The organism is bacterium (assembly GCA_021372535.1).
In the GTDB taxonomy this organism is placed as follows: Bacteria; Latescibacterota; Latescibacteria; order Latescibacterales; family Latescibacteraceae; genus JAFGMP01.
On the sequence record JAJFUH010000089.1, the window covers coordinates 1 to 57671 of the forward strand.

48 protein-coding genes and 1 tRNA gene (1 of these 49 running past the window's edge) are annotated in these 57671 nt (G+C 48.8%); 24 read left to right on the forward strand and 25 right to left on the reverse strand.

The features are described 5' to 3' along the window. The 3 genes from LLG96_08585 to LLG96_08595 form a co-directional block, all read right to left on the reverse strand. Positions 1 to 927, reverse strand: a 927-nt coding sequence (locus LLG96_08585; GenBank protein ID MCE5250262.1) for an Ig-like domain-containing protein, incomplete at its 3' end; no start/stop codon positions are given. A gap of 406 nt (positions 928 to 1333) precedes the next feature. Then, positions 1334 to 2047, reverse strand: a complete 714-nt coding sequence (locus LLG96_08590) for a protein-L-isoaspartate(D-aspartate) O-methyltransferase (GenBank protein MCE5250263.1) — start codon at positions 2045 to 2047, stop codon at positions 1334 to 1336. Positions 2048 to 2201: 154 nt separating this feature from the next. Next, complete coding sequence (locus tag LLG96_08595; GenBank protein ID MCE5250264.1) at positions 2202 to 3140, reverse strand: CPBP family intramembrane metalloprotease; 939 nt, start codon at positions 3138 to 3140, stop codon at positions 2202 to 2204. Positions 3141 to 3391: 251 nt separating this feature from the next. Here LLG96_08595 and LLG96_08600 point away from each other — a divergent pair, with 251 nt between their 5' ends. From LLG96_08600 to LLG96_08635, 8 genes are all read left to right on the forward strand, one after another. Beyond that, a complete protein-coding gene (locus LLG96_08600; GenBank protein MCE5250265.1) occupies positions 3392 to 5347 on the forward strand; it encodes a beta-N-acetylhexosaminidase in 1956 nt (651 codons plus the stop codon). Between the two features lie 490 nt (positions 5348 to 5837). Next, positions 5838 to 6173, forward strand: coding sequence for a DUF2752 domain-containing protein (locus LLG96_08605; GenBank protein ID MCE5250266.1), 336 nt, complete (start codon positions 5838 to 5840; stop codon positions 6171 to 6173). Beyond that, positions 6161 to 6466 (forward strand): TM2 domain-containing protein, encoded by a 306-nt coding sequence (locus tag LLG96_08610; protein MCE5250267.1) that lies wholly within the window; start codon positions 6161 to 6163, stop codon positions 6464 to 6466. The genes LLG96_08605 and LLG96_08610 overlap by 13 nt, the downstream gene beginning before the upstream one ends. An 863-nt stretch (positions 6467 to 7329) precedes the next feature. Further along, entirely contained in the window at positions 7330 to 7971 is a 642-nt protein-coding gene (locus LLG96_08615) for a hypothetical protein (GenBank protein MCE5250268.1), read from the forward strand. A 180-nt stretch (positions 7972 to 8151) separates the two neighbouring features. After that, complete coding sequence (locus LLG96_08620) at positions 8152 to 9381, forward strand: hypothetical protein (protein ID MCE5250269.1); 1230 nt, start codon at positions 8152 to 8154, stop codon at positions 9379 to 9381. A 1113-nt stretch (positions 9382 to 10494) separates the two neighbouring features. Further along, the gene (locus LLG96_08625) at positions 10495 to 10977 is read left to right on the forward strand and encodes an L-2-amino-thiazoline-4-carboxylic acid hydrolase (GenBank protein ID MCE5250270.1); all 483 of its coding nucleotides are present in this window, start codon (positions 10495 to 10497) and stop codon (positions 10975 to 10977) included. Positions 10978 to 11084: 107 nt separating this feature from the next. Beyond that, positions 11085 to 12542 carry an RtcB family protein gene (locus LLG96_08630; protein ID MCE5250271.1) on the forward strand — a complete coding sequence of 486 codons (1458 nt, stop codon included), beginning with the start codon at positions 11085 to 11087 and terminating at the stop codon, positions 12540 to 12542. A 173-nt stretch (positions 12543 to 12715) separates the two neighbouring features. Continuing rightward, on the forward strand, positions 12716 to 13147 hold the full coding sequence (locus tag LLG96_08635; GenBank protein MCE5250272.1) for an archease: 432 nt from the start codon (positions 12716 to 12718) through the stop codon (positions 13145 to 13147). 83 nt (positions 13148 to 13230) lie between these two features. Here LLG96_08635 and LLG96_08640 read toward each other — a convergent pair whose 3' ends face one another. The 15 genes from LLG96_08640 to LLG96_08710 all read right to left on the reverse strand — a co-directional run bounded on the left by LLG96_08640 (position 13231) and on the right by LLG96_08710 (position 27055). Further along, a complete protein-coding gene (locus LLG96_08640) occupies positions 13231 to 13926 on the reverse strand; it encodes a DUF2461 domain-containing protein (GenBank protein MCE5250273.1) in 696 nt (231 codons plus the stop codon). Positions 13927 to 13948: 22 nt separating this feature from the next. Then, on the reverse strand, positions 13949 to 14287 hold the full coding sequence (locus LLG96_08645; GenBank protein MCE5250274.1) for a cupin domain-containing protein: 339 nt from the start codon (positions 14285 to 14287) through the stop codon (positions 13949 to 13951). A 77-nt stretch (positions 14288 to 14364) separates the two neighbouring features. Continuing rightward, the gene (locus LLG96_08650; protein ID MCE5250275.1) at positions 14365 to 14616 is read right to left on the reverse strand and encodes a hypothetical protein; all 252 of its coding nucleotides are present in this window, start codon (positions 14614 to 14616) and stop codon (positions 14365 to 14367) included. After that, positions 14613 to 16133, reverse strand: a complete 1521-nt coding sequence (locus tag LLG96_08655) for a sodium/solute symporter (GenBank protein ID MCE5250276.1) — start codon at positions 16131 to 16133, stop codon at positions 14613 to 14615. Before LLG96_08655 ends, LLG96_08650 begins: the two co-directional genes overlap by 4 nt. A 50-nt stretch (positions 16134 to 16183) precedes the next feature. Beyond that, positions 16184 to 16753 (reverse strand): GNAT family N-acetyltransferase, encoded by a 570-nt coding sequence (locus LLG96_08660; protein ID MCE5250277.1) that lies wholly within the window; start codon positions 16751 to 16753, stop codon positions 16184 to 16186. A gap of 421 nt (positions 16754 to 17174) precedes the next feature. Continuing rightward, positions 17175 to 17642 (reverse strand): hypothetical protein, encoded by a 468-nt coding sequence (locus tag LLG96_08665; GenBank protein ID MCE5250278.1) that lies wholly within the window; start codon positions 17640 to 17642, stop codon positions 17175 to 17177. Between the two features lie 87 nt (positions 17643 to 17729). Next, positions 17730 to 18281 carry a GNAT family N-acetyltransferase gene (locus LLG96_08670; protein MCE5250279.1) on the reverse strand — a complete coding sequence of 184 codons (552 nt, stop codon included), beginning with the start codon at positions 18279 to 18281 and terminating at the stop codon, positions 17730 to 17732. Positions 18282 to 18363: 82 nt separating this feature from the next. Next, on the reverse strand, positions 18364 to 18792 hold the full coding sequence (locus LLG96_08675; protein ID MCE5250280.1) for a peptidylprolyl isomerase: 429 nt from the start codon (positions 18790 to 18792) through the stop codon (positions 18364 to 18366). Between the two features lie 153 nt (positions 18793 to 18945). Next, the gene (locus LLG96_08680) at positions 18946 to 19410 is read right to left on the reverse strand and encodes a hypothetical protein (GenBank protein ID MCE5250281.1); all 465 of its coding nucleotides are present in this window, start codon (positions 19408 to 19410) and stop codon (positions 18946 to 18948) included. A gap of 87 nt (positions 19411 to 19497) precedes the next feature. Beyond that, complete coding sequence (locus LLG96_08685; GenBank protein ID MCE5250282.1) at positions 19498 to 20604, reverse strand: hypothetical protein; 1107 nt, start codon at positions 20602 to 20604, stop codon at positions 19498 to 19500. A 283-nt stretch (positions 20605 to 20887) separates the two neighbouring features. Beyond that, a complete protein-coding gene (locus LLG96_08690; GenBank protein ID MCE5250283.1) occupies positions 20888 to 21997 on the reverse strand; it encodes a hypothetical protein in 1110 nt (369 codons plus the stop codon). A gap of 147 nt (positions 21998 to 22144) precedes the next feature. Next, positions 22145 to 23017 (reverse strand): cupin domain-containing protein, encoded by an 873-nt coding sequence (locus LLG96_08695; protein ID MCE5250284.1) that lies wholly within the window; start codon positions 23015 to 23017, stop codon positions 22145 to 22147. Positions 23018 to 23177: 160 nt separating this feature from the next. Further along, positions 23178 to 24635: a DUF362 domain-containing protein gene (locus LLG96_08700; protein MCE5250285.1), complete on the reverse strand. Its 1458-nt coding sequence runs from the start codon at positions 24633 to 24635 to the stop codon at positions 23178 to 23180. A 220-nt stretch (positions 24636 to 24855) separates the two neighbouring features. After that, complete coding sequence (locus LLG96_08705) at positions 24856 to 26670, reverse strand: T9SS type A sorting domain-containing protein (GenBank protein ID MCE5250286.1); 1815 nt, start codon at positions 26668 to 26670, stop codon at positions 24856 to 24858. A gap of 79 nt (positions 26671 to 26749) precedes the next feature. Beyond that, complete coding sequence (locus LLG96_08710) at positions 26750 to 27055, reverse strand: hypothetical protein (protein ID MCE5250287.1); 306 nt, start codon at positions 27053 to 27055, stop codon at positions 26750 to 26752. A 433-nt stretch (positions 27056 to 27488) separates the two neighbouring features. Between LLG96_08710 and LLG96_08715 the strand changes: the two genes are divergently transcribed. The 5 genes from LLG96_08715 to LLG96_08735 all read left to right on the forward strand — a co-directional run bounded on the left by LLG96_08715 (position 27489) and on the right by LLG96_08735 (position 33767). Continuing rightward, positions 27489 to 28472: a substrate-binding domain-containing protein gene (locus LLG96_08715; protein MCE5250288.1), complete on the forward strand. Its 984-nt coding sequence runs from the start codon at positions 27489 to 27491 to the stop codon at positions 28470 to 28472. A gap of 280 nt (positions 28473 to 28752) precedes the next feature. Next, entirely contained in the window at positions 28753 to 29976 is a 1224-nt protein-coding gene (locus LLG96_08720) for an FIST C-terminal domain-containing protein (GenBank protein ID MCE5250289.1), read from the forward strand. 5 nt (positions 29977 to 29981) lie between these two features. Then, on the forward strand, positions 29982 to 31847 hold the full coding sequence (locus LLG96_08725; GenBank protein MCE5250290.1) for a response regulator: 1866 nt from the start codon (positions 29982 to 29984) through the stop codon (positions 31845 to 31847). A gap of 348 nt (positions 31848 to 32195) precedes the next feature. After that, positions 32196 to 33083, forward strand: coding sequence for a 2-hydroxy-3-oxopropionate reductase (locus LLG96_08730; protein ID MCE5250291.1), 888 nt, complete (start codon positions 32196 to 32198; stop codon positions 33081 to 33083). A 219-nt stretch (positions 33084 to 33302) separates the two neighbouring features. Then, complete coding sequence (locus LLG96_08735) at positions 33303 to 33767, forward strand: RidA family protein (GenBank protein MCE5250292.1); 465 nt, start codon at positions 33303 to 33305, stop codon at positions 33765 to 33767. A gap of 27 nt (positions 33768 to 33794) precedes the next feature. Here LLG96_08735 and LLG96_08740 read toward each other — a convergent pair whose 3' ends face one another. From LLG96_08740 to rfbB, 6 genes are all read right to left on the reverse strand, one after another. Further along, on the reverse strand, positions 33795 to 34754 hold the full coding sequence (locus LLG96_08740) for an acetamidase/formamidase family protein (protein MCE5250293.1): 960 nt from the start codon (positions 34752 to 34754) through the stop codon (positions 33795 to 33797). A 164-nt stretch (positions 34755 to 34918) separates the two neighbouring features. Next, positions 34919 to 35665, reverse strand: a complete 747-nt coding sequence (locus LLG96_08745; protein MCE5250294.1) for a hypothetical protein — start codon at positions 35663 to 35665, stop codon at positions 34919 to 34921. Positions 35666 to 36053: 388 nt separating this feature from the next. Beyond that, on the reverse strand, positions 36054 to 39182 hold the full coding sequence (locus LLG96_08750) for a glycoside hydrolase family 3 C-terminal domain-containing protein (protein MCE5250295.1): 3129 nt from the start codon (positions 39180 to 39182) through the stop codon (positions 36054 to 36056). A 412-nt stretch (positions 39183 to 39594) separates the two neighbouring features. Further along, a complete protein-coding gene (locus tag LLG96_08755) occupies positions 39595 to 40671 on the reverse strand; it encodes a PAS domain S-box protein (protein ID MCE5250296.1) in 1077 nt (358 codons plus the stop codon). A gap of 19 nt (positions 40672 to 40690) precedes the next feature. Next, complete coding sequence (gene rfbA, locus LLG96_08760) at positions 40691 to 41584, reverse strand: glucose-1-phosphate thymidylyltransferase RfbA (protein MCE5250297.1); 894 nt, start codon at positions 41582 to 41584, stop codon at positions 40691 to 40693. After that, positions 41581 to 42663 carry a dTDP-glucose 4,6-dehydratase gene (rfbB, locus tag LLG96_08765; GenBank protein ID MCE5250298.1) on the reverse strand — a complete coding sequence of 361 codons (1083 nt, stop codon included), beginning with the start codon at positions 42661 to 42663 and terminating at the stop codon, positions 41581 to 41583. The genes rfbA and rfbB overlap by 4 nt, the downstream gene beginning before the upstream one ends. Before the next feature lie 546 nt (positions 42664 to 43209). On the opposite strand from rfbB, the gene LLG96_08770 reads away from it, so the two are divergent. The 3 genes from LLG96_08770 to LLG96_08780 are packed head-to-tail and all read left to right on the forward strand — an operon-like array spanning position 43210 to position 46729. Next, the gene (locus tag LLG96_08770; GenBank protein MCE5250299.1) at positions 43210 to 44214 is read left to right on the forward strand and encodes a substrate-binding domain-containing protein; all 1005 of its coding nucleotides are present in this window, start codon (positions 43210 to 43212) and stop codon (positions 44212 to 44214) included. A 14-nt stretch (positions 44215 to 44228) separates the two neighbouring features. Next, the gene (locus LLG96_08775; GenBank protein MCE5250300.1) at positions 44229 to 45746 is read left to right on the forward strand and encodes a sugar ABC transporter ATP-binding protein; all 1518 of its coding nucleotides are present in this window, start codon (positions 44229 to 44231) and stop codon (positions 45744 to 45746) included. After that, positions 45743 to 46729, forward strand: a complete 987-nt coding sequence (locus LLG96_08780; protein ID MCE5250301.1) for an ABC transporter permease — start codon at positions 45743 to 45745, stop codon at positions 46727 to 46729. Before LLG96_08775 ends, LLG96_08780 begins: the two co-directional genes overlap by 4 nt. An 882-nt stretch (positions 46730 to 47611) precedes the next feature. On the opposite strand, the gene LLG96_08785 is transcribed toward LLG96_08780, so the two are convergent. Next, positions 47612 to 48094 carry an Lrp/AsnC family transcriptional regulator gene (locus LLG96_08785; GenBank protein MCE5250302.1) on the reverse strand — a complete coding sequence of 161 codons (483 nt, stop codon included), beginning with the start codon at positions 48092 to 48094 and terminating at the stop codon, positions 47612 to 47614. A gap of 649 nt (positions 48095 to 48743) precedes the next feature. Between LLG96_08785 and LLG96_08790 the strand changes: the two genes are divergently transcribed. The 8 genes from LLG96_08790 to serA form a co-directional block, all read left to right on the forward strand. Further along, positions 48744 to 48829 (forward strand) — tRNA-Leu (locus LLG96_08790). Between the two features lie 72 nt (positions 48830 to 48901). Then, a complete protein-coding gene (tig, locus tag LLG96_08795; GenBank protein ID MCE5250303.1) occupies positions 48902 to 50221 on the forward strand; it encodes a trigger factor in 1320 nt (439 codons plus the stop codon). Then, positions 50221 to 50817 (forward strand): ATP-dependent Clp protease proteolytic subunit, encoded by a 597-nt coding sequence (locus LLG96_08800; GenBank protein ID MCE5250304.1) that lies wholly within the window; start codon positions 50221 to 50223, stop codon positions 50815 to 50817. The genes tig and LLG96_08800 overlap by 1 nt, the downstream gene beginning before the upstream one ends. Further along, positions 50814 to 52070 (forward strand): ATP-dependent Clp protease ATP-binding subunit ClpX, encoded by a 1257-nt coding sequence (gene clpX / locus LLG96_08805; protein MCE5250305.1) that lies wholly within the window; start codon positions 50814 to 50816, stop codon positions 52068 to 52070. The genes LLG96_08800 and clpX overlap by 4 nt, the downstream gene beginning before the upstream one ends. A gap of 30 nt (positions 52071 to 52100) precedes the next feature. Beyond that, positions 52101 to 54485, forward strand: coding sequence for an endopeptidase La (lon, locus tag LLG96_08810; GenBank protein MCE5250306.1), 2385 nt, complete (start codon positions 52101 to 52103; stop codon positions 54483 to 54485). Further along, positions 54485 to 55069: a ribosome biogenesis GTP-binding protein YihA/YsxC gene (yihA, locus tag LLG96_08815; GenBank protein ID MCE5250307.1), complete on the forward strand. Its 585-nt coding sequence runs from the start codon at positions 54485 to 54487 to the stop codon at positions 55067 to 55069. Before lon ends, yihA begins: the two co-directional genes overlap by 1 nt. Before the next feature lie 58 nt (positions 55070 to 55127). Then, positions 55128 to 56255, forward strand: coding sequence for an alanine--glyoxylate aminotransferase family protein (locus tag LLG96_08820; GenBank protein ID MCE5250308.1), 1128 nt, complete (start codon positions 55128 to 55130; stop codon positions 56253 to 56255). A 179-nt stretch (positions 56256 to 56434) separates the two neighbouring features. After that, positions 56435 to 57671 carry the 5' portion of a phosphoglycerate dehydrogenase gene (gene serA / locus LLG96_08825; protein ID MCE5250309.1) on the forward strand. The gene runs 347 nt beyond the window's last position, so 1237 of the gene's 1584 nt are visible here — the first part of the coding sequence; the start codon lies at positions 56435 to 56437; its stop codon lies beyond the right edge, outside the window.

Below are 57671 nucleotides of genomic sequence, written 5' to 3' on the forward strand. Positions count from 1 at the left end.
CTGAGCGGTTCCGCCGGTGAGGAGGTTTGCCGAGGACGGCGAAATCACGATCGATCCGAGCACAGGGGGGGGATCGGTGACAGTGATCGTGGCACTCGCGGAGATTGCATCGGAAGAAGCGACCACGGTACCGTTCCCGGCAGTCGTGGCAGTAAACAGTCCGGACGTACTGACAATACCGATTCCACCGGTAACCGACCAGGTGATAGGCACCGCCATGACAGTGCCCTTGGTATCGTAACCGGTTGCGGTAAACTGGGCAGCTCCGCCTGTGAGAAGATTCGCCGAGGACGGCGAAATCACGATCGATCCGAGCACAGGGGGGGGATCGGTGACAGTGATCGTGGCACTCGCTGAGAAACCGCCTGTGGATGCAATTACGGTTCCGTTTCCGGCAGTTGTTGCGGTGAATAACCCATCCTGATTGACAAAGCCGATTCCACCGGTGACTGACCAGGAGATATCGGCATCCATGATATCATTTTGGGTGTCATACGGGAACGCTGAAAACTCGATGGTTTCTCCGGTGAGGATACTGGCCGAGGTGGGGTCGATCGCAATCGAATTGAGCACCGGATCGCCATTTCTGGAAACGACGGTTACTGTGGCCTCACCGGTAACGCCCTGAGTGGTGGCATATACGGTTCCCGTTCCCGGAGTAGTAGCTCTGAAAAGACCGTTATGCTTGATTGTACCGACATTTCCCGTTACCGACCATGTAAAGTAAGCCGGCACCATCATGCCATCGGCGTTGCGGGCGATGGCGAAGAAGATGGCATTTCTGCCTACGGGTACAACAGCCTTATAGGAGAATACGGTAACGGAAGCAACCGTGAAGTCATGATATGCAGATACGGGAGCACTGAGAAGTAGTGAAAAACACATGAAGGCGATAATGTGTTTGAATATTTTTTTTCGTAATGACATCGTAATTTTTATCAGTTTATAAGAGTTTTTTTTATAGTACCAGAAAAATACTCACAGATAATTGAAGAAAGATAAAGAAAAACGAAAAAAAGCTAATTATTATTTATATTATAACAATAATATGGATTTTCATTGAACTATCAAATTTTATTCGATTTATGAGTGTATTTCAGAAAGGTAAAACTTTATAATCCCCCATGCGCTTCTCTTATACATTATATAAAATATAGTGACTCGGGAAATCGGTTGTGATAAAAGTCACAAAAACCTAAAATATATGTTTATTATTTTTAAAGAGTTGAAATGAGAAAACTTTTTGATGTTTTGTGAGGAAGAAAAATCATTGATGTTTTATTATCGCGGGTGCATTTTTAAAAAAAGAGGCGATATAAAGTATGCATTTCTTTCAGTTCTTACCCTTGATCATAGGTACGAATCTCACAGGCAGTACATCGATTGTTGTCAGACGGCCGGATTTTTTTACCCCTTTGATGAGATTCTGAACGCCGCCGGCCGATCCGACCGGAATAATCATTCTACCGCCTTCTTTGAGCTGCTCGACAAGAGCAGGGGGGATATCTTCCGGTGCGCAGGTCACTATGATGGCATCAAACGGGGCTTTTTCGGGCCAGCCCTTGAAACCGTCCCCGATCTTCACAGTGATGTCGGTATAACCGAGCTCTTCAAGAAGTGTTCGTGCTCTTTCGCCCAGTTCAGGGATGAGTTCGATGGTGTATACTTCGTCGACTATTTCACCAAGTATCGCCGCCTGGTAACCCGAGCCTGTTCCGATTTCAAGAACACGGTCGCTCTTCCTGAGCTCGAGCACTTCAGTCATAAAAGCCACAATATAGGGTTGCGATATGGTCTGGCCTTCACCGATCGGGAGCGGGCAGTCGTTATATGACTGAGAACGGCAGGAAGGAGGAACGAACAGGTGCCGGGGAACTTTCATCATGGCTTTGAGTACCCGTGAATCCCGTATCCCCCGTGCCTTGATCTGGTTGTTGACCATGCGCTCGCGTTCGACGGCATATTCCTCGTTCTTTCCGGCGCATACCAGTAGCGGCAGGGCGGGGACAGCCGCCAGAAATATGAAACTGAGAATCCGTACCACCATAAACCATACTCCCAAATCATGATTAGTGCCTTCAGGCTATACCTCCACATCACAACATTCAGATTAATGAGCTTTTGGGTGCAAGTCAAGCATTAAATATTTTCTCGCGATATTCACGGAACGGTTCTTCCGATGCAGGCAGCATGCGGTGTTTTCAAAGAGCAAACTGTATGGTTACTCCCAGAGGATTTTCGCGGGGATTCATGAGCCATGTGGTAGTCATGGAAACAACATTGTACCAGAAATGAGCCGCGATGGCTTTATCGAGACGGTACCGGTCATGCTGGACACTATAACCGAAGGCGAAACCCGCTGCGGTTGCCTGGGTGACGAAGTACAGCGGCCGGTCGATATCCTGGTTGAACAGGTGCAGACTCCCGAAAACCACCGATGAGACGATGAGCCCTGTTCGTTTCCCGTAACGGTAATCGAGCGATGGCAGAAGTATTCCCCTGAAGAGCATCTCTTCCGAAAGCGCCGCGCCCATGCTGAGGCCGACCGCCGATGTTTCATACCAGAATGTGCCCCTGCCGCGACTCATGCCGGCACCGTACATGCGGACTCTTTTCATGTCCCGCCATGACTCCGTGTGGTGGGGATATGCCACGATACCATCGATGACACCGAGCGCCGCCATTGTCAGTACGAACGGTGAAAAGGCAACGCCGGGCCTGAACGGTGCTGTCACGAGCGATATCAGGGGTGTCGTGTCAGGCAGCGCACCGCGGTTTCCATGGTTCCCTTTCCGTAATAATTCAGCCAGCTGCTCACGCGAATACTCACATTTATCGATAGTGTATAGTTGACCAGCTATGAGCAAAGGAACATTCAGCTCCGATACCGTCCTGTCATGAGCCGCAAAGCCCGCACCGAGCAGCGACAGCTCTGCGGTGAGAAACAGCACTCCTTTTGCGGTATCCCCATGATAAAAATGTGTTCCGCCGGGCAGGAACTCCAGAACGAGTGGCACATGTTCCGCGCTGCGGGATGATGATGTATCGTCGCTCAGGCAGATATCGGAAAGTGTACAGTAAAGCACTATTCCTGACAACACAACCACAGTGATTATTTTTGAATTCAGCGGATTTTTCATGAGTTTCCGTTTCCGTGATAGCGGTAAAAAATATCAAACAGACTCTTTAAAAATTGAAAAGTAAAAATATTTCACAATATAATAACTTTCATTCTTGTCTGTTCCGTTTTTCTGATGTATAAATAGAACGCAGGTGATTGCGCTGTCTGCCCTTATAAAACAGCGTCACAGAAGGGAAAGGAATCCTTCGGATTCGCTCCTGTGCGATTTTGTATGATTCTCATAACTATATATTTATCAGGAGGTAGACAATGGGTAAAACAGGCTGGAGTTTAATAGCGGGATTCATGTGCTGTCTGGTTCTGGCTGCCGGAGGGGATAAACTTATGGCTCAACAGTCAACGGGTGTGACCGCAGCTCTCGAAATTGTTCCGCAGCCGGTGAAGGTCGTTCCGGGCAAAGGCTTGTTTGCCCTGAAGCCATCGACCGTAATCGCCATCACGGACGATACCGTCGAATTGATGAGCCTGGGACGATATCTTTCAGACCAGATAAGGCTTCTCACCGAGTATACCCTCGAAGTGCGCCGGACATCGGGCGCCGCAGTAGCCCCGGGCACGATAGTCCTGACGACACAGGGAGCCGACAGAACACTCGGCGATGAGGGATACTCCCTGAAGGTTTCTTGGGAATCCGTCATAATTTCGGCGCAGAAACCCGCCGGTGTTTTTTATGGCATTCAGACGTTCAGGCAGATGATCATGTCCGGCGACGACAGCTGGAGATTCTCGCGTTCCATTCCCGCTGTCGAAATTTCGGACAAACCATCGTATACATGGCGCGGATTTCAGCTCGACTGTTCCCGTCATTTCATGAGCCTCGACTTTGTGAAGCGGTATATCGATCTTCTCGCATACCACAAGATGAATGTCTTCCACTGGCACCTGACCGATGACCAGGGCTGGCGTATCGAAATAAAGCGCTATCCCGAGCTTACGAGGGCCGGGGCGTTTTATGGCGACGGCGATAACCGTCACGGCGGATACTATACGCAGGATGAAGCCCGCGAGATCGTGGCATATGCGAAGAGCCGCTACATAACCGTTGTCCCGGAAATCGAGATGCCGGGGCATGCCACCGCGGCGATTGCGGCTTATCCGGAGCTTTCCTGCGCCGGGAAGCCCCTCAAGGTGGAGTCGACCTGGGGTATTCACCCGAACCTGTTCTGCGCCGGAAAGGAATCGACATTCGAGTTCATCGAAAATGTGCTCACGGAGCTCTGCGACATATTCCCGTCCCCCTATATTCATATCGGCGGCGACGAGGCGGTGAAAGACCAGTGGAAAGCCTGCCCGCTCTGCCAGAAACGCATGAAGGAGCTGGGACTCAAGAACGAGAATGAGCTTCAGGGCTATTTTACCACCCGTATCGATACATTCGTGCAGACACTCAACCGTAACATCGTCGGCTGGGACGAAATCCTCGAGGGAGGCCCCTCGAAAACCGCCGTGGTTCAGTCGTGGCGCGGCATGGAAGGAGCGGTCGAGGGCGCGAAAAAGGGACATCGGGTGATCTCGTCCCCCGCGCCTTTCGTGTACCTTGATTTTCCGAATACCGAGGACGGCACCAACGATACGGGCTGGCTCAAGGTCACCACTCTCGAAAAAGTGTATTCGTTCGAGCCGACCCCGGCCGAGCTGACTCCCGCGGAGGCTGCGCTCATTTTGGGCGGCGAATGCCCGCTGTGGACGGAGCGGGCGCCCCAGCCCGAAGTCGATCACATGGTGTTCCCGCGTCTGTGCGCCCTTGCGGAGGTGGTCTGGACGCCCCCGGAACGCAGGAACTGGGCCGATTTCTCGAGACGCATGGAGGTGCATTACCGGCGGCTCGACGCGCTCGGTGTGGATTATTTCACCCCGTACACCCCGGTCGGTTCATGGGATCCGAAGGATATCGGGAATTCGTTCGCGACCCTTGACCGTGACATCACCGATGCGCTCAGGGAGCCCGGCCATTACCGTCTGGCGCTCCGTCACGATACCGGCGCGAACGGCGTGACGATCGAGTGGGCAGCCATCCTCGAAAACGGCCGTGAGATGGCGCGCGACACGCACGAGGGAGTGAGCGGAAAACGGCGGGCCGGTCACAATTACCGTTTCAGGGTGGATACAACCCGTCCCGGCGCCCGTTATACGCTCAGGGTGAGCCTCCGCGGGGACGGCGGAACCGACACGAAGGGAACACTGCTTTTGAGGCATTTTAAGTGAGCGGGAAAGGAACGGGGGGAAGGCATTGAAAAGTCATGAAAAATAATGTATTTGATGGATAGAGATATGGTGTGTTACCGTTATTTTATGTGGGCGATTTCACCGCATATAAAATGTGTTTGACTTGTTCATCAGATACTTATACTTTTCTAAAATACGATTTTTCCAATGATCATACCTTTCTTAAATCGAGGAGGTAAAGGTGTGATAAGTCCCGCAGATAATCTATAAGAAATAATGATTTATTTGGGATTTTACTAATTGTATAAAATTCTTGCTAAATGAGTGATTATTAAAAAGATAACAAATTGATATTAATAATATTACACGTATTTTCCAGATTTTTCATTGGGGTCTTATAGAGGTCAAATAGTTTTATAGAGGTTCTTAGTATAGAAACTTTATAAATCCTGGTCAGTCCAGAAAAGAAAATGTAAGGTACTTTTCCCATGTTTAGGAATGTACAACTTAAGTGAAAGGTGGGAAAGGAATGATCAAGTGGCCTGCAATCAAGAGGCTCTATCTATCACTCCAGCGAGTAATTTCTATTCGTAGGTTTGGATTCCCAGCTCTCGTTATCTACGGTATATCAGTTAATCCGATAAATGGAGATCGCGGAATTCCGTGCCTGTGGCGTTTAGTTTTCGGAATGGACTGCCCATGTTGTGGACTGTCACGGGCTGATGCTCTTCTATTCAGGGGGCATTTCTTGGATGCAGTGAGAATGAACTGGCTCATTATCCCAGTAGTTCTAGTATTCTTTTACTATTTCACCGAAACTGTTGTAAACCAATACCACATGAGGAGGAAGTCATGGCTCAATTAGGTGCAGCAGAACTCGCGGCGTTGACAAAGGATCTTGATGACTCGAAGAAAATGATCTTTCAGTCGCAGTACTCCTCAGAGAAAAAGGACAGAGGCACTGCGATGATAGTGGCTCTGTTTAACTGGGATCGCATCTGGTTTGGTGATACGGGCCTTGGAATTTTGAAGTTGCTCACTGTCGGGCTGTGTGGTATTTGGTGGCTGATCGACCTTTTCACGGCTGGATCGCGTTGTGACGATTACAACCGTGCAAAGGCAGAGGAAATAGTCGCATCTCTCAAACTGACAAAGTAGTTAAGAAAGGCAGCACCGTAATTGGCCTAACAAAGTGAGTAAAGTGAGCGCAACGTTCGCTGGAGATAAGAAATGGCGATTATGAATACTGACAGCATAATGACGCTATCTTCGAAACAACTTACTGGATTCTTTTTCGATTGGCCTTAGCATCTCAATGCCTGCACGCACATGGAGAATCTTTATTCCAGCTATTTGGAATTGCTGGTACTTGATGGAGATCGTTGTATGGTTCATCAATGCACTATCAGATGGGATTTTTTACGCGTATATCCCTCTCCTTGAAGTCCTATCCTAATACCATGGGCAGGGAATCGGCACGGAATTGGTTCGACGCATGGTTGAGGGGCTCGGTGGTATGTATGCGATTGACATTGTGTGAGATGAGTACACTGCGCCCTTCATTCGGACAAAGAAACCAGCCAATGCGTGGGAATGGTCATGAGGAATTACGCCAACCATGGAGCAGCGAACAATCGCATGCAGTGGACTCGGGCGTTATACGCTCAGGGTGAGTCTCCGCGGGGACGGCGGAACCGACACGAAGGGAACCATGCTTTTAAGGCATTTCAAGTGAGTGGGTAGGGAACGGGGGTGTGCGGGAAAGACACCCCCCATTTTTTATTTACTTGACAAAATCATATTTTAGCAATATATATGCAGATATTTATACATGCTCATTTCTCATATTCTCAATTGTGGTGGGCATAGTAAACATAAATAAATATTCACGGTATTATGAATCTCTCTATAGAATAAAGCATTCAGGATAACGTGGCATTTCGTCATATTTCATTTTAGTAGTACAGGGGTATTATCATAACTATAAAACAATAGTTGGTTCGCAAACATTGGAGTCCTAGTTGAGTACCTTCGAGTGCGCATACTGCGGCCAGTTTAAAGCTGCGACCGACGACCACGTCCCGCCAAAGAGTATATTTAAGGATCCCAAGCCATTGGAATTGCCAACCGTGAAGTCCTGCGCACAGTGCAACCAAGGCGCTTCAGACGATGACGAGTATTTTCGCGATACCGTCGTCAAGTACTATGCAGTAGCAGACAAACCTCAAGCGAAGGATCAACTTGCAGCAATGTATAGGGCGGCGACAAAATCTAAGAAGCGCAAATACGCCGAGAGAACGCTAAGCTCCTTTTTTAAAATCGAAGTCATATCATCTGCCGGTATCTACCTTGGTACAGTTCCAGCCTACAGGATTGATACAGTGAGGTTCAATAGAGTAGTAATACGCTACATCAAAGGCCTTTACCGATATGACACTGGTACCCGGCTGCCTGATGATCGACACATTGAAGTAATCAGTGATCCTGATACTATACACCAGAAGAGGCAACAGGTTGAGCAACTCTTGGCAGGCTCGGAGAGCAAGAATATTCAAGAAGGGGTCTTCTGGTATGCGTGGGGCCAGGCAGTAGACAACCCCGCTGCTTCCTTTTGGCTGCTCGTATTCTATGATGCCTTTCCAATCATTGCGGTCATTAACTAACTACTGTGATCACTTTTCACATATCACGGCCTAACAATCACTTTGAATGGCCGAACTCGCTAAATCCTTCAATCAGGCTGGTATATGATAAGTTCGTTCACCACTCAAGCGCACACCGTTAGTCGCTGAATTGAATAAAGAGATGCTTAGCCCACAAATGATTTGAGAAATGAGAGAATAGTGAAAACCAAATATATCTTCATCGTGGCAATTCTAATATTCATGGCAATTGCATTCGAATACTACGTTATCGTCTCACCTCTCGGATCAGATACTCGAATTGGCAATGCTATTCAAAGTGCCGCTGTCTTTGTCGCATTATTAGCTGCTACTATAGCCCTGTCGGCTGCGGATCCAAAGGCCCAAAAAGTTAAAGTTAAAATTGAACAGAACATTGATCCAAATAACATTGGCTTTTACTATAAAAGCGAGTTACCCAACGACCTACAAACCAAATATGAGGGCTTTCCATATCCAATTAAATCACATAAAGTTCATTTTAAGATTACGAACACCTCGGGATTTACTTTAAAGAAACCCACTTTGACGTTTAGGCTTCCTCTTGAGAAACAACACCCGCAAAAGGTTGGCGAAAAATATGTCTTATCTTTCAATTCAAATCTATTCAATTCACAAACTGAACTTCGATTGCTTGAATTTGCCGACACCCTGCTCCTCTCCAATTCCAATCTGCCGTTTTGGAACAACGATGACAATATCACTATTTGGATCAGAATGCTACTTAATGATGGGAAATTTGAACCATTTATGGTAGATGTATCAGTCAACTGTGAGAATGCTGAAGGAGTTACAAAACTAGTACGGATAGATCCAAAACATTTCTACAGATTGGAGGATAGAATGGTCGATGCGGAATCAATTACACAACAGCCTGACGAGACTACAATCGAGCATGCTCGTGTCGGCTATCAAGTAGCAGTGAGTCTTTGGACCTCCGAAAGCGAACAGACCTGGGCTCGCTTCAACGTAATGATTGTTGCAAACAGCATTATTCTTGCCATCATTGGATTGGTTGTGACAAGCGAACATGCTATGCTCTCAATATCATTTGTCATGTCTATAGTTGGTATTATTATGTGTATAATGTGGTTATTTATCACGAAACGCGGTTTCGATTATCAAGACTACTACGTAAATTCTGCACGGGAATTGGAAGAACGGTTTCTCCGCCATGTAATAAAGACAGCCTCAAGGGGTAGCATCTTTGCAGACGGGCAGTCTGTCACATTCGAGTTAGATGGTAAAACGACAAAATTTCAGATGAGCAGGTGTTCGCGTATAGCACGTGCAAGGTTTATATCTATCGTCGTTATTTTCTTGTTTATCATTGTGTATGTGCTTGCATTGTTACAATCAATTTGGATTTATTTAACAGTATGTTATAAGTAATACCAATATTCATGTTATCAATCCATGGTTGGTGGCTAAAACCAAGTTACAACCGACGCGCTCCGCGTACGGCTGAACGTGGCCGTTTGGTTTCCTGCTGTCATGGGAAAAATCATAAACTGAGAAAGATGGAACGCGTACAATGAATGTGCGTGATTTTTGTGAAAAAGAACGAGTAGCACTCCGGGACGAGTTGCACAACCTGAAAAGCTGCCAGATTACCTTTCTTGCTTCGTCCATCACTGCAACCGGTGCGATACTTGGTCTCGCAACCACTCTAATTCAAACCACGTTTCTGGGAGTCGTTTTCTTGCTCCCTCTTATTGTGTTGCTTCCCTCATGGTGGGTATTCTTTGACAAGGCAACAACCATCACTCGCATTGTTGGGTATTATAGAATTCTGGAGAAAGTAATCCTCGGACATTATAAGGCAAACAACTTCATGGGCTGGGAAAATGCACTTTGCGAATTCAGGAGCAGACAGCAAGCTGGTACACTTGCCTTTCCTAAAAAGCAGTTGGAAAATCCTTGGCCTCATGGATTGTGTAATATGCTTCTGCTACGTACCTCTCACCCATACTGGATTATTTCCTACTTAACTTTCTTTACTATATCGAGTATGTGTATAGTGACCAGTACTATAATTCTTAAAGGCGTCTGGCGTTTAGTAATATCTATACCAGTCATTCTTTTTTTGATGTCGGTATGGCGGAATTTGCGGACCGTGTGGAATCTAATCGAAGGGCAGAATTCATACGACTGTAACGAACACTTTTGGAAACAAATTCTTATACTGAAACCTATTGTGAATTCTATAGAGTAACTTTCAACGTTCTCCACTTTCAAAACCTGACCCTCCTCGGCTTCGCCGTGTCCTCCCTATTAGGGAGGATGCCCGGAGGGCAGGAGGGTCCCTTCGTTTTTTTACCACAATCCGGTATAAAGATTCCCCGTTTTTAATCATGGTAATCCTGTAAATCCTGTAAATCCCGGTTCAAGTCTTTTTCTCGGTATTTTCTGGCATTTTTCCCCGTCCTCGATGTATATTACCGTTGTATTACGTCCGTGACATAAATGTGCCCGTAACCATTATGTTCCATGAGGACTGCTGCCATGATTGAACTGAGCGAAAAACAGATCGGCGAATATCATCACCGGAACTATACCGCGGTCGACGGGCTGTGGTTTATGAAGGTCGAGGAAAAGTACGGGTTCGATGCCGCGCTCGATGTTGACAACGAGGTCTGGAAGGTGCTTCCCAAGATTCAGGCGCGGATGCTGAAATCTTTCGGGAATGTGGGCGACGGGATCGATGCGCTCCGTGAGTGTCTCGAAACGAAGCTCCGGCTCGAGGGTTTCGAATTTCATACCAAAACCGGTAAAAACGGCGGTTTTTCAGTTATCATAGACGGCTGTCCCTGGCACAATACGATGGTGAAAGTCGGCCGTGAGAAATACTCTTCCCTGGTGGGAAACCGTATTTGCAGAACCGAATACACCACATTCGCGTATGAGTTCGACAGCCGGATACAATTCGAGATGGAGACTCAGATCTGCTGCCGGGCGCGTCAGTGTATCCTCAACTTTTTCATGTGATTCGGACAGTTTACAAAAAAATTAATCCGCGTAAATCCGCCCGATCCGCGTAAATCCGCGTTCTATTTAATGTTATGAATTTCTCGTGAAAAAAAGGGTATGAGACTATGGCCGCACCGGATATAATCGAAAAAATCGCCGAAAACGTCTGGGAGATACCGGTCGGGTATAAAACCGGCATGCGCGTCCCGGCCCGTATTTACGCTTCCGGGAAGCTGCTCGGCGAAATGGATGACGGCGTCTTCGAGCAGGTTACCAATGTGGCGATGCTGCCGGGAATTGTCAGTCATGCGTTCTGCATGCCGGACGGTCACTGGGGATACGGGTTTCCCATCGGCGGTGTCGCGGCTGTCGACCCCTGTGAGGGTGTCATATCCCCGGGCGGCATCGGGTTTGACATAAACTGCGGCATGCGGCTCCTGCGGACCGGGTTGACGTATGACGAGGTGAAACCGCATCTCCGGAAGCTCGTGGACAGGCTGTTCGAGCGTATTCCCGCCGGCGTGGGCAGCTCGGGATTTATCAGGATATCGCGGGACGATTTCCGCGGCGTGGTCGAGACCGGTGCAGCATGGTGCGTCAAAAACGGGTACGGCACGGAGGATGACCTCGAACGCACCGAGGAGCATGGCTGCATCGATGGAGCCGATGCGTCGAAAGTGAGCACCAAGGCGGTCGAGCGCGGGTACAAACAGATCGGGACGCTCGGTTCCGGGAACCATTACCTCGAAATCCAGGTGGCGAAACCCGAAAATATCTATGACCGTGAGCTCGCCGAAAAATTTGGAATAACCATGCCCGACCAGGTCATGGTCATGCTCCACTGCGGCAGCCGCGGTTTCGGGCATCAGGTGGCGACCGATTACCTCCACACCTTCATAACGGTGATGGGGAAAAAGTACGGCATCGTCACCCCCGACCGTGAGCTTGCCTGCGCTCCCTTTCGTTCCGAGGAGGGGCAGGATTATTTCGCCGCCATGAAATGCGCCATCAACATGTCCTATGTCAACCGTCAGGTTATCCTGCACCGGGTGCGCGAGGTGTTTTCCGAAATCTTCCGCCGCGACCCGCTCGATATGGGAATGCACCAGATATATGACATCGCGCATAACACCGCCATGCTCGAACGGCATGTCATCGACGGCGCCGAACGTGAGGTTCTCGTCCACCGCAAGGGTGCGACACGCGCTTTCGCCCCGGGTAACAGCTCGCTCCCGAAGATTTACCAGGAAACGGGTCAGCCGGTCATTATCGGCGGCAGCATGGAAACCGGTTCCTATCTCCTCACCGGCATGAAGAGCGGGGATCAGACATTCTTTACCACGGCGCACGGCAGCGGGAGGACGATGAGCCGCAATAAGGCGAAACGGCTCTATAACGGCAAACAGCTCCAGCGCGATCTGGACGACCGCGGAATCTATATCCGCACCGCATCCTTCTCCGGTCTCGCCGAAGAGGTGGGCAGCGCATACAAGAACATCGACGATGTGGCTGCGGCGACCGAGCACGCGGGCATCAGCAGGCGTGTTGTCAGATTCACCCCCATCGGGAATATCAAGGGATGAGGTGAAGGTGGGTGATAGCATTACTCCGGGGATTAAATAGTGGATGACGTCATGCCGACCTTGATTCGGCATCTATTCCAAATACTGGAATCATTATTTGATCGCCGATACAATAAAATCGATCCCCGATCAAGTCTGGGACTAAAATCGTCAATCGTCACTATTTACAGCCCATGCCATACCGTTACCTTGACGATATAGCGACAGCCGATGCCGCGTTCGAGGCGTGGGGCGCTTCTCTGGAGGAGCTTTTTATCGCCGCCGCGGACGCCCTTCTGAACGTGATGGTGGAGAACCTCGAAACCATCGCAGGCCGTGAACGGCGGACCATCCGGTGTGAAGCCGAATCACTCGGAATGCTCCTCATCCGCTTCCTCGAAGAGCTTGTATTCATTAAGGATGCCCAGCGGCTTTTCCTGAGGGTTGAGCGCCTCGGTATCGAACAGACCGGCGACATGTGGAACCTTGTCGCACAGGTGTATGGCGAGGAGATAAATCCGGAGAGGCACGAGCTCAACGCGGATGTCAAGGCGGTGACCTACCACCGGTTCAGCCTCGAACAGTGCGGTCAGGAATGGCGCGCGACCGTCGTGCTCGATATTTAGAGGGTGATGAAACGTTGCAGCATCTGCTTCCCATAACAGAATGAATCCCCCGGACAGTATATATATGCAATTCGAAACAGGGACTACCTCGTTATCTTCATGAGCCAGTTGTGGAGGGGCGCCATGTGGCTGTACCGCTCGAAACACCAGTCTATCAGCTCCTCCGAAAAAAGCTCCTCGGGGATTTTTGTCTCGATACCTGCATAAAGGCCGTTGTGGAGGAGGAGGGTGGCGTTTTTGTGGGTCGGATCGAATCCGCGCGGAACACGTTTGTAGTGGCTCCCGCCGAGAGTGCAGCCGCCCGATGAGGTTATACTCCCGATTATCTGTGCAAGCTCTGCCCCGTGCTTTTTATGCACGACATAGTCACGGTAACGGTCGAGCTGGGGCTTGGTGAAACAGTATATACCTGTGCCGAGCATGAGCGTACCCGGTTCGATATGGAAGTAGTACCCCGAGGCTTCCATGCGGGGGCCCGCGCCTTCCCAGAACCAGATTCCGAGGTGTGTTTTGTAGGGTGTTTTGTCCTTGCTGAACCGTGTGTCGCGGTTGATGCGGAACAGCGAGCGGTTGACCCGCGGATCGGCGTTGATCCTGGGCGATATGAAACGGAGACGGTCGCCCATGTCGGTGACAAACAGACGGGCCGGCTCCAGAACAAACATGTCAAAATCCTTTTTGTGGCGCTGAAACCATGAAGTGGAGTTGTTTTTTGACAACTGCTCGAAAAACGTGACACATTCTTTCGGAAATCCCCCGAACACCGGCAGCGATGTCATATGTTCCTCTCCCGGCGCAGGGTTACTTTGTAACGGGTACAAGGCAGATCATCTTCATGGTTTTTCCGCCTGCGCTCTCGAAATGGTGGTTTTCACCCCCGGGAACAAAAACCGAATCGCCGGGTTTGAGGGGAAATGAAACCCCGTCTCCCACGAGTTTTCCCTGGCCTTCGAGGATGAAGACCTCGTGCTCCCACTGGTGTGCATGGTGTGGAGTGTTTCCCTCCGGCCCGATCTCGAAGAGGCGCATGTAAAAGTTCGGAGCGCCTTCCGGCCCGGCGATGAGCCATCGTATGGTGGTGTTCTTCGCGCCCTCGCCGACCGGTTTCGCCTCTACATCGAGGTAATGTTTGACGTGCATTGTATGCTCCTTGTAATAAACTCTGTCGTATGTTCCGTTTTATGGTCAGTTACGGTAATTTCGTGTGTGCGTTAATATCAGAAAATTATATAGAGCAGTGCCTGCAGGGCGAGCACCCCGATCGCAAAAAGTCTGAGATCGCTCAGAATGGTTTTCTTGCTTCCGTCAGCGGCTTCGGGAAGCTGGGCGGGCAGGCTGATCACCCATATCGCCAGCGCAATGATAATTCCGAAAACGAATCCACGGACAACACTCATGGGAATTAAAAGCACAGAGGTATACATGAAGTCCGCGAACGGCTTGAGCAGTGCTGCGATTATATGTTTCATGGCCTGTCTTCTCCTTCCGCCGATTCGGCAGGTATAGAGAATATATTGAAGCTTCTCGCGGTATCCGGTTTTGTTAAAAGACTCACGACCACTGTAATGGCGAGAGAAGCGACAAAAGCCCACCATGCTATGTAGAGAAACGGTTCCGGCGCGGTGAAAACCTCGCCCCGTACCCAGAAAAGGGTAACCGATGTCCCAACGCCGAGGATGAGCCCCGCCGATGCCCCGATACTGTTGGCCCGTTTCCAGAACAAACCGAGTGTTATTATCGCCAGAAGAGGCCCCTGAAAGAAACTGAATACGGTCTGAAAGTAACCGTAAATGGAGGGGAAACGGCCTGCTATCGGTGCAAGCAATACACCGATGACAATAAAAGTGGCAATGAAAATTTTCCCCACAATCATGTAGTGACGGTGCGAACGGTTACGTGCGAACAGGGACTGATAGATATCCTTCGTCCAGAGCGTGGCCGCGCTGTTGAGGTATGAATCGATGCTCGACATGAGTGCAGCCAGAAAAGCCGCGAACACGAGGCCGGTCAGTCCTGGTGGAAGGATGTCGTGAACCATCGTCGGATAGATATCATCACTCTTTTCGAGACCCGGGTAGAGGATTATTCCGGCAAGTCCGGGGCCTACGAGGATAAACGGTATGAACAGTTTCAGAAAAGCTCCCCAGAGGACACTCTTTTTGGCTTCGTACTCGCTTCTGGCGCCGAGTGTGCGCTGAACGATCGCCTGGTTGCCGAGCCAGTAAGCGGGGGAAAGCACGAAGCTCAGCCCGAACAGGATTCCGGCCCATCCGTACGGAGTCGGGCTGTCGATGGGAACCATCAGCTCGAAGTGGTGCGCATACCGTTCGCCCATCGAAGTCACCAGACCGACCATTTCTCCCCATCCGCCGATTTTCACGTAGGCGATAATCAGGATTACAAAACTACCGGCGAACATGATTATGCATTGGATGACATCGGTGTATACGACTGCCGCGAGGCCGCCCATCAAAGTGTAAACACCGACAACACAGGCGATTACAAGAATTGAGACGTATATCGGCCAGCCCATGAGAATTAACATCGTTTTGGCCGCGGTATAGAGGAAAACACCAAGGAGAAACGACATGAAGAATCCGACAATAAGAGCGACAAACGTCCGGACAAACTGGTTGTACCGCCGCCCGAGAAACTCAGGGATGGTAAATACCCCGGTGCGCCAGTAAAAAGGGATGAATACGAATGCGCCGACGATCATGGCCGGAATACAGCCGATCCATTCGAAGTTTGCCATGGCAATCCCGTAAAGATACGCTGCACCGGCGACTCCCACAAAATCGAGCGCACTGATATCCGTAACAACCATCGACATCCCGATTGCCCACCAGGGGAGTTTCCTCCCGGCGAGAAAATAGTCGCGGTCGTCCTTGATGAAACGTCCCAGCCGTGTTCCCACCCAGACCATGCCGACGAGATACAGGATGACAATAAAAAGATCGATACCGGTCAGTTTTCCTATAGCCATGTTTCAGTCCGTTGTAAGAAGGTGTGAATTGTATGATGTCCTCTGTGACGTTACCAGTCAGGGCCCTGAAGATCGATGTCTCCGGCCGGAAATTGTTCAATAGCGATCGGTATGGCCATGGCAATGCTTTTCGAATCAATCGGGACCGTCCGTCCCGAATCATCGCTCATGAACACTGCCGAATTCACTTTTTTCCAACCCATCCTGCCGTAAACCTTTGTTTCGAGCTCGGGACGGCAGAACAGGAGACCGGCCTCCAATCCCTGTCTGCATGATTCTTCCCTGGCGGTTTCCATGATGATGTTCGACAGCCCCATTTTACGCCAGGGTGGGCGTACGAACACTCCCTGGGGGCCGGCAACTCTGACAGGAATCTTTGTCCCGCCGACCAAAACCTCACGTTCAACGATGGCGACATGCGCCGCCACAGTACCATCGGGGGAAAAAGCACAGACAATCCACGACGGTTCGGAATGCCATGCCCGCTGATGTGAGAAATGGTCGCTGTCTTTCGGATAACATTCCACAAGTCCGGCGCGGATCAGACTGTCGAGATCGGGAGAAACAGCGCTGTTCTGTATAATTTTTATCGTAATCCCGGTACTGTAGGTACGAGGCATGGCGCAGATATCCCTTGTATGGAAAAAATGGATGAGCAAAAAAGAATATTGATCCGGCTTTCAAAAACATCGTATAAAGAGTAAAACAAAAGGCATACCGGAAGCAAGTGATTTCTGGAATTATATGCCTTTTTCCGACTGATAAAGAAGTTACATGATACCCGGTTGTACTCCCTACCTTATCACCGGTTCTTCACCTGCGAATGGAAGAAGAAATCGAAAACCGCTATAAATAAAATGTTTCTTAACCCGGATTATTCATGAAAATATATTACCACAAAGACACAAGGGCACAAAGAGGCATAATACTATTTTTAGTTACAATTAATGTCGACGTTATTACCAATGATATATAAAATCCAAATCCGCGAAAATCCGTGTTCTATTAAAATTTGTGAATAGATCGGGTTAAATGGTTTCATTACTCATAAAGATACTTTCTGATGCCATCATTCAGTTTCCGTTCGCGCTCCCTTGTGAGGCCCTCGGGAATTTCACGGTAAATATCGGTAATGTTTCCCGCTTTATCACGGATACGTGCGCATAACTCCTGTGCCGACATGATGTCGCCCGCACCGATTTCCAGACGCTCACACCAGCGACGGTCGATGAGAAGGTTCCATGCGTTTTTCGATGGGGGCGCCTGAGGGCGGTTGGAGGTATCGATCGTATCGTTGCACTTGCCATCGATGTTATGAAGGCATGGTGTACAGATATCGTCGGCTCCGGGCTCAATCCGCAGGATAATCCGGCGGTTATCCAGAATCCGGGCACTGACAAGATGGAGCGCATGACCGTAGGGATGGGGCTTTTCGGAAATGGTTCCTTCGCCGTACCGTGTTATGATATCGATAAAATGGTGGGGCTTGATGTTCAGTATATTTTCCATAATTTGATCGTAGATTTTTTACTTTTTCATGATCTTGATTTTTGAATAAAAACATTTTTACGGATGTTGTTCCGGGCTTGAATTGCTCTATATCTGTTCGTATTCTCTCCGGAGAATCGAATATAATTTTGCATCCTCGAAATTCCCCCATTTTTTTACATGTTCCCTGATACATCCCTCGAATGTCATGCCGAGCTTCTCCATGACCCGTCCCGACGCGGGATTCCGTGAAAAATGCCCGGCAAATATACGGTTAAGCCCCAAATCGATGAAGCCGTACCGAATAATTGCCCGGCCTGCTTCGGTGCAGTATCCATTTCCCCACCAGGGCATGCCGATCCAGTAACCCAGTTCAGCTTTTTCATGTTCCTGGCTGATGGTCAGGCTGATCGATCCTATGAACTTTTGCCCGGCGCGAAGCTCGATTGCAAAGCCGGCAAACTCGCCTTTATCGAATATATCCGGATGTGTGCTGATCCATGACTCCGCCATGCCTTTTTCGTAAGGATGGGGAATACAGAGACAGTTTACAGCGATTTCATATTCCCCCGCCAGTTGTCTGACAATCGGAGCATCATCCATTGTAAATGGTCTCAGGATCAGACGTTCCGTAGAAAGTACGGGCTGTCTCGTTTTCACCGGTATCTCTCCATGTTCATTACAATCCTTTATATTCAGGACAGGCAGCACAACAGGCATTCATCATCCGGGAAGCGGAGTATTATGCTATTTCGATGAGCTGTATGTCGAACGTCAGATTTTCACCCGCGAGCGGATGGTTTGCATCCAGTGTCACGTCCGTGTCGGTAATATCGGTCACCACGACAACGATTGCTGTCCCGTCTTCCTGACTGAGCTGGAACTGCTGGCCTATTTCGGGCTGAATATTTTCCGGGAACTGGTCCATTCCCACGATGGCGACCATTTCCTCACGGCGCGGACCGTACGCATCTTCCATGGGAACGGTAAAGGTTTTCGATTCTCCGGGATTCATGCCGACAACAGCATCTTCGAAACCGGTGATCACCTGACTGAGTCCGATCGTGAATTCCAGCGGCTCCTGCTCGATGGAACTGTCGAATTCGGTGCCGTCATCGAGTGTGCCCGTATAATGGATTTTAACCGTATCGCCTGTTTTGGCCTTTGCCATACTACCCTTCTTTCTGTTTTTTTAGAGTAACATGATCTCTGGCATTCAATTACCGGTATGAACGTTTATTTCTATATAATTGAAGGGATGGCCGGATTCCGGTTTTATGCATTCATCGCTTTTTTCCAAACCACGGATCATTCTTCAGTGCGTTCAATCAATAATAATAAAGGAATCCCAGAAGGATTTAAAATCGTTTTCAGACTGTTTATAGAGTTTTTCTTTTGATTCCAGTTCGTCCTTTGATATTTCTCCTGTTTTGTATTTCATTGCGGCACACTCGAATTCCAGTTTTTTTATCATATAATCCTGTTTTTTCAGTGTTCCCTCGACAGCGCCAATCCAGTTCACGAATTCAAACCCGATGCTGCCCTGAACTTTTGATTCTTCAGGTGAAATGGAAGCGCCTTTTTTCTCCAGGAGCGTATGAATATTATCCATAAACTCCCTGATCTGACGGACACGGAACATTGAATTTTCGTATGAAAATCTTTTATTGAATGTATAGTCTGCAGGTTCATTGGGATGTCTCTCACTCAGATTTAATTCTTCTCCCCCGTATGATGAGTTGAGCATTACAAGAGCCATTGATAAGAACAACACCGTTTTGTATTTCATTGCGGTTCTCCCCGTGTGCTCCGGTAATTCAGCGACAATTCCTTGTGAAGTTCGGATGTCATTGAACGGTAAATCGTTTTGTTAAAATCATTTCAATTTAATAGTGATATCCCGCGCTCTTGTCGATTCACGTTCCTGAATGACAATTGAATCGGCAATGTAGCTGACAGCCCCCGAGCCCTTGTAATCGGAAGGGATTTCCGTGATAAACGCCACATAGCTTTTAGTGATGGTCTGACCGGCGTCGCAGTATTCGTAAATCGGCCGTCCGAAGATTTTCTCTTTAGCGAGCATATCCCCGAAGGGCTTATGGAGGCCGGTTGTCCCGAACTCGAGGCCCCGCGCAGCCGGTTTGCCCTCCGGCGAATTACGCCAGATATTAAGCCAGGGATACTCGGACAGCTTCCAGATATATCCGATCATGAGCCGTTTTCCCGGGTTGCACGCGGTTACCCAGCCGTAATCAAGGCTGTCGGCGAACACGAACGAGGTAACAGCGGGATTATGATCATCCGCCAGACGCCGTAAATCGACCAGTTTCCCCTTATAGGCGATTGCAGGCCAGTAGATGACCGGTTCCTCGGGATTTGGCCAGGGGCTTTCCTGCATGTATCCCCTGGATGCGTTACAGTCCACGAGTACCGATTCGTCGAGGAACGGAGGCGCGATACTCGGGTGCTGGACGATGTTGTAAACTCTTCCCAGTTTATTGACGTTGGTGATTTCCTCTTTTACCATGAGCACCGGCGCATTTTCGTAAAGGCTCAAAGTCCGTTTCAGGGTCATACCCCCCATCGGGAGCTCGCAGAGCATCACCGCAGTAATGGTATTGTCTGTTTTGCGGGGCTGCGAGAGCACTTTCCATTCCACCTGCGCGGCTTCGCCATGGAACGGCATGCCGTTCTTGAATTCCTGATCGGATGGCTGGCCCCACCGGTCAAAGCAGATGAAATGACCCATGGTACGCGGTTTCAGGTCGCCTTTTTCGGGGTAGTTCCAGTTGAGTGGATTGAGACCCTGCTGTATGAGGTGGAAGTCAACAATCGACCCGCCGGCAATATCGACTCCCACAAAAGCGGCTTTTCCCTTGAGGGCGACCTGCTTTCTTCCCTCGATTCCGGTTTCGGACCAGCAAACCTGGACAGCAGTGATAAGCATGAAAACAATGAGCATAAGGGAACTGGGATTTTTCATGAGAAAATCCTCCTCCGGTGGTGTTTGCAGTTATTATGTACAGGATTATTATGTGAAAATAATGAAGAAAAGAAAAGCACTAATTCATCGGGCTTCCTGTTTTGTTTGAAAAAAAAGGATGATACATAAAGCCGGAAGGGAGTAATCATGATTATGGGGCTGAAATGAAAGCGATGAGCATATAATACAGGTAATTCATGATATAATTCAAAAAATTAAAAAATAGAACGCCGATTTTTGCGGATTACATTGATGTGTTGCAGGGGCAATTCATGAATTGCCCCTACCTCAGATTAATGATGATATCCCTCGTTTCCGTCGATTCGCGCTCACGGATGACAATCGAATCAGCGGAATAACTGACAGCCTCCGCGCCTTTGTAACCGGCGGGAATTTCCGTGATAAAAGCCACGTAGCTCTTTGTGATGGTCTGGCCTGCATCACAGTACTCGAAGAGCGGGCGGTCGAGGATTTTTCCCTTGGCCATCATGTCGCCGACCTGCCTGTGCAGACCGGTTGTGCCGAATTCAAGCCCCCGGGCATCCGGTTTACCGCCGGCGCTGTTCCGCCATATATCGAGCCATGGATAATCCGACAGTTTCCAGATATATCCGAGCATGAGCCGTTTCTCCGGATTGCATGCGGTAACCCAGCCGTAATCGAGGCTGTCGGCAAACACAAACGAAGCAACATCGGGATTATGATCACCGCCCAGGCGGCGAAAATCGACCAGACTGCCTTTATACGCGGTTGCCGGCCAGTAGATGACCGGTTCCTCGATATGTGGCCAGGGGCTATCCTGAATAAAGCCTTTCCATGCATTGCAGTCGACAATCACCGATTCATCGAGGAACGGCGGCGCTATGCTCGGGTGCTGGACGATGTTATAGACTTTTCCCAGTTTATTTGTGTTGGTTATTTCTTCCTTCACCATGAGTACAGGGGCATTTTCACAAAGGCTCATGGTCCGTTTCAGGGTCATGCCGCCAATCGGGAGCTCACAGAGCATTACCGCATTGACTGCGTTGCCGGTTTTTTGCGGCCGGGAAAGGATTTTCCATTCAACCTGCGTTGCCTCTCCATGGAACGGCATGCCATTTTTCAACTCCTGATCCGATGGCGGGCCCCAACGGTCGAAACAGATGAAATGGCCCATCATGCGCGGTTTCGTATCCCCTTTTTCCGGATAATTCCAATGAAGCGGATTGAGCCCCTGTTTATTTAGGTGAAAATCAACGATCGATCCTCCCGCGATATCGACACTGACCGACGCGATGTTTCCATCGAGCACGATCTGCTTTCTGCCATCGAGTCCCGTTTCCGGCCAGCAGGGCAGAGCTGCCATGATCATTACCACAGCGATGCATATTGTCAAAAGACCGGATTTTTTCATTACGGCAACCTCCGCGAACAAAAAAATGATTATAACGGACAACCGCTGTTATTACATGAAAATGACGGGTCATATGAAGCCCCCCGCTTTATCGGCAGGGAGCTTCACTCATCCGTCTTATCGATGACTACATGAAATATCCGGCCTTTATTTTTGCTTGTCGTGACGGTTCCCCATGTAGAGCCATGCCATGGGTGACTCAGTCTGATTGATGACGCTGTGTGGTATCAGGGTCGGAGCGAGGAACGCCTCCCCGACATCCTGGCGGAGCATGGTCTTTCCGAGCATGAGGATATTTTCCTCTCCCTTGACCTTGGTCCATATTTCCTCACACCCTTCGATATGGTAGTGAGCCACTCCGCTCTTGAAGTTGTCGACCGTCACCACAAAAATGCTCATCGGTTCGGCGAGCCCGTCAGCGCTGCTGAAGAGATCATGTGTGACATAGTTGCCCCAGAAACCCGGTGCGGGATCATAATAACTCTTTACCGACATAACTTTTTTCGGGGTAAAGCCCTTCGGGATTCCCTCGACGATGATAATCACCTCCATGGGGTCGCCTGTTGTATTGACAAACGAGTACTCAACGTTCACGGGAATGAACACCGCGCTTCCCTCGGCGATCGGCACGGTTTTTTCGGCGGATGTTACCGCCCCGGTTCCCTTCATGACATAAAACACGACCTGCTCGTTGTTATGTTTCGTCGGCTGGGTTTTTTCATTACCGTAGAGAAATCCGTGGTTGTATGCCCTGATATACTTCAGCACCGCACCCTTTATCTGTGGTTTTTCCGGATCGCCCCTGGTAAAAAACGCCTGTTCGGTAAATCCGCCGTGCCCGATGGCGACCGGCGAATTCTTCCAAGTATTGACATAGGGGTACACGCTCGGAACCCGGTCGGGATGTTCGTTGACATAGGGCGCCCCCTCCTCATAGGATGGCACGAGGCGCTCCTGGGCGAATAGTGTTGTAACCAGAACCAGTAATCCGGCACATGCGACTAGGGCGATTTTCTTCATGGTTCTCACCTCCATTGGACTGCATATTCTGTAAATCAACAACTGTTGATCCTGTGGATATTGAATAAATTTTTATTTGAACAGATGCCGAAACACGTTCGGCAGGACGCTGTCCGATGTCACAGTATAATCACCGGCAAACTTACTGTTACCCCGTAAACTACCATATCATACGTTCGTTCTTATCGGTGCCGTGCATATTGACACCCAGGCTGAACCGCCTGATCTCGGAGGGGGATTTCACCGGAACGATTTCCCCGTTCCTGATCCGGTATATATCGATTTTACTCACATCGCACTCGCCGAGCCCGCGTTCCTTCGCTGCGCGAGTGTAGAGAACCTCGCGGGGATCGTGCCCCATAATATATGTACCCACGGCGTCAACCTCATAAGGCGATACTCCGGCAACGATAATATTGCAGAGATAGTCGGCGCCTATGCCGCCCGAACCATGCTGATAACCATCCATACCGATGATTCCCTCGATGATGTTGAGCGCCGGATTCAGTACGGCCGCATTATCGAGACCGCGCTGGAGCCACTGTTCGAGGCGCATGAGGTTGTCGATGTCCGGATACCGGTAATTATTCCCCGGGAGGAACGCATCGATCGCTTTCATATCATTCCTGATCTTTCTGAAGGCATCCCATCCGCCCTTCTCCAGATACTGTGCATAGAGGTTGTCGTAATCGAGGTTTTTGTAACCCGCAGCCAGATGCTTTCTGAATGAGGCTTCGACGCGCTGCTGGTAGTCCTGATGAAAATCCCGCTTGAAATCGACACCCCAGTTCACGGAATTGATCGGCACCTTCGCCCAGGGATCGCAAAAATGACCATACCCATCCGGAACAGCTCCCTGCAGGTTTTTAACCGTCAACGTGGTGATACCGATATCGTGTACCTTCAGCGTTGCGATGTTTATGAGGGTGTTATCAGGATCGCCGATGGGACGCCAGTGCGGGATTTTCTTCCAGACCATCGAATCTCCTGCTGTCGCCCAGTTGAGCTCATTTTTCCCGTAGTGAGCGAACCTGCTGTAGGACGCTTCAATCAGGCTCACATTCCTTTCATCGAATGCTGCATACACACCGGTCTCACGGTGCATTTTCGCGCCGCCCGCAATCCGTTCTCCGGCTATGACATTCGTATTTCCCAGCGTGCGCAGCCCCTCTGCGAAACCCGCGACAAAATCCGGGGAGGTCATGACACCGCAGGTACGATTGTAGTATATGGGATCGACATAGGTGAGGTTGGGTTTCAGCAGAGTCGAGCCGCCTTTTGCTGTTCCCCTGACAAAGAGATCGGATACGGCGCTTTTTCCGGCCTCCGCAAGCTGCGGGACAGCCTCGGTGAAAAAACCGTCCCCGTCTTTCACTGCATCGACATGGGTTTCGATGAGAAAGACCGCGCGGGGATTGTTTCTGATTTCGGGCCTGACTGCTGGCGGAATGTTTTTCTCTTTCCCTTTTTCCAGGATATAGAGGCCCTCCTCGATACCGATGCCGCCGGAGGAACTCAGCGCGTCAGCCCGCCCCGAATCAGCAAGATCGTATAAATTGACACCGGGAAGCGCAACACTGCCGAGCGCCACGGCGCCTATAAATTTTCTTCTGTTCACTTCCTGAACCTCCACACAAAACCATCTGAAATGACCTCATCATCGTACAACAGGTTTTTCGATGATTCCAACAGGTATTATCGATTATTTTCACATCTCACATTATACTTTCCACTATCGATATAATAAAAGATTTTTCGAATAAATTCATAGAAATATAAAAGGCCCGTATAAAGGGAGGAGGAAACGGGCCTTTTTTCAACGTGTAATACCAAATTGCTTACTTAAGCAGCGTCATCTTCATGGTTCTGGAGAATTCACCGGATTTGACGGTGTAGAAGTATACACCGGCGGAGAATCCTGACGCATTCCATGTTATAGAATGACTGCCGGCGCTCATGAACTCACTGGCAATCGTGTCTATCTTCTGTCCGGCCACGTTAAACACATCAACCGACACATTCCCGGCTTCCGGAATCGTGAAGCTGATCGTCGTGCTCGGATTGAACGGATTGGGAGAGTTCTGCTTTACAGTAAAAGCAGCCGGAGCATTTTCATCAACTGCAGTTGGGGCATTGGTTATGATGCCCTTGAAGGAATCTTCCGCCAGGTACCAGGTTCCGTTGATACGTGGAATTTTCCCATCCACTTCTTTTCCTTCGATATTGTTGTCGCAGTAGAATCCGTCATATGCTGACCCCGTTGTCAGAAACACTGCGATTCCTGAATCCTCTGCAGTTTTCGCGGGTGCGCCGGCAAACGCAAAATAGCCGAGCCCGGTTCCGTCGGGCGCCATCAGACCGAACGTTACAGCGCCAAGGTTACTGACCCCGAAGCTGACAAAACCGTTATTGTCGGCGGAAATCTTATGCATGAACGGCGGGGAGCTATAGTCGTTGCAGACCCACGGTCTTTCGGAATCAGCCATGAAGTTCATGTCGCCGACATAATCGCCGTTACCGTTCATCCACCGCATATAGTCAACTTCATAATCATGCCCTGCATGAGGATCGATGACCTCTTTCCAGCAGCCGCAGTGTGTGGAGAGGTACATAAGGTTGTTTTTGTAGTCAAGAAACATGGGGCCCTGAGACGCCTGGCCGCCCTTCTCACCGCTTTCAATGCTGACCCACCATTCGGAGAGATCAATTCTGAACTGCTCCGTACCTTCCGCCATATCGACAAAAACAAGCTCTGACATGGTTGCACTACCCGAAATGTCGGTGTTCGTTGCAGCCATAAGACCCTCTCCGCCATATTCCATATCCCGGTTCACCAGCCACCAGCCATTGCTGCCTACGGTGCTGAAGACACACTCGCCGTTATTTGCCCACTTGGTGTCCAGAATGGATTCGCCGTTCGGTACATACGCAAATTTCTTGATGTGTCCTATCAGATTGTTGTCGCTCATAAAAATGAAGAATTCATTGTCTTTGTAGATTGAAGGGACATCTTTGCAGGTATCGTAATACGACCATATCTGAGTCGTCTCAAGGAGTGTCTGATCCTCGGGATCGCCGCCGATTTCCCATCTCTGACGGGTTACCAATGACAGTTCATCACCATTGCCGCCTCCCGATGCGCCATGGATAACCGGTTTGACCAATTGTTGTCCCGTGACCGGGTTATGGGTGACGATTCGATCATTTTTCCAGGAGGAGGTCGTGAGATAACGGCTTACGATCTGTTGTGGATTGACCGAATCATACCCCCACAAGTAATAGGTATACTCCCCGGCGGGAACTGTACCACCGTCCTGATTTTTCCCGGTCCATGTTATTGTATTTTTACCGATATCCATATCTTTGAGCGGAGATACATACAAACAGGTATCAACCTTGTTGACCCTGTGCCATCCGAGAAACCCGTTGCGGATCATATTGATATTAGAGGCCTGATCCTTTGTAAAAACGAGGAACATGGCACTTCCGCGCGGCCCGGAGACGGTAATGGGAATATCAATTGATTTGCCGTCAAAATTATAGTTTATGACTTCCGGGGCTGATATGGTCATAACGGTCGGTGAAAAATTTGATGCAAACACTTGAGCCGTTGCAAAAGCCAGAATACAGATAAAAACAGCACGTTTCTGCATAACTTCCCCCATTCGAACAGCCTGAAAAAAACATGTTCTTTTTACACCCCCGAATGCATTACACCCCCGAATGCATTAATCAGTGTTTTCCGGTAAAACCTCCTTTTTCCGCATGTTTTTTATTTGTCGGTTTTTCATTACATCCCATCAAGTGGCGCTTGGCAGGAAATGGGATATATAAACCGATATTCCTGAGCACAACGAAAGTCTCAGTATCAAATACCTCGTCGATTTTCATTCTATCGTTTTCGAATATTTGAACAGGTCTGTCTCCGGCAGTCGTCAGGGAGGCACCGGGATGTCGTGAAATTTCACGGTTTGAAACGAGGCCGTTTTGATCGGGTAATGCGGCAATTATAATATTTAAATCATTTAAATGCTTCATATGCACCTCATTTGATAAAAATATATGTCATATGATATAATGTCAAGAAATAAATCAACTATATGCGATATATATATATTAATACATTGAACGGAGTATATCGGTTAACAGGTATATAGTGTTTCAAAATACCTGAGTATGAATGCAACCATACGCTTATTTCAAATATCTTGCTGTATTTAATTATGATATATTCCATGAGATAAAGATCGACATGAAATGATAGTGTGAGCCATATCATATATTGTGGAATGTTTAACGAATGTTTATATGAATAATGTGCATCACCCGGGATTAAAAATTGCCATTGGAATCTCGGAAAGAGCAGAGTATTTTTAATTTTGTAAAGACGAATTCCGGCGGTTTCGCCGCAGCGGGTAATGGATTATATTCCATATCCTGTCAATTTACCTTTGATGAAACGGAGAAAAGTGTGAGAAAACTATTTTCCCTGTCGTATACAGTTCTTCTGTCATGGATGTTATTATATGGCTGCAGCGGCTCCGGTGATGGAAATAAACAGGTCGCCATAGCGGTTATACCCATGGGAACGACCCATGAATTCTGGAAATCGATTCATGCCGGTGCGGTCACGGCATCGCAGGAACTGGGAGTGAACATCATATGGAAAGGTCCGCTCAAGGAAGACGACCGTGACGAACAGATTCAGATCGTCGAGACGTTCATCGCGGCGCATATAAGCGCTATCGTCCTCTCTCCGCTCGATGACCGTGCTCTCGTGCTGCCGGTCAGGGAAGCGAAGAAACTGGGTATTCCCACAGTTGTTTTTAATTCGGCTCTTCAGGGGGATGATCATATCGCGTTTGTTTCCACGGAGAACTATCAGGGCGGTGTAATCGGCGCCAACCGTATCGGCGCCCTTCTGGGAGGCAAAGGCAATGTCATACTTGTCCGTGTTCACGAAGGCAGCGAAGGGTCCACGAAACGCGAGGAAGGATTTCTCGCCACCATCAGATCGTCATTTCCGGGGATTACCATGCTGTCCGACAATCAATACGCCGGTGTGACAACAGAAACCGCCTATCGGACGTGCGAAAATCTCCTCAACCGTTTTAACGATGTCGATGCGATGTTCACTCCCAATGAATCCACAACGTTCGGCTGTCTGCGGGCGCTTCAGGACAGAGGGCTCGCAGGCAGGATCATTCTGGTTGGTTTTGATTCCTCGGAGAAACTCATCGAGGCGCTCGAAAAAAGGGAAATACAGGGACTGGTGCTTCAGAATCCTTTTAACATGGGATACCTGAGTGTAAAAACCGCTGTTGCGAGCCTTAAAGGGGAACAGTACGAAAAACGGATCGATACCGGTGTCACTCTTGCGACACCCGAAAATATGAACGATCCCGAAATAAACAGGCTTTTACGGCCCGACCTTTCGATCCTTAACGGAAAATGACAGGGGACTGTCATTCATGGAGGGTGTACTGCCATCAAGATAAACCCTCACCCTCGATTCCTCCCGTAAACAGGAGAGGGAAGAAAGGCATTATATCAGGCATTCGAGTATGTTCCTGATATTTACTTCAAAGGTTTCTATGAATCTGTGGATCGTTGAACGTTGTGATAAATCCGGGTAATGATTTTTTTTGAAATTATGATTGCATATTTGTATATATTATCTTATCTATATCAAAATAATTAGCTCTTTTTTTTATTTTTTTACATCCGAGGTTAAAATGAAAGTCGGAATCGGATACAGTTCAATTCAGAATTTTTTCGAATCCGGGAAAAAAGCGACCGAACAGGCACTGGAAAACGGATCGATCGATCGGCCGGATTTTCTGCTTGCGTTCTGCTGCGGATGTATGGATCATCATGATTTTTGCAACGGTATCCGTTCCGTAACCGGCCGTGATGTTCCGGTTATTGGCGGTTCATCTCTCGGCATTATCACCAATGATAAATTATCTTATGATGGTTTTCCGTCAGGCGTTCTGGCGATTCAGGCGGACGAACTCAGTTACACGATTGCTGCGGCGGGAAATCTGGACAGGGATGAAAAAAAAGCAGGAAAGGTGCTTGCCGGGCAGATATTGCCCGAACCTGATGATAAACTCCTCCTGATCTTCTACGATTCGGTAAAAAAACCCCCGTCTGATTCCACGCCGCCTATTCTCAATTCTTCAGCCCCGCTGATAGAGGGAATCGAGGAAAAGCTCAAATCGAGAGTTCCTGTCCTCGGAGCCGGACTGATCGGCGATTATGTATTCAATCCGACATATCAGTTCTGTGGTACCTATGTGAGCAACCAGAATGTGGTCGGTTTGATGCTGAGGGGGGCATTTGAAATATATTTCAGAATCATGCACGGCTGTACTCCTCTCGATGGTGTTTATCATACCATAACCAGGATTGAAAGGGATATTATTTACGAAGTGGACGGGAATTCTGCCGTTCAGATGATCGATGAGATATATGGGGATCGTGAATGGCGCAAACAGCATCCGCTTCAGCTTCTGTCGATCGGTGTGAATTATGGTGAAAAATACGGGATACCGCGTGAATCGAATTATGTTACGCGTCTGATTACCGGCGCTATGCCGGATGGCACGGGAATTGGTATTTTTGAATCCGATCTCGAGAACGGAACGGAATTTCAGTTTATGCTCAGGGATACGGGGGAAATGATAGAATCCGCCCGGAGAAACTCTGCGGAATTGATGACAGATATTGCTCGAAAAGGCCATAAACCGGTGCTCGGCATATATATCGACTGTGCGGGGCGGACGGCCAGCAATTCAAATACGGCCACCGAAGAAGCCGCGGAAATTCAGAAAGTTTTTAATGAGACTCAGACACCGTTGTTTGGTTTTTTCTCAGGAGTCGAAATAGCCCCCTTCATCGGGAAAAGCAGGGGGCTTGACTGGACAGGCGTATTGATCGTTCTTGCACAAGGGTAAGGTGTATGTCTGGAAAAAAAGGTTCGCGCCGCTGCATGAATGAAGAACCAGAACAACAGCTCCGTGATATCCGTGAGGAAGCTGAATACTACCGTCAGCTTTCGGAAGAAGCAGGAAAACGAAGCGTCCGTGAGATAAATAAATTATCGGTTCTCTTCACCGAACATAAAGAAATAGGAAACAAGCTGAAATATAAACTTGCTCTCGACCTGATGATCAGCACGATTTCGACACGGTTTCTTCAGCTTTCCCCGGGGGAAATCGATGAGGGCATAATATGGGCGCTTGGTCTGGCAGGCGAGTTTTACAGAGCCGATTTCTGTTGTGTATATGAGTTTTCACAAAAAGAGAAAAAGGCTGTAAATACGTATCGATGGTATGCCGATCATTTTATTCCCGATACCCTCAGTTGTATCAGTATTCCAGCAGAAGATCTCTCCGCATGGATGGAAAAGTTTTACCTGCATGAACCGTTTCATTTCAATGATACAGCCACTATCGGGAATGAGGTTTTAAGAGAATTTTTCGAATCCAAAAAAATCCGCGCATTGTTCAGTGTTCCGATGTATTACAAAGATACGCTCATGGGTTTTATATGTTTTGTTCTGTTGAAACACGAGAGGACCTGGTCCGAAGATGATGTGATAATGAGCCGCACCCTCTCGGATATCTTTATGAATACGCTTCAACGCAAACGGATTGAAGAGGAACGGGAACACCTTGAAAATCAGCTTCAGATACGGCAGAGAATGGATTCCCTGGTTACGCTTGCCGGTGGAATAGCGCATGATTTTAATAATCTGCTTGCCGCGATCATGGGAAATATCGATCTGCTCCTCATGGATTCGGGGCAGTTGACAAACACACAGAAACGGTATCTGACAGGGGCATATCAGTCATCTCAGCGGGCGGCGAAGCTCATCGGGGGAATCCAGACATTATCGAAGGGCTCTGTTTTATACAAAATGAGTGTGGATATATATTCCATTGCCGAGGAAGTATTCGGCATACTGGGAAGAACTACCGATAAGCTCATCGATAAAAGGATACATATCAAGCCGGGTCAATTCTATGTGTATGTTAACGCCGATCAGCTGCACCAGGTTCTGCTGAATCTTGGAACGAATTCAATTCACGCGATAGAAGAAAAAGGAGTAAAACCGGGGGATTACATCTATATGAGCGCTCAGGGCTATACAGCTGCGGACTGTGATAAAAAAGGGCTCGCTCCGGGTGAATACATCCATATCATGTTTGAAGATAATGGAACAGGGATGACGCAAAAAGTAAAAGAGAAAGCGTTCGACCCACTGTTTACAACCAGAATGGGCGCTCAAAAGGGTCAGGGATTAGGGCTGACCATGGTGTATAACATAGTGACCAGAAATCACAGCGGACACGTTGATATCGAAACCGCACCCGGGAAGGGAACAATATTCCATATATATCTGCCCCGGGCCAGCGAGTCAGACCGTAATAATTTTCCCGATGAAGCTGAAATTCATGGAGGCTGCGAGACAATACTCGTCATCGAGGATGAGGATTCGGTAAGGGAATATGTTGCCGAAGCGCTCAAAAAATTCGGGTATAATGTGATAACAGCGATCGACGGTGTTGATGGATTATACAAATTCATGAGAAAAATGGATATAATCGATCTTGTTTTATTGGATATGATATTGCCGAGGATGTCAGGAAAAATGGTTATGGAAAGCATTATCGACCGTAAACCGGACACAAAGTTAATCATAACCTCAGGCCACAGCGAGGAGGAATTACAGAATTGTTCTCCGGCTCACGGGTTTTTGCCGAAACCGTATAAAATTTCATTACTCGCAAAAACTGTCAGAACTATTCTGGATTCGAAATAATATTTCTCTCTGTTTTATATCGTGTTTTCTTCCTTTACAGTTCGATTCTCTCTCTGTTTATTATACGGTGGTATTTTATACTGAACTGTCCGGATTAAATACTGAACATTTCTTGTTTGCAACAGAATATGATAGTTCCCTCCTTTATTCAAGGGGACTCACCTCACTCATAACACCTTGATAATGAAAGTTTTAGCAGATACTTCACTTCTCTTGGAAAGGGAGGGAATCAAGGAGTGAGATCGGGTGGAGAAAAGAGAAAAGCTATCCTGAACAATCCACATGCCGATAATGGTTTAATTTACAATGGTCAAATTATAAGCAGATTTTTTATCACGGGAGAACACCATGAAAGAAACACTCGGATTCATAGGTCTTGGAATCATGGGCAAACCCATGGCCAGAAACCTGATCAATGCCGGCTACGGGCTCGTTGTACTCGATGTGAATGCGGAACCGCTGAAAGAACTTGCCGGAATGGGCGCCCGTATTGCCGAGTCGCCCGCCGCGGTGGCGAAAGAGGTTTCGAGGATTATCACCATGCTCCCCGATGGCCCCGATGTGGAACAGGTCGTCCTCGGCAAAAAAGGGATCATTGAGCAGGCGTCATCACGGACAGCTCTCATCGACATGAGCAGCATTTCACCGACAGTGTCTAAAAAAATTGCCGCCGAACTCGCAAAAAAAGGCGCCAGGGCTCTCGATGCGCCGGTCAGCGGCGGCGAACCCGGTGCCATAAAGGGAGAGCTTGCCATCATGGTCGGCGGCCCGGAGGACCTCTTCAATGAGATGAAGCCTGTTTTCGATGTGCTTGGTAAAAGTGCGGTTCTCGTCGGGGATACGGGCGCCGGTCAGACGACCAAGCTCGTGAACCAGATTCTGGTGGGTATCCATATCGAAGCCATGGGCGAGGCATTTCTACTTGCATCAAAAGCCGGAGTCGATCCCATGAAGGTATTCAACGCCATCAAAGGTGGTCTTGCGGGTTCGAATGTACTCAACGCAAAGGTTCCCCTGCTTCTCGACCGTAACTTCAAGCCCGGTTTTAAAATACGTCTTCACCAGAAAGATCTCAAGAACGCCCTCGAAGCCGCTGTCACCCTGGGAATCGATCTTCCGGCCACGAAAATCGTACAGGATATGATCGGCGCACTCGTTCAACGGGGGAAAGGCAACGATGACCACGGCGGAATAGTTCAGGAACTGGAACACCGTAATAAAGCGGAAATACGCTGAAAGCGGACTGTCCGTACATTACGGGCATACTTTGCCTTATTGTACGAACCTGTCGATTTTATTGTGTAAAACTATAATTCAGGAGTGGAGACCATGATAATAACGAGGAAAGCCCTGTTCCGGTATTCGGCGCTTGTGATGGTCGTGTTCGTTCCGGCTTTAACCGTGTACGGCCAGGGGCGCACTGAAAAAAAGACAACACAGACGCGGGAGACTGTCATGGATGTTGAAAAACGCCTTGCTGAACTGGGAATACAGCTGAAAACACCCGCTCCGCCCGTAGCGAATTTTGTTAACACCGTCCGTACGGGTAACCTCGTTTTTCTTGCCGGGCATGGGCCTCAAAGACCGGATGGTACATGGATAACGGGAAAAGTCGGGCGGGATATGGACCTTGCGACGGCCAACGATGCGGCGCGGTTGACCGCAATCAACCTGCTGAGCTCGCTCAAGGCTGAAATCGGTGACCTCAACAAGGTAAAACGGATTGTCAAGGTTCTGGGAATGGTCAATTCCGATGAATCGTTCACCGATCAGCCAAAGGTTATCAATGGATGCTCTGACCTGCTTGTTGCCGTATTCGGAGACCGTGGCAAACACGCTCGTGCCGCGGTAGGGATGGCCTCGCTTCCTTTCGGAATTCCGGTCGAAATAGAAATGATCGTGGAAGTCGAGGATAAATAACGGTCGAACAACCGCCGCGCGGAGGTTCTACATGATGTACGATTTCGGCACCTCGACACCCGCTGTGTACGAGATGCTGAGGAGATCGACCATCTGGTATATATTGATCCGTACATCGGGACAGGTCCCGATGAGAAGATATGCCTCACGCTCATCGAAACCGTAATCCCCCTTCATCCATTCGAGAAGATTGACAACCGCTCCTCTGACAGCGTTTTCGAGCGGTTTCCCGCATGAGAGCCCGATTATGGAATCGGGCTTTTCGACGCGGACATGGGGAATTTTTTTCTGTTTGATGACCGTACAGGACAGGGTGATTTCAGCCCTGACTTCGTTCGCCGTCCCCGACAGTTCGCCATCCCCCTGACTGCCGTGCACATCTCCGGCAAAGAGAAGTCCGCCCGGGTTGTACGAATTCAGATAAACTATCGAGCCCTCGCAGAAATCTCGGCTGTCGAGATTACCACCCCATGGTCCCTGGACATTGACGGATGCCGGGACCTCACGCTCCGGCGCAAGGCACATGGTGCCGATGAAGGGGGCAAGTTTCCACCTGACACGGCTGTTGAGTATGCAATCACCATCGGCGAGGGTACCGGATTTCCCTGGCAGGTGACGGAGAATACGGGTCAAATAGTTTGTGCAGGAGCGATATGTGAGGGAATCGCCAAAGAGGCCATCCCCCGGCTGGAGAATGGTATATCCCTGTGAATCCGGTACGATTTTTTCCACGGAGACGGCCACAAGATCACCTTTTTCGGCACCTTCTATATATACGGGACCTGCGACCGGGTTGAGAAGGGGAGGTGTGAAAGCATGTGTCGGCCTGTTCTGCTGATACGGAAGGACGGCTTCGTCGCGGAGATAACCGGCGGCCGCGTCCTCGGTTTCGAGCACAAATCGTTCGCCGGGTTCGACCCTTATGGCCGGTTCGATGCGGTGGTCGATGTCGCAGATGTTAGCCTGTTTACGGGTTATACGCTTCATCGGGACTCCTGTCAGTATGTGTAAATGCCGGTGAATGATAATTCCGGATTCACCAGAATATATTGTTTGTGGGGATGTAAAAAAGCCGGATACAAAATACCATAATGGAAAGGCGAGAGCAAGCGTTTATGGATGGTATCATTTCCGGATATACAGGCAGGAGTTTAAACGAATAACTGCGATTCCATCTGAAGCATCGGATTGGATTTGAGATAGAGATCGGCGGTTTTTCCGAGCGCGGTTCCATTATCCGTCGCAGCCGTGTTCATGAGTGCATACTGGAGAATCCCCTGGCTCATGACTGAATTCATGGTCTGTGGAACTGCCAGTGTCTGCTGGTTTGAACTCAGAGTTGTCTGCAATAATTCCGCTCCAAGGGGGATAGACCGTCGTTCTTTCAGATATGTGGCTGCATCTCGCTGGAGGGTTAAATTGGTGTTTGTCGCGGAAGTATTGATATTGGTATATTCCTGAATCGCCTGATTCATGAGCGTTGAGGCGGTAGTAGCCTTTGCAGTCACAGTCGTCGCGGTATTCCGGACAATTTCATTATCCGCGGCTTGAACCGCTGCCGTTCTCAGGGTCGTATTGGTTTTCGCTGTGACTTTCTGCGTGTTCCGGCCAAGGAGCGCGTTGTTTTCACGATAAGCCGAAATACCCTTTTGCATCGAGGTCAGGGTGCCCTGGGTCTGAGAAGTGTTTATGCGGGAAGTTGAATCATTGCGACGCGACTGATATCTGTCACGTGTATTATTCGCTTCAGCCTGGGCAGTATTCGACACCTGCTGTGTATCGACCTTGAGAAATCCCTGACGCTCGGGCTGGGTTTTCCTGTAACGGTTTGTACCGTATACAAGGTCATCATTCGACGTATTGTTTTGCGTATAATTTGTCGGTTCGAACAGTGCCATCGGAATCACACTCTTACTGGTAAGGTTGTTATATATTAAACTGCTATAATTATATAAAAGGTTCCAACTTTTGTCAAGAAAGATAAAAAGGTGATGATCCGCTATAAACAATTAGAAATCTTTGAAAATTCATTAACCATTCAGTTTGATAACGGTATATGAAATCATTCGTCCGCTTGTGTTTACTCCCCTCGGCTGCGCCATATCCCCCCATCGGGGAGCGAAAAACTCCCCGCACGCAGTATTCCTCCCGACATGGGGATGCCCGGAGGGCAGGGGGCTTTCAGATGTGGAGATACAATAATAACAGCAAGTAAAATTTGTTTTCATGACCCTGTTATATTTCCGATAAACCGAGGCAAGTGAATAAATCAAAGATTTCACGTCATTATTTCACCGTAAGATCACCTTTAAGCCTTATATCCATAGATGAACTTCCAACCATAATTCTGAAAACTCCGGGCTCAACGATAAAATTCATATCTCTGTCAAAGAGCGATAATTCTTCCGGGAAGAGTTTGAATTTAACAGTTTTTGTCTCTCCCGGTTCGAGGACGATTTTTTCATAACCTTTGAGTTCTTTAACGGGTTTGGATGTGCTGCTTATTACATCATTGATATATAACTGCACAACTTCCGCCCCCGTGAGATCACCGGTATTTTTTACATCTGCAGAAATTTCAACTTCACCTCTGACACCGATTTCATTCGGGGTGACCTGAAGGTTGCTGTATTCAAATTTAGTATAGCTTAAGCCATATCCAAATTCATATAAAGGCGTTCCCGGCATATCCACGTATTTCGAGCGGCCCCTTGTTGCCGAATGATTGTAATAAAATGGATATTGGCCTACATGGCGAGGTACCGTAATCGGAAGTTTCCCGCTTGGATTGTAGTCACCGAAGAGAACATCTGCAATAGCATTACCACCCTGCTCTCCGCACATCCATGCTTCAACGATTGCCGGGATATTCTCAGCGGCCCATCTGATTGATAACGGCCTTCCATTGATTAAAACCAGAATCGTTCTGGTACCTGTGGCATATACCGCTTTGAGAATATCCTCCTGAATGCCTGTCAAATCAAGGCTGGCAACATCTTTCCCCTCTCCGTTTGTTCTATCCCCGGCTTCGCCAAGAACAACTATTGCCACGTCCGAATGTTTAGCTGCATTTTTAGCTTTTTCTATCTCATTAAGCTTATTTCCAATAACATCGCATCCTTTAACATAGGTAATCTTTGCTTTCGGAACCTTATTTGTTATACCCTTTAAAACGGTAACCACTTCCTGGGGAACATTATGCGGGAAATAATCACCGAGCTGGTCGACTGGTGCTTCTGCATTGGGGCCGATCAGCGCAATTGACTTGATATCTTTTTTCAGAGGTAAAAGATTTTTTTCATTCTTGAGTAATACTATACTCTCTCTGGAAGCTTGTAGAGCAAGTTCCGTGCTCTCTTTGGAATGGACTGTTTTTACAGCTTTTTCGGGATCAACATAGGGATTCTCGAATAGTCCTAATTGAAATTTCAGTCTTAACAGCCTGGCTACTGCCCGGTCAACCTCCTTTATAGATATTTTCCCCTCATTGACATTTTCTATCAGTCCCCCCATGTATGCATCTTCGATGGATATACCCACATCGACACCGGCTTTGATTGCCAGAATCCCTGCTTCCTTTTGTGTCGCGGCATGCCTTTCAGTTACAATAGTACCTAAACCGCCTCCCTCACTTACGACAATACCATTAAACCCTAACTCTTCCCTCAGAATCTTCGTCAGTATTTTTTCAGAGCTGTGTACGGCTATACCGTCTATTGCAGGATAGGTTGCCATAACACCCAGAGCACCATTTTTTTTAATTCCGGCAATCCAGGGCGGTAAAAATACTTCTCTGAATTTTCTCTCTGATATCTCCATCGCACCCCGCTCGAGTCCGCCTGCCGGCTGACTTTGACCGGGATAGTGGCAAAGGAATGAAACCAGCTTATCAGGTGTGGATATATCATAACCCTGAAGCGCCTGTACTATACTCGCAGCTATTTGTGAGCACATGTAAGGATCTTCGCTGTATCCTTCCTGATTTCTACCCATTCTCGGATCCCTGTTCGGTTCAACCACTAAAGTACATAATCCATGAACACCAATCGCTCTCCCTTCTTTTGCGGCAACGGTATAAATATTCTTCACCAGATCTTTATTCCATGTAGCGCCAATGGCTAATCCCTCAGGAAATATTGTTCCCCCCGGGCACATCAAGCCATGTGTTCCCTCTTCAATCTCAAACAGAGGAATCCCTAATCTGGTTTTGTTAATGGCTATATTCTGAAGTTCATTTAATACTTCCGCCTGTCTTCTCGTTCCCTCATAAATAAGCCTGTCTGAAAGTGTAAAAAAACCTCCTCCAGGCCCAAAAACATCATTATGAGTCCCTTCCGTCCATTTTCTGCAACCTTCCAATTGTTTATCTCTATTTGCCTTGCTGGGATCATCCCATAAATAACCTGCTTTACTGCCTAGTCCTGAGCCAAGCTCCGATGAATAGCAGGTTGGTATATTCATCTGCCCGACCTTTTCTTTCAGAGTCATCCGTGCAAGCAGATCTTTAACTCTGTAATCGATCGGAAGCAGAGGATTTTTGTAATCGGGTGTTTCAGTAAAAGGTTTTTCTCCTCTTGTTTTTTTTATATATGATGCAATGTTGTGAACAGTGTCGAGCCAGATACCATTGGCGGGATCTGATGCATAGTTACAGATAGCTTCGATAGTTGGAAGCAGAGATGTTTGATTTCCTCCTTCATTCATCTCGTGGCCGGCAAAAACCAACCATTGTCCTGTGCTTTTTGCCGAATCAATTAATTTTTTAACCTGGTCAAAAGATTTGCCATCCAGTTCCATGCCCGTGAGTTGGGCCATATCACAGAAGGCAGGATCATTGGGACCTTCATCAAGCCAGCCGCGACCGCTTTCAAACATTAATGAAATCAAGGGAATATAACTTTTAGTATTTGTTCCTCTTCCGACAAATTTTTGTCCGCAGGGATATGCAAAAGAAACAGCTCGAATACCTAATGTTTCTTTCAGAATTGTATTTGCGGAATCGAGCTCCATATTCATTTCATCGAGCGTATATTCTTCCAGTGCCTTCTCCCTGGCAAAAGGAAAATTGCCGGAACAGGGATGTACAAGAGAATGATTGCCAATTTCATGACCGTTACCGGCTGCTTTTTTCCATTCATCCAATCGCTGTTTCACACTGCCGGGAGATACATAAAAAGTAGCTTTAACTCCATACTTATCAAGCAATGGAATTCCTTTATCAACCTGAGATAAGCGGCCATCGTCAAAAGTAAGACTTAATCCCATTTTCTTTCCTTCAGGCCATTGAAAATTAGAATTCTTCTGAACGGCATTCGTACCATACGATTGCGCATAGCTGTTACTGATAATACAACAAAATATCAATGCCAGGCTGACTGATAAAATCATGCCATTGATAATATTCCTCGATTTCATTTTTACCCTCATGATTTTATTATTTGAAATCTTTGAAATAATATGCAAGTAATAGTGTGCTTACATTTCGTTGTAATAGAGCTAACATATAATATAAACAGTTTTTTAGCTTTTAATAAATGATAAATCAACGATGATCGTCAAGCATAAGAAAGCCCACAAATGCATGCGCCGTATTCGAAGTGCTGTGTCACTTTGTCAGTACAGGGTGGGTTTTGTAATATCAACGAAACACCGCTATCAGGACGATATTCCCCATACATACTGAAACAAAACAACCGGATTCTTTTTCTCCGTGTTCTCCATGTTTCCGTGGTGAAGTTATTTTTCACTTGAATGGTTATCACGTGGGATAACCGGAAAAAGGAATTGCCCGGCATTTCCTCTATAAAGTTTTTTAATAAACCACAAATTAATTATCGTAAGGAATGGTTATTATGACGGTTGTCCCTTTGCCGGGCCTGCTTTTGATACCGATTGTGCCACGGTGCTCGGAGATGATACGCCGGACCTTGCTGAGGCCTATTCCGATGCTCTTCACCTTTGTGGTGAAGAAGGGATCGAACACATACCGGATATCTTTCTGTCTGATACCCGTTCCCGTGTCGGCCAGTTCAATGACATCGGTGTCGTCCGCATTCCGCACATGAATACTTATTGTTCCCGTGTTGTTTTTGAACGAGTCGAGGGAGTTGTTGAGAATTTCGATTAGCGCCCCGGAAAAATAAAACGGTTCCACATGGAGCGTTTCCGTCTCGACCGTGATATTCCATGTTATCGATTTGCCGAGTTCGGTCGCCTTTTGATCAAGTTCGGATCGTACGCGGTCGATAAGATCACTCGCCGGGACAGTCGTTTTTTCGATGCTCGCTATTGCGGTATATTCTTCAACGGTGCGGACGATGTCTTCGAGGTGTCTGACCCCATCCAGAATGTATTCGAGAGAAGCTTTATGGGGATCATCGGGTTTTGTCTCCCTGAGGATACGCTGGGCGAATCCCCCGATCGAAACGAGCGGATTGCGTATCTGATGGGCCACCGACATAGCGAAGTATTTGAGGCTTTCGACACGTTCGCGCTGGAGACGGTTGCGCTCTTCGAGAATGCTCTTTTCGCGCATATGAAGACTGTGGATTTCCGTATCGTTGTTGAAGAGCATGACGATGCCGACCGGTTTATCACGTTCGCGCAGAAACGAGCAGGTTATGGTAAGATAGAGCTGATCTCCGTTCGGCTTGATATAAGGTATGCTCTGTCGGTTCCTGATTTTCTGGTGCTCGATGACATCGACAATGAGCTGGTTGAAAGCCGTATTCCCTTCCATTTCAAAAAAGAACTTTGCCCACCCTTTTGCCTTCAGTAATTCACCGCTGAATCCGAGTATATCTTCGGCGGCGGGATTGGTCGTTATTATCTCGCCCTCGGCGTTGATGACGATCAGCCCGATGGATATGCATTCCATGATGTTCTGGATGAATACGTCTTTCATTTCGGTTCCGGAAACAGGTTTACTGGTTATTGAGAAACCGGATTTCCTCGTCTCTCAGAAGACTCAGGAGGTATGTGCCATATTGGTTGTTATCCATCGACTGTGCAAACCGCATGAGGGCATCCCGCCCGATGTAATTCATACGGTAGGCAATTTCTTCAGGGCAGGATATGATTATGCCCTGGCGTTCTTCCACTGCCTGAATAAAATTGGCAGCCTGGAGGAGCGACTCGTGGGTTCCCGCATCGAGCCAGGCAATCCCGCGGCCGAGTACTTCCACCCGGAGCTGACCGCGCCCGAGGTATGCGCGGTTCACATCGGTGATTTCGAGCTCGCCGCGCGCCGATGGTTTCAGGCTGGCGGCGATATCGAGCACGGTGTTGTCGTAAAAGTAGAGCCCCGTTACGGCGTAGTGGGAACGCGGTTCCTGTGGTTTTTCCTCGATGCTCAGCGCTTTTCCGCTGGCATCTATTGTCACGACCCCGTACCGCTCGGGATTCCGCACCGAATATGCGAAGATAAGGGCGCCATTATCGAGACACGCTGCGGCACGGAGCCTGGCCGGCAGACCCTGACCGTAAAATATATTGTCGCCGAGGATCAGGCATACCGTATCGCCCCCGATAAAATCACGGCCTATGATGAACGCATCGGCAAGTCCGACCGGCCGTGGCTGTTCGGCGTAACAGAACTGCAGCCCCCACTGGCTGCCGTCCCCGAGGAGATTCCTGAATGCGGGAAGCGCTTCGGGTGTGCTGATGACAAGAATTTCGCGGATACCGGCGAGCATCAGCATCGAAAGCGGATAGTATATCATGGGTTTATCGTAAACCGGTAATACCTGTTTACTGACAGCGATGGTCAGCGGATACAGCCGTGTACCGAGTCCGCCTGCCAGTATGATACCTTTCATGGTGTTTCTCTCCTCGTATAGTTGATTTCCATCCATTGCCGGTAGCTTGCCTGATTGCGGATTGCCTCTACCCATTCGGGATGTTCCATATACCATGTCACGGTTTTGACAAATCCCTCATCCATGGAGTGACGGGGCGCCCATCCGAGCTTACGGCGGATTTTCGAGGAATCCATCGCATAACGGCGGTCGTGCCCGGGCCGGTCTTTGACAAACGAAATAAGTCTGCGGTGAGGTACATGAGGGGAATCGGGCCTGAGCCTGTCGAGAATATCGCAGAGTTTTTCGACTGCTGTCAGGTTGGTCGGCTGGTTATTGCCTCCGATATGGTACGTTTCACCCGGAAACCCTTTTCCAAGCACCGTCATGATCGCTTCGCAGTGATCCTCGACATACAGCCAGTCGCGTATCTGGCCGCCGTCGCCGTAAACGGGTATCTGTCTGCCTTCGAGAGCATTGAGAATCGCCAGTGGAATGAGTTTTTCGGGAAACTGGTGCGGTCCGTAGTTATTCGAGCAGTTAGTGATGGAATACGGCAGACCGTACGTATGTCCGTACGCCCGTACGAGATGATCGCTCGCCGCTTTCGTGGCGGCATACGGCGAGTTCGGGGCATAGGGCGAGCTCTCGGTCCACGGGTTCTCACCGGGTTTAAGCGTCCCGAACACTTCGTCGGTCGAAATATGATGAAACCGCGCTGTTTCAGGCGGGATGGCCTTCTCTTCCATCCAGAACCGTCGCACCGAATCGAGAAGGACAGAGGTGCCGACCACATTGGTTCTGATGAACAGCTCCGGGCTTTTAATCGAACGGTCCACGTGCGATTCGGCGGCAAAATGAACCACGGTGTCAATCATGTGGTGACGGATGACATCCCCCACCAGATCGGGGTCGCATATCGAGCCGAATACGAATTCGTACCGTCCCAGATCGGGCAGGTCTTTAAGATTTTCGAGGCTTCCCGCATATGTCAGGGCATCGAGATTGATTATTCGTATTCCGGGATCTGTCCGGAGGGCATGGCGAATGAAATTCGAGCCTATGAAACCCGCGCCGCCGGTCACGAGGACATTATGCATGGTCTGTCTCACGGTCAGGGACTTTTTTTAAAACTTCTTACTATGAGGGCTGTGAAAAAGTGTCTTTTCCAGGCGCCCGATGATGAAATATGTCATAGATAGCTGTTAAGGGCATGTTAACATGTTCCCGAATCATTAATCAGGGATCGGCACTTTATGCCGACCCTTGACAGTTTATATCCACAGTGTTTATCACAACGTATCTAGAATAGGAAAGAGACTCGGAGAAGTCAATATATGAATGGGTGAATCACATAAAAAGTGTCGGGGGAATGGCCGTTTCTTTTCCGGTCATTGGTTATAATCCTGTAAAACCGTAAAGCTGCTGTGGATTATATCATTTTTTTCCGGATTATTAACGGGATTCAATGCCGTTTTTTTCAAAGCTGGAGTGAATATTTTTTTTATCTTAATCACTGTGTATGTACTTGCAATGGAGGCGAAAGTTGGGTATTATTGTACATCAAAATTATTGGGTCGGTGAGATAATGTATCGTTATCGATAACGTCATGACGCATGGTAAAAATATTCGCGGAGAGTACGGTATGAAACGCCTGTTCCTTATGCTGTTGCTGGCAATGCTTTGTTCGATGAGTGGATTCGGATGCGGAAAGTCCGAGAAGAAGACAGAAACCGATGTAAAGAGCGGAAAACTGACAATCGCGGTCATACCGAAGGGTACCACGCATGAATTCTGGAAATCGATTCATGCCGGGGCGATTAAAGCCGCCGGAGAAACCGGTGCCGAAATAATATGGAAGGGACCGCTCAAGGAGGATGACCGCGAGGAGCAGCTTCAGATCGTGGAGACATTCATTTCGAGCAAGGCAAGCGCCATTGTGCTCGCTCCCCTCGATAACCGCTCACTCGTCATGCCCGTCCGCGAGGCGAAGATGGTGGGTATTCCCACCATTGTCATCGATTCGGACCTCGAGGGTGATGCGCAGGTTTCGTTTATCGCGACGGACAACTACAAGGGCGGAGTGCTTGCCGCCGAACGTATCGGTGAGTTGATGGGCGGAAAGGGAAAGCTCATCATGCTCAGGTATCAGGAAGGAAGCGCCTCGACAACGAACCGTGAGGCCGGTTTCTACGACACGGTCAAGGCAAAATTTCCGAACATCGAGTTTCTGTCCGACAATCAATATGCGGGAGCGACCACGGAATCGGCTTACCGGGCAAGCGAAAATCTGCTCAACCGGTTCGGCACCACGGTCGAGGCGATTTTCACCCCGAACGAATCGAGCACATTCGGCTGTCTCAGAGCGCTTCAGGACAGGGGGCTGACCGACAAAATCATTTTCGTGGGTTTCGATTCGTCCGAAAAGCTCGTTCAGGCCCTTGAAAAAGGCGAGATCAAGGGGCTCGTGCTTCAGAACCCGTTCAACATGGGGTATCTCGGAGTCAAGACCGCAGTTGCTTATCTCAAGGGAGAAAAGGTCGAGCAGCGCATCGACACCGGCGTTACGATTGCCACGCCGGATAACATGAATGACCCGGAAATAAGGCAGCTGCTGACGCCCGATCTTTCTCAGTACCTTAACCAGTGACCGTCGGAAATGATATGAGCGATTCTCCTGAAATCATTCTTTCGATGCACGAAATTCATAAGTCCTTCGGCGGGGTCAGAGCGCTATGCGGAGTCGATCTCGATGTGGAGAAGGGGGAGGTTCACGCCCTGATCGGCGAAAACGGCGCGGGTAAGTCAACCCTTATGAAGATACTTTCCGGAGCGTTACGGGCCGATCGCGGCGAAATGCTCCTGAACGGCAAGCCCTACCATCCCCGCGATCCCCTCCAGGCACGTCATCTCGGTATCTCCATGGTTTATCAGGAACTCAATCTCGCGCTTCATCTCACGGTCGAGGAGAATCTCCTGCTCGGGATAGAATCCTCCCGATTCGGATTCATTCTCCGAGGGAAATACAAGGATCGTATCCATGAAGTGCTCGGCAGGCTCAGTCATCCTGATATCACCCCCCAGACCCGCATCATGGACCTTTCCCCGGCAGCCCGACAGCTTGTCGAGATCGCCCGGGGGCTTGTAACCGATACGATGGTGTTTGTGCTCGATGAACCGACATCCTCGCTTTCGCGGACCGACACGGAGCACCTTTTCGAAGTCATCAAATCATTGAAGGAAAGCGGAGTCAGCATAATTTATATCAGCCATTTCCTTGAGGAGATCAAGTATGTCGCAGACCGGTTCACTGTCCTGCGCGACGGAGAGACTGTCGGCGGCGGCGACGTACGGTCCACATCGACGGAGAAGATCATCGAGCTCATGGTCGGACGTCCCCTGACCGACATGTTCCCCCGAATACCCCATGAGATGGGCGAGGAGCTGTTCACGGTATCTGGTCTGGCGGGTAAACCGCTTCCCGGGCAGGTATCATTTTCGGTGCGGCGCGGCGAGATTCTCGGTATTGCCGGGCTTGTCGGGGCCGGGAGAACGGAAACGCTGCGGATTCTCTACGGGCTCGACGAGCTGACCTCGGGTCAGATCACGATCGCCGGTTATTCCGGCATCACCGGTTCCGTTACTCCGTCCCGCATGATGAGTCACGGGATAGCGTATCTTTCGGAGGACAGGAAAAACGAGGGGCTGGCCCTTCAGTGTTCGATCGGAAAGAATATTACCCTGTCATCGCTTCCGCGCCTTTCGGTGTGGGGAATTGTGAGCGACCGCACGATAAACAGCGTTTCGGAGAAATGGGTCGACAGGCTGTCGATAAAAGTCGGCTCTGTCGCCGACAAAGTCGAAAGTCTTTCCGGCGGCAACCAGCAGAAAGCCGCGCTTGCCCGCCTGCTCGAAGAAAACGCCGATATCTATCTGCTCGATGAACCAACCCGCGGCGTCGATGTGGGATCGAAAGTGGAAATCTTCCGGATAATCGGCGAGCTCGCCGCCCAGGGGAAAGCCGTGATCATCGTGAGCTCATATCTCCCGGAGCTCCTCGGTATCTGCGATTCCATCGCAGTCATGCACCGGGGCAGGCTCGGGCAGAAAAAGCCGGTTTCGGAATGGGATGAGTTTTCTGTCATGAACGAAGCAACATCAGGGATTGAAGGGGCAGCATGAACAGTACGGAATTACAATCAAATACCAACAGTAAAAAGCTGAAAAAGCTCCTTTCGCTTATCGGGCCGTTTCTCGGTCTCGGTCTCATTATCACCCTTTTCAGCGTGCTTGAACCCGATAAATTCCCCACATTTCTCAATTTCCTCACGGTCGCCAACCAGACGGTTATCGTGGCTCTCTCGGCGATGGGGATGACCTATATCATTATCTCGGGCGGTATCGATCTTGCCGTAGGGTCGGTAATTGCGCTGACAACCGTTGTTACGGCGCTCATGGTGTTTCATGGCTTCGATCCGTTTATCGCGGCGCTGGTCGGCGTATTGGCCGCTACGGTCTGCGGAGCGATCTCCGGTATTCTTATCGGCGGTCTCGGCATCATTCCCTTTATTGCGACCCTCGGAATGATGGGAATAGCTCGCGGAGTCGCCAAATGGATGGCCGGTCAGCAGAAAGTCGATGCTCCCATGACATGGCTCTGGGAACTCATGGCACGAACGCCGTCCCTCGAATGGATGCTGTTTTCTCCCGGTATTTGGCTCATGATCATTGCCGCCGTCGTTATCGCTGTGATGCTGAGGTATTCCCTGTTCGGCCGTTATACGCTCGCTATCGGTTCCAACGAGTCCACGGCACGGCTCTGCGGAATTCATGTGGAGCGGATGAAGCTCTATATCTATACCTTCGGCGGTTTCATGACCGGGCTTGCGGGGGTCATGCAGTTCTCGCGGCTGACAGTAGGAGACCCCACCGTTGCTGCAGGCCGTGAGCTCGATGTCATCGCCGCAGTCGTGATAGGCGGAGGGTCTCTGAGCGGCGGAGAGGGTTCGATTCTCGGAACCATGATCGGCGCTTTCATCATGGCGTTTCTCAGGAACGGGTGCAATATGACCGGAATACCGAACTATGTTCAGGAGATCATCATCGGCATCATTATCATCGGTGCAGTCGCGATCGACAAGCTGCGTCATAAAAAAACCGACTGATACGGGAGTTACAGTTTTCCGGTCATTCCCTTAATCGGCATGTATGATAAATAAATTTCACCACGGCGGCATGGAGAACACATAGAAAGAAAAGCCCGTGAAAGGGCATGTTTTGTTGAATGCTGTGAATAATTCCTCTTGATTCTTCCTCTGATACTTTCAGAACCCGGTCGTTTTTTTCTCGATATTCAGTCGCACTGCCCGTAATGCGGTACAATTACGAGGAGATTATTGTCCCCGGCGTTTATTTTCAATTCCTCCGCAGAACCGCTAACCGCGAATCCGAAGATATGCATATTTATATCCGGATTGTGCTGATTCTTACATGAAATCGAGGCCGGAATGCGCCAGTTAAACCTGTAAAAATAATCTTTTGCCCTGATCCACCGGTAATGTCATAATTCGTACATCCGGGTTGTTAATCATTCGATTATCGCCTTAATAATACAAAGCATATTTTGTAATTCGAGATGAGAATGTTTTTTTTTGTTGACAAGTTACAATATAGTGAGTACTTTTCCCTCAAATGAAAAAGCCACACTGATGTGCAGTGTCAAACAGACAGCAGACGATTACTTTTGCCGATGATCGGTGTTGCGTAGTGAAAATAGCGGTTTACGATTCATGATTCCATTATATACGAACTGTTTGGCATACTGTTTTCCATGAAGAGATGCCCTAAGAATGTGCTGTTAATCTTTATGCCGGCGTATTTTTTATAGATTAAAAAGCCGGGGAATGCTCCAGAACTGAGAAGATGACCCTCCTGAAATAGCTTCCCCCCCTACTCAGGAAAAAACAAAGGCCCGAATTCCACGTTCGGGCCTTTAATGTTACAGGTGTATACTTTTATGAAAAATACTTTTTCACCACCCTTGAATACTATTTCTTTTTTCCTGATTTGCCGTCGTGCAAGAGTTCGCAGTAATCTTCGGCATTGATGAGAAAGCCGAAATTCTTCAATACGACAAACGTTTCCGTATGGCTCACTCCGTGGATGCTGTGCAGCTGGTTTTCAACGATTTCGCTGAGCATCTGACGGGAATTGACTGCGAAGACTGCTATGATATCATAACGGCCGGTTACGGTAAAGGAAAACAGGACATTGGGGAGCGATGTAATTTTATCAAGGCATATCTCCGGCAGTATATTGAGAATCACACCGACGACAACGATGAAAATTTCCGGAAATTCGTTCGGATCGACATGAGATGAAATCTTTAAAATCCCGTTATCGATAAGCCGTTTGATACGTTGTCTGACTGTTGCCTCGGAAATGCCGAGATTGCGTCCGATTTCAGAGTTTGACATGCGCCCGTTTGCGCTTAAGAGTTTCATGATCTGGAGATCGACAGTATCAATCATTATGTAAATCCCTCCTGCATTATGAGTAATTCTATAATTTATATCATTTTTCTGTACAAGGGGAAATTATTTAATGGGATTTACGAAGAGTTGTCCGGCAAAGTGTATTTCATGTCGAAATGAGCCCTCTTATTGCATCCGGGTGTGTTACAGCACGGCGAACCTGACAGCTTTCCGCATTTTCTTTTGAATTTCTGCATCGGCGATATTACCGGAAAAATAGTGTAATGAGTGCATGGTTATGAATTTTCAACCTAAGCATATATTGACTTATTAATTTATTTTTCCTATATTATTAAACTATTTAAGAGGGCTGTGAAAAAGTATATTTTTCACGAGTCCCATGACGAAATGTGTTGTTTTTTTGCTGTCACGGGCATGTAAATTGGAACATAGTACCGACCCTTGACAGCTTATATCTACGTAAATGGTGTTTATCACAACACTTTTAAGAGGTCGGTGCAAAATTGTCTTTTCACGCTCCCGATAATGAAATAGTGTGTGTGAATGCTGTCCCCGAATCACTGATCGGTCTCCGGATTATTAATTGGGGATTCACGGATTTACGCTGACTCTTGGCAGTTTGAATTCTGTTGACGATTTTTTACCATGGTTTAAATGGCAGCGAAAATAGAGACTTCTAAAGATAGCGAGAGTGGCGGAACTGGCAGACGCGCTAGACTTAGGATCTGGTGGGCATCGCTCATGGGGGTTCAAGTCCCCCCTCTCGCACCATTTTTTTATATTTTTTTCTGATATCAGGTGTCTTATAATTATTATCATAACTTTTACTATAAAGAGAACAGTATGCCAAAATTTGAGATCAGGGAACGAATCGGTTGTACGAAAAAAATGCATGTTGAAGTTGAACGCGAACGTGTCGATCAGGAAATATCAATCACCTTGAAGAATCTGAAAAAAGAGATTCAGATTCCCGGATTTCGCAAGGGTAAAGCGCCCGAATCTTTGATTGCGAAACGGTTTTCCGCCACAATCCGTGAAGAAGCCGTAAAAGAGCTGGTGCCCAAGGTGTTGAAGGAAATGTTTGATTCCGAGAGTATCAATCCGGTCGGCGACCCCGCCATTTCCGACTTTGTGTTCGAAGAGACCGGCCCTTTGACCTTTACTGTGGCTGTCGAGGAGATACCGGAGATAGATGTTACTACTTTCGATAAAGTCACAGTCACCAAAGAAATCGCCGAGGTGACCGATGAGGATATTGATGGCACTATCGACCGTATCCGCCACATGAGGGCTGTCCGGAACGAAGTAAACCGTGAAGCCCATGAAGGTGACATCCTGGCGGTTAACCTCCTGAAACTTGACCCGACCGGTGTACCACTCATTGGTGAAAAGAAAGAACAGAGGGTGTTGAATCTCGAAAAGGAAAACATATCCGCGTATGATTGGCTGTCGCAATTACTGGGGATAAAAAAAGGTGAAGAGCGTAAAGTGCGGATCACCTATGAAAATTCCTCTGAAAGTGGTGAACAGACCACTATAACGGACGTGTACAATGTGGAAGTTCTTCAGGTTATTGAGAATATCATACCCGAGTTGAATGACGAGTTTGCCAAATCGCTCGGGGAATACGCCGATCTGATGGATTTCCGTACCAGGACCCGTGAACATCTGGAAAATCAGGCGGAATTAAATGCCGAACGGAAGCTCCGCGCCGATCTGGTGGATGAATTCATCAAACAGAATCCCTTCGAGGTTCCCGGCAGCATGGTAACACGGGTTCTGTCCGCTGATTACAAAAATATCAGGAAAGACATGCCTGATCGTGAAATTGACGAAAAGGAGTATTTCAACAAGATGAGACCGGATGCCGTCAGGGCGGTACAGTCATACCTCGTTACCGATAAAATCAAGAAGGAAGCCGGTATCGATGTTACCAGAGAAGAGCTTGCCGAAGAGCTCGAACTGCTTGCCGTGGAAAACAATATGGATCCGAAGGACTTCAGGCGCCGGCTTATCAAGGACGGCCGTCTGGACGAAGTTAAAAACGATATTGCACAGCGTAAAGCCTACGAATGGATGGTTAAAACCGCCAAGGTGACGGTTGTGAAAACGAAGAAAAATACCGAGAAATCAAATATCATTATTCCCAACCGGAGAACGTGATGAATTATATACCATATGTTATTGAACAAAGCGGCCAGATCGAGCGAAGCTATGATATTTTCTCACGGCTTCTCAAGGACAGAATCATTTTTATCGGTACCGAGATCAATGATCAGATTGCCAATGTTGTAGCGGCGGAGCTCCTGTTTCTTGAGGCCGATGATCCGGACAAAGACATATTCATGTATATCAATTCACCCGGAGGCAGCATCCACAGCGGATTGGCGATATATGACACGATGCAGTATGTGAGGCCGAATGTCTGCACGACATGTCTCGGGCTTGCCGCAAGCATGGCTGCGGTGCTTCTGGCGGCCGGTACCAAAGGGAAACGCACGAGCCTGCCCAATTCACGGATTATGATCCACCAGCCGTTCGGCGGCGGTCAGGGACATGCGTCCGATATTGAGATCATGGCCAGGGAGATTGTACGGAGTCGTGATGTGATTGTGGATATCCTCGCCGAAAAAACCGAACGGCCTCGTGAGCAGATTCTGCATGACATAGACAGGGATTATTATATGTCCCCGCCCGAAGCCAGGGACTATGGAATCATCGATGCGGTTTTTGTCAAGAGGGAAGAACGGAAAAAATGATGCGTAAAAATCCTGGGAAACACGAATTGAGCTGTTCGTTCTGCGGCCGTTTTGCCTCACAGGTCGATAAAATGATTACCGGACCGAGTGTGCAGATTTGCTCGGATTGTGTCAGAGCATGCCATGAGATTGTCAGGGAGAGCAGCGCCGGTACTGTGCCGGTAATCGATTTTGATATTCCCTCCCCGGAGGAGCTCAAGCTGGGTCTCGATCAGTATGTTATCGGGCAGGAACGCGCCAAGCGGATGTTGAGCGTTGCGGTGTATAATCATTACAAACGTATAAAACATAAGAACGAGGAAAGCTCCGATGTCGAGCTTGAAAAGGACAATATTCTCCTCCTCGGGCCGACCGGTACCGGTAAAACCCTCCTCGCCCGGACACTGGCGAAGCTGCTCAAAGTGCCCTTCACCATTGCGGATGCGACCATTCTCACCGAGGCGGGATATGTCGGCGAGGATGTCGAAAACATTCTGGTCAGGCTTCTTCAGGCGGCAGATTATGATGTAAAGCTTGCCCAGATCGGCATCATCTATATTGATGAAATCGATAAAATCGCACGGAAAACGGCAAATCCTTCCATAACCCGTGATGTCTCGGGCGAGGGTGTTCAGCAGGCCCTTCTGAAAATTCTCGAGGGAACCGTATCGAACGTCCCCCCGAAGGGCGGGCGCAAGCATCCGGAACAGGCGATGGTACAGATAGATACCACCAACATTCTGTTTATCTGCGGCGGCGCGTTTGAAAAGCTCGAACACATCGTAAGGAGACGGGTTTTCCAGAAATCCATGGGTTTCGGCGCTGATGTGCATTCGTCTCACGATTCTGCGGTGAGCGAGGTTCTTGCCCAGGTTGAGCCGGACGATCTCAACAAATACGGGCTCATCCCGGAATTGATAGGACGGCTCCCGCTGGTCTGCTCCCTCGATGAGCTTGACAGTAAGGCGCTCCTGTCTATTCTGACCGATCCCAAGAATGCGCTTATCAAACAGTATATTCGTCTGTTTGAAATGGACGGTATAGAGCTTATATTTGATGACAAGGCGCTTGAGGAAGTTGTTGAAATCAGCATACAGAAAAACACCGGCGCGCGTGGCCTGAGAAGTGTTCTCGGCAAAGCGATGATGAATGTGATGTATAAAGTCCCCTCGAGTAAAGGTGTAAAACGGGTTATTATTACGCGGGAAACCATTGCAGGCAGCACCATGCCGGTTTTTGAAGCAGAGGATGGAGCAATCCTCAAGATCGCATGAGACAGGCAGTGAAAGGAGCTCTATCAATACATGGTTAAGGATGTTGAAGAAAAAGTTATAACGGATATCGTGGTAGCTCAGGATAAGGTTCCTGAGGAAATCGAAAATCTTCCCGATGATGTTCCTCTGATTCCGCTCAGGGATATGGTCATGTTCCCCTATATGGTCATTCCCATTCTCGTGGTCAGGGATGCCTCTGTTGCCGCTCTTCAGGCTGCACTGGTGAAGGACAGGTATGTTTTTCTCGTTCTTCAGAAAAATCCCGATAACGATGAACCCGAAGAAGATGACATGTACAAGATCGGAGTTGTCGGTAGAGCTCTACAGATACTCAAGCTTCCCAATGGAACGGCAAAAGTCCTCATTGAAGGGCTGGCGCGAGCCAGACTGGGCAGTGTGAGCAAATTCGAGGATTATTACAGAGTCAAAGTCAGCTATGAAAATAAGTTAGTGACTGAAACTCCCCGTTTCCAGGCGCTGATCAGGACCGTGCTCAACAGTTTTGCAACCTATGTCAAGCTTTCAAAGACTATTCCGGACGAGGTTCTGATGAATCTGCCCTCGGTGGACGATCCCCAGCGTCTTGCCGATACTCTGGCAGCTCATTTGATCATCAAACCTGACAGTAAACAGGAAATCCTCGAGTCCGAGACACTCGATGAACAGCTCACCATGCTTGCCGGTATTTTTGCCGATGAAATCGAGATCATGGAGATCGAGCAGACGATTGACAAGGAAGTGAAGGAACGGCTCCACAAATCCCAGAAGGATTATTACCTCCATGAACAGATGAGGGTGATCAGAGAAGAACTCGGCGAGGATGAAGAGGATGCAGAGATTCTCGAGCTCGAAACGAAAATCAGAAAATCCGGCATGTCCGCCGAGGCGACGAAAAAGGCCCTGGAGGAAGTGAATAAGCTCAGAAGAATGCACCTCATGTCGCCCGAGTCGACAGTTGTCAGGAACTATCTGGACTGGCTGATCTCGCTTCCCTGGAAAAAGCGTACGAAGGACAATCTCGATGTCACGAAGGCCAAGACCATTCTCGATGAGGATCATTACGGTCTCGAAAAACCGAAGGAGCGGATTCTGGAATATCTTGCCGTTCTCAAGCTGGCTAAGAAAATCCGCGGGCCTATACTCTGCTTCACCGGCCCTCCCGGCACGGGTAAAACATCGCTGGGCCGCAGTGTAGCACGGGCGCTCGGCAGAAAATTCGTGAGGATGTCGCTCGGCGGGATGAGAGATGAGGCTGAGATACGGGGGCACAGAAAAACCTATATCGGATCGCTCCCCGGCCGTATTATCCAGAATATCAAAAAAGCCGGAACCATGAATCCGGTATTCCTCCTCGACGAGGTCGACAAGATCGGCATGGATTTCCGCGGCGATCCCTCCTCCGCACTGCTCGAAGTGCTTGATCCTGAGCAGAACAACACCTTCATGGATCATTATCTCGAGCTGGATTTCGATCTCTCGGAGGTGCTGTTCATAACCACCGCCAATTACGAGGATGCGATTCCCCTTCCGCTCTTTGACCGTATGGAAATCATCAACCTTTCCGGGTATCTTGAATTCGAAAAGGTCGGTATCGCCGAACGGCATCTTATACCGAAACAGATGGAAGCATCCGGTCTTTCCTCGAAACATATCGTTTTCGAGCGCGGCGGGCTCCTTAAGATCATCAGAAACTATACAGCCGAGGCGGGTGTGCGGAATCTCGAGCGTTCACTCGCTGCCATATGCAGAAAAGTTGCCCGCGAGGTGGTTGCCAGAAAAAACCGGGCGGCGAAGAAAAAGGTTATCACGGAACGGAATGTCCAGAAGTATCTCGGCATTCCCAAAATACATGAAAAACGCATAGAAAAAACAAACCAGGTGGGAATGGCCATCGGGCTTGCTTGGACGCCGGTCGGCGGGGAGATTCTGTATATCGAAACGTCGCTCATGCATGGGAAAGGGGACCTGATTCTGACCGGTCACCTCGGAGATGTCATGAAAGAGAGCGCCCGTGCGGCCCTTACCTATACCAAGGCGAATATGGAAGAACTCAAGATTTCGACGGATGCATTCGAGAACAAGGATGTTCATGTTCATGTGCCCGAAGGGGCTATAAAAAAGGACGGGCCTTCCGCCGGCGTCGCGATCATAAGCTCGCTCGTTTCGGCGGCGAGCAACAGACCGGTTTCCCGGAGTGTTGCCATGACAGGAGAGATAACGCTCAGGGGGAATGTGCTTGCGATTGGGGGACTCAAGGAAAAACTGCTGGCAGCCAAACGGAGCGGAATCAAAAAGGTCATTATTCCTCATAAAAACGAGGCAGACCTCCGTGAGATGCCCGATGAGATAAAAGAGAATCTTACGTTTATTCTTGCAAAAAATATCAACGATGTTCTCTCGCATGCTCTTGTTTGATGAATTATGAAATTCAGTTTTCCCATCCGGTTTTTACGCTCAGGGATCTGCCCGCATCGGGATTGCCGGAACTGTGCATATCCGGAAGGTCGAATGCAGGGAAATCTTCGCTGATAAACCGGCTCGCGAATAAAAAAAACCTTGCAAAAGTATCGCAGAAACCGGGGAAAACCCGATCGCTCAATTTTTACAGCGTCCGCGCCGGTTTTTATCTTGTCGATCTTCCGGGTTACGGATATGCTAAAGTCCCGAAAAGCGAACAAAACCTGTTCAGTGAGCTGGTCGGCCCCTATCTCGATAACCGAAGAGAGCTCAGGGGAATCATTCAGCTTATAGATTCTCGACACGGGCCTGTGTCGGGTGATCTGGCAATGCTTGAATGGATCAGGGCCCGGGATGTACATGCCTTATTTGTTTTTGCCAAAATAGATAAGTTGAATTCACGGGAGCTGGTAATGTTGAAAAAAACCTCTGAAAAGGAGTTTGGTGTGGAGAACTGCGCTTTTTTCTCCGCCCGTACGGGAACGGGAGCCGATACAATAATGATGTGGATCGAGCGGACGCTCGGTATTGATGAAAAATGACTAAAATCGTTGTTTTATTTACAGTAATGATCAACTGTTGTAATGGAAAGGAATTTGTATGAAGACACGTCTGTACACTCCCGGCCCCGTGATGGTGCCTGAAAAAGTCCTCCTCAAGATGGCGGAGCCCGTTTTTCACCACAGAACACCCCAGTACGAGGCCCTTTTTGCCGAGATCAATGCCAAACTGAAAAAACTCTTCATGACCGAGGGCAATGTGTATACCCTGGCATCGTCGGGAACGGGAGCGATGGAGACTGCCGTTGTAAATATCCTCGCGAAAGGCGATAAAGCCGTTGCAGTTCGGGGCGGAAAATTCGGTGAACGCTGGTTCGAAATCTGCCAGGCGTACGGCATCGAAACGATCCCCGTCGATGTCGAGTGGGGATATGCTGTCAAGCCCGAACAGATAAAAAAAGTTCTCGACAGCAATCCCGGCGTAAAAGCGGTATTCACCACTCAATCCGAAACCTCGACCGGTGTTGTGACCGACATGAAGGCGATCGGCGAAGTCATGAAGGGATATGATGCGGCGCTCGTTACCGACGCAGTATCCGGGCTCGGCGCCCATGAACTGCGCCAGGACGAGTGGGGAATCGATATGGTGGTCGCCGGATCTCAGAAAACCATCATGCTTCCGCCGGGGCTCGGATTCATCTCGGTTGCCGGTGATTCATGGAGCCGTGTCGAGCGCTCGAATCTCCCGAAATATTACTGGGATCTGAAAAAATATAAGAAATCGCTCGAAAAGAACCAGAATCCGTTCACACCGCCGGTGACGCTCTTGGTGGGGCTGAACGAATCGCTCAACATGATTCTCGCCGAGGGTCTCGAAAACATGTGGGCCCGTCACACCAAAGTAGCGAATGCCATGCGGGCGGGTGTCAGGGCTCTCGGTCTCGAACTTTTCCCCAAGGATTTCTCGAATGTACTGACCACCATTCTGATACCTGCCGGTATCGACGGAAGCGCGCTTGTTAAAGCCATGAAGAAGAATGGTATTTTTCCCGCCGGCGGTCAGGAAGCGCTCAAGGGCAAGATTATCCGTGTCGGACATATCGGATATCTCGATGAGTTCGATGTGCTTTCCGCGCTTTCCGGTTTTGAGCTTTCGCTCAAGGCGGTCGGCTATTCGTTTACGACCGGTGAATCACTGAAGGCGGCCCAGCAGGTATTGAGTGAATAGGAGGACGGTGAAAAAGTATTTTTTTCACGCGCCCGGAAATGAAAGATATTGTCTTTTCACTGTCAAGGGTATGTAAATCGGTACTGTGTGCCGACCCTTGACAGTATATCAACATATGGGGCTCTATTCACCATTCTTTCAGAAAGAACAGACAAATTGACACAGGGAGAATCCTGAACATGTTCAAGGTGCTTATAAGCGACAATGTATCTCAGGAGTGTGTGCAGATACTCAAGTCAGCCGAGGGTATCGAGGTCGATTTCAATACAAAGCTTACTCCTGAAGAATTCAATAAAGTTATCGGTAATTATGATGCCCTCGTTGTACGAAGCGCAACTAAAGTCCGCGAGGATGCAATCGCAGCTGCAAAGAAACTCAAGGTTATCGGCCGCGCGGGCGCCGGTGTGGATAATATCGATGTCAAAAAAGCCACCGACGCCGGTATCATTGTCATGAACACGCCCGGCGGGAACACCGTATCGACAGCCGAGCACACATTCAGCATGATTATGGCGCTGTCACGGTCTATTCCCCAGGCTGACCGCTCGGTCAAGGAAGGCAAGTGGGACCGTAAAAAATACATGGGCGTTGAGCTCAGGGGGAAAACCCTCGGAATCATCGGTCTCGGCAACATCGGCCGTGTTCTCGGCAAGCGGGCCTGCTGTTTCGAGATGAAGGTGATCGGGTATGATCCGTTCATCACGAAAGAAATCGCCCAGAGCTTCGGTATCGAGCTTGTAAACCTCGATGCCATCTGGGCTCGGGCGGATTACATCACGGTTCATACTCCGCTCAACGACAGCACCCGTCACGTCATCAATGCCGAGACGCTTGCCAAATGCAAGGATGGTGTGAGGATAATCAACTGCGCCCGCGGCGGTGTTGTCGATGAGGAAGCGCTTCTCAAGGCGATCGAGTCGGGAAAAGTCGCCGGCGCCGCCCTCGATGTCTATGAAAAAGAGCCGCCCGAGCAGAGCCCGCTCGTGATGAATGAAAAAGTGGTCGCCACGCCCCATCTCGGTGCATCGACCACCGAGGCGCAGGATATCGTCGCGGTGATGATAGCCGAACAGGTACGCAATTTTCTGCTGAACGGAGAAGTCATCAACGCGGTCAACATGCCCTCGATCTCGCCTGAAGTCTATGAACAGATCAAGCCGTTCATCAATCTCGGCCAGAAGATGGGGGCTATCCTCGGAAAGCACGGTGTAGGCCAGCTCAAAAACATCACTATCACCTATTACGGCGATGTGCATAAATACAATACCTGGTCGGTGACCTCCTCGATTCTGGAGGGATTGTTTACTACAAGTTATTCCGAGGTTGTCAACATAATCAATGCGATCAGCACCGCCGAAAAACTCGGAATCAAGATCAACGAAGTCAAGTCCTCGGAAGAGAAGGACTACAAGAACA

Coding starts and splice junctions, on each gene's coding strand:
- LLG96_08605 (MCE5250266.1), top strand. CDS start 5,838: ATGATCAAGTGGCCTGCAATCAAGAGGCTCTATCTATCACTCCAGCGA.
- LLG96_08640 (MCE5250273.1), bottom strand. CDS start 13,926: ATGACATCGCTGCCGGTGTTCGGGGGATTTCCGAAAGAATGTGTCACG.
- tig (MCE5250303.1), top strand. CDS start 48,902: ATGCCAAAATTTGAGATCAGGGAACGAATCGGTTGTACGAAAAAAATG.
- LLG96_08730 (MCE5250291.1), top strand. CDS start 32,196: ATGAAAGAAACACTCGGATTCATAGGTCTTGGAATCATGGGCAAACCC.
- LLG96_08820 (MCE5250308.1), top strand. CDS start 55,128: ATGAAGACACGTCTGTACACTCCCGGCCCCGTGATGGTGCCTGAAAAA.
- LLG96_08750 (MCE5250295.1), bottom strand. CDS start 39,182: ATGAAATCGAGGAATATTATCAATGGCATGATTTTATCAGTCAGCCTG.
- LLG96_08735 (MCE5250292.1), top strand. CDS start 33,303: ATGGATGTTGAAAAACGCCTTGCTGAACTGGGAATACAGCTGAAAACA.
- LLG96_08660 (MCE5250277.1), bottom strand. CDS start 16,753: ATGCCTCGTACCTACAGTACCGGGATTACGATAAAAATTATACAGAAC.
- yihA (MCE5250307.1), top strand. CDS start 54,485: ATGAATTATGAAATTCAGTTTTCCCATCCGGTTTTTACGCTCAGGGAT.
- rfbB (MCE5250298.1), bottom strand. CDS start 42,663: ATGCATAATGTCCTCGTGACCGGCGGCGCGGGTTTCATAGGCTCGAAT.
- LLG96_08680 (MCE5250281.1), bottom strand. CDS start 19,410: ATGAAATACAAAACGGTGTTGTTCTTATCAATGGCTCTTGTAATGCTC.
- LLG96_08610 (MCE5250267.1), top strand. CDS start 6,161: ATGGCTCAATTAGGTGCAGCAGAACTCGCGGCGTTGACAAAGGATCTT.
- LLG96_08635 (MCE5250272.1), top strand. CDS start 12,716: ATGCCATACCGTTACCTTGACGATATAGCGACAGCCGATGCCGCGTTC.
- LLG96_08740 (MCE5250293.1), bottom strand. CDS start 34,754: ATGAAGCGTATAACCCGTAAACAGGCTAACATCTGCGACATCGACCAC.
- LLG96_08645 (MCE5250274.1), bottom strand. CDS start 14,287: ATGCACGTCAAACATTACCTCGATGTAGAGGCGAAACCGGTCGGCGAG.
- LLG96_08780 (MCE5250301.1), top strand. CDS start 45,743: ATGAACAGTACGGAATTACAATCAAATACCAACAGTAAAAAGCTGAAA.
- LLG96_08745 (MCE5250294.1), bottom strand. CDS start 35,665: ATGGCACTGTTCGAACCGACAAATTATACGCAAAACAATACGTCGAAT.
- LLG96_08685 (MCE5250282.1), bottom strand. CDS start 20,604: ATGAAAAATCCCAGTTCCCTTATGCTCATTGTTTTCATGCTTATCACT.
- LLG96_08755 (MCE5250296.1), bottom strand. CDS start 40,671: ATGAAAGACGTATTCATCCAGAACATCATGGAATGCATATCCATCGGG.
- LLG96_08630 (MCE5250271.1), top strand. CDS start 11,085: ATGGCCGCACCGGATATAATCGAAAAAATCGCCGAAAACGTCTGGGAG.
- LLG96_08695 (MCE5250284.1), bottom strand. CDS start 23,017: ATGAAGAAAATCGCCCTAGTCGCATGTGCCGGATTACTGGTTCTGGTT.
- LLG96_08785 (MCE5250302.1), bottom strand. CDS start 48,094: ATGATTGATACTGTCGATCTCCAGATCATGAAACTCTTAAGCGCAAAC.
- LLG96_08675 (MCE5250280.1), bottom strand. CDS start 18,792: ATGGCAAAGGCCAAAACAGGCGATACGGTTAAAATCCATTATACGGGC.
- LLG96_08770 (MCE5250299.1), top strand. CDS start 43,210: ATGAAACGCCTGTTCCTTATGCTGTTGCTGGCAATGCTTTGTTCGATG.
- rfbA (MCE5250297.1), bottom strand. CDS start 41,584: ATGAAAGGTATCATACTGGCAGGCGGACTCGGTACACGGCTGTATCCG.
- LLG96_08720 (MCE5250289.1), top strand. CDS start 28,753: ATGAAAGTCGGAATCGGATACAGTTCAATTCAGAATTTTTTCGAATCC.
- LLG96_08665 (MCE5250278.1), bottom strand. CDS start 17,642: ATGGAAAATATACTGAACATCAAGCCCCACCATTTTATCGATATCATA.
- LLG96_08725 (MCE5250290.1), top strand. CDS start 29,982: ATGTCTGGAAAAAAAGGTTCGCGCCGCTGCATGAATGAAGAACCAGAA.
- lon (MCE5250306.1), top strand. CDS start 52,101: ATGGTTAAGGATGTTGAAGAAAAAGTTATAACGGATATCGTGGTAGCT.
- LLG96_08595 (MCE5250264.1), bottom strand. CDS start 3,140: ATGAAAAATCCGCTGAATTCAAAAATAATCACTGTGGTTGTGTTGTCA.
- LLG96_08590 (MCE5250263.1), bottom strand. CDS start 2,047: ATGGTGGTACGGATTCTCAGTTTCATATTTCTGGCGGCTGTCCCCGCC.
- LLG96_08600 (MCE5250265.1), top strand. CDS start 3,392: ATGGGTAAAACAGGCTGGAGTTTAATAGCGGGATTCATGTGCTGTCTG.
- clpX (MCE5250305.1), top strand. CDS start 50,814: ATGATGCGTAAAAATCCTGGGAAACACGAATTGAGCTGTTCGTTCTGC.
- LLG96_08650 (MCE5250275.1), bottom strand. CDS start 14,616: ATGAAACATATAATCGCAGCACTGCTCAAGCCGTTCGCGGACTTCATG.
- LLG96_08705 (MCE5250286.1), bottom strand. CDS start 26,670: ATGCAGAAACGTGCTGTTTTTATCTGTATTCTGGCTTTTGCAACGGCT.
- LLG96_08690 (MCE5250283.1), bottom strand. CDS start 21,997: ATGAAAAAATCCGGTCTTTTGACAATATGCATCGCTGTGGTAATGATC.
- LLG96_08775 (MCE5250300.1), top strand. CDS start 44,229: ATGAGCGATTCTCCTGAAATCATTCTTTCGATGCACGAAATTCATAAG.
- LLG96_08710 (MCE5250287.1), bottom strand. CDS start 27,055: ATGAAGCATTTAAATGATTTAAATATTATAATTGCCGCATTACCCGAT.
- LLG96_08800 (MCE5250304.1), top strand. CDS start 50,221: ATGAATTATATACCATATGTTATTGAACAAAGCGGCCAGATCGAGCGA.
- LLG96_08625 (MCE5250270.1), top strand. CDS start 10,495: ATGATTGAACTGAGCGAAAAACAGATCGGCGAATATCATCACCGGAAC.
- LLG96_08655 (MCE5250276.1), bottom strand. CDS start 16,133: ATGGCTATAGGAAAACTGACCGGTATCGATCTTTTTATTGTCATCCTG.